General features: G+C 43.4%; 50 protein-coding genes (1 of these 50 only partly in view). 29 read left to right on the forward strand and 21 right to left on the reverse strand.

Features of this window, described 5'->3' with window-relative positions:
• Positions 1-975, reverse strand: the 5' portion of a protein-coding gene (locus tag AQUSIP_RS10855) for a site-2 protease family protein (RefSeq protein ID WP_170131833.1). Its footprint begins 186 nt before the window's first position; only the first 975 of its 1,161 coding nucleotides appear in the window; it begins with the start codon at positions 973-975; its stop codon lies off the left edge, out of view.
• Between the two features lie 311 nt (positions 976-1,286).
• On the opposite strand from AQUSIP_RS10855, the gene AQUSIP_RS10860 reads away from it, so the two are divergent.
• The 3 genes from AQUSIP_RS10860 to AQUSIP_RS10870 all read left to right on the forward strand — a co-directional run bounded on the left by AQUSIP_RS10860 (position 1,287) and on the right by AQUSIP_RS10870 (position 4,799).
• Positions 1,287-2,969 carry a cytochrome P450 gene (locus AQUSIP_RS10860; protein ID WP_114834738.1) on the forward strand — a complete coding sequence of 561 codons (1,683 nt, stop codon included), beginning with the start codon at positions 1,287-1,289 and terminating at the stop codon, positions 2,967-2,969.
• Positions 2,970-3,005: 36 nt separating this feature from the next.
• Positions 3,006-4,193 (forward strand): murein transglycosylase A, encoded by a 1,188-nt coding sequence (mltA, locus tag AQUSIP_RS10865; RefSeq protein ID WP_114834737.1) that lies wholly within the window; start codon positions 3,006-3,008, stop codon positions 4,191-4,193.
• A gap of 180 nt (positions 4,194-4,373) precedes the next feature.
• A complete protein-coding gene (locus AQUSIP_RS10870; RefSeq protein WP_114834787.1) occupies positions 4,374-4,799 on the forward strand; it encodes an RT0821/Lpp0805 family surface protein in 426 nt (141 codons plus the stop codon).
• 89 nt (positions 4,800-4,888) lie between these two features.
• On the opposite strand, the gene AQUSIP_RS10875 is transcribed toward AQUSIP_RS10870, so the two are convergent.
• Both AQUSIP_RS10875 and AQUSIP_RS10880 read right to left on the reverse strand, forming a co-directional pair.
• Positions 4,889-5,698 carry a Tim44 domain-containing protein gene (locus AQUSIP_RS10875; RefSeq protein ID WP_232058701.1) on the reverse strand — a complete coding sequence of 270 codons (810 nt, stop codon included), beginning with the start codon at positions 5,696-5,698 and terminating at the stop codon, positions 4,889-4,891.
• Between the two features lie 95 nt (positions 5,699-5,793).
• Entirely contained in the window at positions 5,794-6,543 is a 750-nt protein-coding gene (locus AQUSIP_RS10880; protein WP_114834736.1) for a DUF2189 domain-containing protein, read from the reverse strand.
• A 442-nt stretch (positions 6,544-6,985) separates the two neighbouring features.
• On the opposite strand from AQUSIP_RS10880, the gene AQUSIP_RS10885 reads away from it, so the two are divergent.
• Together AQUSIP_RS10885 and AQUSIP_RS10890 are read left to right on the forward strand one after the other, a co-directional pair.
• The gene (locus AQUSIP_RS10885) at positions 6,986-8,581 is read left to right on the forward strand and encodes an APC family permease (RefSeq protein WP_114834735.1); all 1,596 of its coding nucleotides are present in this window, start codon (positions 6,986-6,988) and stop codon (positions 8,579-8,581) included.
• A 155-nt stretch (positions 8,582-8,736) separates the two neighbouring features.
• On the forward strand, positions 8,737-9,846 hold the full coding sequence (locus AQUSIP_RS10890; protein ID WP_114834734.1) for a protein kinase domain-containing protein: 1,110 nt from the start codon (positions 8,737-8,739) through the stop codon (positions 9,844-9,846).
• A 17-nt stretch (positions 9,847-9,863) separates the two neighbouring features.
• Here AQUSIP_RS10890 and AQUSIP_RS10895 read toward each other — a convergent pair whose 3' ends face one another.
• Entirely contained in the window at positions 9,864-10,655 is a 792-nt protein-coding gene (locus tag AQUSIP_RS10895; protein ID WP_170131831.1) for a PhzF family phenazine biosynthesis protein, read from the reverse strand.
• A gap of 241 nt (positions 10,656-10,896) precedes the next feature.
• On the opposite strand from AQUSIP_RS10895, the gene AQUSIP_RS10900 reads away from it, so the two are divergent.
• A complete protein-coding gene (locus AQUSIP_RS10900; protein ID WP_114834732.1) occupies positions 10,897-12,270 on the forward strand; it encodes a sphingomyelin phosphodiesterase in 1,374 nt (457 codons plus the stop codon).
• 311 nt (positions 12,271-12,581) lie between these two features.
• Here AQUSIP_RS10900 and AQUSIP_RS10905 read toward each other — a convergent pair whose 3' ends face one another.
• The 4 genes from AQUSIP_RS10905 to AQUSIP_RS10920 all read right to left on the reverse strand — a co-directional run bounded on the left by AQUSIP_RS10905 (position 12,582) and on the right by AQUSIP_RS10920 (position 17,207).
• Entirely contained in the window at positions 12,582-13,667 is a 1,086-nt protein-coding gene (locus AQUSIP_RS10905; RefSeq protein WP_197737807.1) for an IS110 family RNA-guided transposase, read from the reverse strand.
• 148 nt (positions 13,668-13,815) lie between these two features.
• Positions 13,816-15,444, reverse strand: coding sequence for a hypothetical protein (locus AQUSIP_RS10910; protein ID WP_114834377.1), 1,629 nt, complete (start codon positions 15,442-15,444; stop codon positions 13,816-13,818).
• Between the two features lie 39 nt (positions 15,445-15,483).
• Entirely contained in the window at positions 15,484-15,981 is a 498-nt protein-coding gene (locus AQUSIP_RS10915; RefSeq protein WP_114834376.1) for a GFA family protein, read from the reverse strand.
• A gap of 71 nt (positions 15,982-16,052) precedes the next feature.
• Positions 16,053-17,207 (reverse strand): multidrug effflux MFS transporter, encoded by a 1,155-nt coding sequence (locus tag AQUSIP_RS10920; protein ID WP_114834375.1) that lies wholly within the window; start codon positions 17,205-17,207, stop codon positions 16,053-16,055.
• A gap of 130 nt (positions 17,208-17,337) precedes the next feature.
• Between AQUSIP_RS10920 and AQUSIP_RS10925 the strand changes: the two genes are divergently transcribed.
• Entirely contained in the window at positions 17,338-18,258 is a 921-nt protein-coding gene (locus AQUSIP_RS10925; protein WP_114834374.1) for a LysR family transcriptional regulator, read from the forward strand.
• A 39-nt stretch (positions 18,259-18,297) separates the two neighbouring features.
• On the opposite strand, the gene AQUSIP_RS10930 is transcribed toward AQUSIP_RS10925, so the two are convergent.
• Positions 18,298-19,641, reverse strand: a complete 1,344-nt coding sequence (locus AQUSIP_RS10930; RefSeq protein ID WP_114834373.1) for a cation:dicarboxylate symporter family transporter — start codon at positions 19,639-19,641, stop codon at positions 18,298-18,300.
• Positions 19,642-19,905: 264 nt separating this feature from the next.
• Here AQUSIP_RS10930 and AQUSIP_RS10935 point away from each other — a divergent pair, with 264 nt between their 5' ends.
• Both AQUSIP_RS10935 and glpK read left to right on the forward strand, forming a co-directional pair.
• Positions 19,906-22,005, forward strand: coding sequence for a cache domain-containing protein (locus AQUSIP_RS10935; protein ID WP_114834372.1), 2,100 nt, complete (start codon positions 19,906-19,908; stop codon positions 22,003-22,005).
• 17 nt (positions 22,006-22,022) lie between these two features.
• Positions 22,023-23,516 carry a glycerol kinase GlpK gene (gene glpK / locus AQUSIP_RS10940; RefSeq protein ID WP_114834371.1) on the forward strand — a complete coding sequence of 498 codons (1,494 nt, stop codon included), beginning with the start codon at positions 22,023-22,025 and terminating at the stop codon, positions 23,514-23,516.
• 37 nt (positions 23,517-23,553) lie between these two features.
• Here glpK and AQUSIP_RS10945 read toward each other — a convergent pair whose 3' ends face one another.
• Entirely contained in the window at positions 23,554-27,153 is a 3,600-nt protein-coding gene (locus AQUSIP_RS10945; protein WP_114834370.1) for an ankyrin repeat domain-containing protein, read from the reverse strand.
• 306 nt (positions 27,154-27,459) lie between these two features.
• On the opposite strand from AQUSIP_RS10945, the gene hppD reads away from it, so the two are divergent.
• The 12 genes from hppD (at position 27,460) to AQUSIP_RS11005 (ending at position 38,234) form a co-directional block, all read left to right on the forward strand.
• Positions 27,460-28,542: a 4-hydroxyphenylpyruvate dioxygenase gene (gene hppD, locus AQUSIP_RS10950; protein ID WP_114834369.1), complete on the forward strand. Its 1,083-nt coding sequence runs from the start codon at positions 27,460-27,462 to the stop codon at positions 28,540-28,542.
• Positions 28,539-29,549: a fumarylacetoacetate hydrolase family protein gene (locus AQUSIP_RS10955; protein WP_114834368.1), complete on the forward strand. Its 1,011-nt coding sequence runs from the start codon at positions 28,539-28,541 to the stop codon at positions 29,547-29,549. The genes hppD and AQUSIP_RS10955 overlap by 4 nt, the downstream gene beginning before the upstream one ends.
• Entirely contained in the window at positions 29,536-30,186 is a 651-nt protein-coding gene (gene maiA / locus AQUSIP_RS10960) for a maleylacetoacetate isomerase (RefSeq protein ID WP_114834380.1), read from the forward strand. Before AQUSIP_RS10955 ends, maiA begins: the two co-directional genes overlap by 14 nt.
• 5 nt (positions 30,187-30,191) lie before the next feature.
• Positions 30,192-31,337, forward strand: a complete 1,146-nt coding sequence (gene hisC / locus AQUSIP_RS10965; RefSeq protein WP_114834367.1) for a histidinol-phosphate transaminase — start codon at positions 30,192-30,194, stop codon at positions 31,335-31,337.
• 13 nt (positions 31,338-31,350) lie between these two features.
• Positions 31,351-32,655, forward strand: coding sequence for a homogentisate 1,2-dioxygenase (gene hmgA / locus AQUSIP_RS10970; protein ID WP_114834366.1), 1,305 nt, complete (start codon positions 31,351-31,353; stop codon positions 32,653-32,655).
• A gap of 10 nt (positions 32,656-32,665) precedes the next feature.
• Positions 32,666-33,466: a phenylalanine 4-monooxygenase gene (phhA, locus tag AQUSIP_RS10975; protein WP_114834365.1), complete on the forward strand. Its 801-nt coding sequence runs from the start codon at positions 32,666-32,668 to the stop codon at positions 33,464-33,466.
• 20 nt (positions 33,467-33,486) lie between these two features.
• Positions 33,487-33,819: a 4a-hydroxytetrahydrobiopterin dehydratase gene (locus AQUSIP_RS10980; protein WP_114834364.1), complete on the forward strand. Its 333-nt coding sequence runs from the start codon at positions 33,487-33,489 to the stop codon at positions 33,817-33,819.
• Positions 33,820-33,836: 17 nt separating this feature from the next.
• Complete coding sequence (locus tag AQUSIP_RS10985; protein ID WP_114834363.1) at positions 33,837-34,589, forward strand: biliverdin-producing heme oxygenase; 753 nt, start codon at positions 33,837-33,839, stop codon at positions 34,587-34,589.
• 46 nt (positions 34,590-34,635) lie between these two features.
• A complete protein-coding gene (locus tag AQUSIP_RS10990) occupies positions 34,636-35,796 on the forward strand; it encodes a Re/Si-specific NAD(P)(+) transhydrogenase subunit alpha (protein WP_114834362.1) in 1,161 nt (386 codons plus the stop codon).
• Between the two features lie 92 nt (positions 35,797-35,888).
• Entirely contained in the window at positions 35,889-36,194 is a 306-nt protein-coding gene (locus tag AQUSIP_RS10995; RefSeq protein ID WP_114834361.1) for an NAD(P) transhydrogenase subunit alpha part 2, read from the forward strand.
• Complete coding sequence (locus AQUSIP_RS11000) at positions 36,191-37,585, forward strand: NAD(P)(+) transhydrogenase (Re/Si-specific) subunit beta (RefSeq protein ID WP_114834360.1); 1,395 nt, start codon at positions 36,191-36,193, stop codon at positions 37,583-37,585. The genes AQUSIP_RS10995 and AQUSIP_RS11000 overlap by 4 nt, the downstream gene beginning before the upstream one ends.
• A 151-nt stretch (positions 37,586-37,736) precedes the next feature.
• Positions 37,737-38,234, forward strand: coding sequence for a peptidylprolyl isomerase (locus AQUSIP_RS11005; RefSeq protein WP_114834359.1), 498 nt, complete (start codon positions 37,737-37,739; stop codon positions 38,232-38,234).
• A gap of 52 nt (positions 38,235-38,286) precedes the next feature.
• Here AQUSIP_RS11005 and AQUSIP_RS11010 read toward each other — a convergent pair whose 3' ends face one another.
• Positions 38,287-40,080, reverse strand: a complete 1,794-nt coding sequence (locus AQUSIP_RS11010) for an FAD-binding protein (RefSeq protein ID WP_114834358.1) — start codon at positions 40,078-40,080, stop codon at positions 38,287-38,289.
• Positions 40,081-40,344: 264 nt separating this feature from the next.
• Between AQUSIP_RS11010 and AQUSIP_RS11015 the strand changes: the two genes are divergently transcribed.
• The gene (locus tag AQUSIP_RS11015) at positions 40,345-41,115 is read left to right on the forward strand and encodes a YdcF family protein (RefSeq protein WP_170131797.1); all 771 of its coding nucleotides are present in this window, start codon (positions 40,345-40,347) and stop codon (positions 41,113-41,115) included.
• A gap of 40 nt (positions 41,116-41,155) precedes the next feature.
• Here AQUSIP_RS11015 and AQUSIP_RS11020 read toward each other — a convergent pair whose 3' ends face one another.
• The 7 genes from AQUSIP_RS11020 to hutI form a co-directional block, all read right to left on the reverse strand.
• On the reverse strand, positions 41,156-41,971 hold the full coding sequence (locus tag AQUSIP_RS11020; RefSeq protein WP_114834356.1) for an ABC transporter ATP-binding protein: 816 nt from the start codon (positions 41,969-41,971) through the stop codon (positions 41,156-41,158).
• Entirely contained in the window at positions 41,958-42,971 is a 1,014-nt protein-coding gene (locus AQUSIP_RS11025; protein WP_170131796.1) for a FecCD family ABC transporter permease, read from the reverse strand. Before AQUSIP_RS11025 ends, AQUSIP_RS11020 begins: the two co-directional genes overlap by 14 nt.
• Positions 42,958-43,968: a FecCD family ABC transporter permease gene (locus AQUSIP_RS11030; RefSeq protein WP_170131795.1), complete on the reverse strand. Its 1,011-nt coding sequence runs from the start codon at positions 43,966-43,968 to the stop codon at positions 42,958-42,960. Before AQUSIP_RS11030 ends, AQUSIP_RS11025 begins: the two co-directional genes overlap by 14 nt.
• Before the next feature lie 2 nt (positions 43,969-43,970).
• A complete protein-coding gene (locus AQUSIP_RS11035; RefSeq protein WP_114834354.1) occupies positions 43,971-44,861 on the reverse strand; it encodes a DMT family transporter in 891 nt (296 codons plus the stop codon).
• A complete protein-coding gene (locus AQUSIP_RS11040; protein WP_114834353.1) occupies positions 44,858-46,036 on the reverse strand; it encodes an NAD/NADP-dependent octopine/nopaline dehydrogenase family protein in 1,179 nt (392 codons plus the stop codon). Before AQUSIP_RS11040 ends, AQUSIP_RS11035 begins: the two co-directional genes overlap by 4 nt.
• 18 nt (positions 46,037-46,054) lie before the next feature.
• Positions 46,055-46,996, reverse strand: coding sequence for an ABC transporter substrate-binding protein (locus tag AQUSIP_RS11045; protein ID WP_114834352.1), 942 nt, complete (start codon positions 46,994-46,996; stop codon positions 46,055-46,057).
• A gap of 172 nt (positions 46,997-47,168) precedes the next feature.
• Positions 47,169-48,362, reverse strand: a complete 1,194-nt coding sequence (gene hutI / locus AQUSIP_RS11050) for an imidazolonepropionase (RefSeq protein ID WP_407641501.1) — start codon at positions 48,360-48,362, stop codon at positions 47,169-47,171.
• A gap of 133 nt (positions 48,363-48,495) precedes the next feature.
• Between hutI and hutG the strand changes: the two genes are divergently transcribed.
• From hutG to AQUSIP_RS11080, 6 genes are all read left to right on the forward strand, one after another.
• A complete protein-coding gene (gene hutG / locus AQUSIP_RS11055) occupies positions 48,496-49,494 on the forward strand; it encodes a formimidoylglutamase (RefSeq protein ID WP_114834350.1) in 999 nt (332 codons plus the stop codon).
• A complete protein-coding gene (gene hutU / locus AQUSIP_RS11060; protein ID WP_114834349.1) occupies positions 49,485-51,161 on the forward strand; it encodes a urocanate hydratase in 1,677 nt (558 codons plus the stop codon). The genes hutG and hutU overlap by 10 nt, the downstream gene beginning before the upstream one ends.
• A gap of 10 nt (positions 51,162-51,171) precedes the next feature.
• Complete coding sequence (hutH, locus tag AQUSIP_RS11065; RefSeq protein WP_114834348.1) at positions 51,172-52,695, forward strand: histidine ammonia-lyase; 1,524 nt, start codon at positions 51,172-51,174, stop codon at positions 52,693-52,695.
• A gap of 117 nt (positions 52,696-52,812) precedes the next feature.
• Positions 52,813-54,114 carry a hypothetical protein gene (locus AQUSIP_RS11070; RefSeq protein WP_114834347.1) on the forward strand — a complete coding sequence of 434 codons (1,302 nt, stop codon included), beginning with the start codon at positions 52,813-52,815 and terminating at the stop codon, positions 54,112-54,114.
• Positions 54,115-54,307: 193 nt separating this feature from the next.
• Positions 54,308-54,475 carry a DUF1328 domain-containing protein gene (locus AQUSIP_RS11075; protein ID WP_114834346.1) on the forward strand — a complete coding sequence of 56 codons (168 nt, stop codon included), beginning with the start codon at positions 54,308-54,310 and terminating at the stop codon, positions 54,473-54,475.
• Between the two features lie 43 nt (positions 54,476-54,518).
• Positions 54,519-54,734 (forward strand): CsbD family protein, encoded by a 216-nt coding sequence (locus tag AQUSIP_RS11080; protein ID WP_114834345.1) that lies wholly within the window; start codon positions 54,519-54,521, stop codon positions 54,732-54,734.
• Positions 54,735-54,816: 82 nt separating this feature from the next.
• Here AQUSIP_RS11080 and gstA read toward each other — a convergent pair whose 3' ends face one another.
• Positions 54,817-55,425, reverse strand: a complete 609-nt coding sequence (gene gstA, locus AQUSIP_RS11085; RefSeq protein ID WP_114834344.1) for a glutathione transferase GstA — start codon at positions 55,423-55,425, stop codon at positions 54,817-54,819.
• Positions 55,426-55,541: 116 nt separating this feature from the next.
• On the opposite strand from gstA, the gene AQUSIP_RS11090 reads away from it, so the two are divergent.
• The gene (locus AQUSIP_RS11090; protein WP_114834343.1) at positions 55,542-55,991 is read left to right on the forward strand and encodes a nucleotide triphosphate diphosphatase NUDT15; all 450 of its coding nucleotides are present in this window, start codon (positions 55,542-55,544) and stop codon (positions 55,989-55,991) included.
• Here AQUSIP_RS11090 and AQUSIP_RS11095 read toward each other — a convergent pair whose 3' ends face one another.
• Together AQUSIP_RS11095 and AQUSIP_RS11100 are read right to left on the reverse strand one after the other, a co-directional pair.
• Positions 55,992-56,852, reverse strand: a complete 861-nt coding sequence (locus AQUSIP_RS11095; RefSeq protein ID WP_114834342.1) for a bifunctional methionine sulfoxide reductase B/A protein — start codon at positions 56,850-56,852, stop codon at positions 55,992-55,994.
• A 34-nt stretch (positions 56,853-56,886) separates the two neighbouring features.
• Complete coding sequence (locus AQUSIP_RS11100) at positions 56,887-57,651, reverse strand: SIMPL domain-containing protein (RefSeq protein ID WP_114834341.1); 765 nt, start codon at positions 57,649-57,651, stop codon at positions 56,887-56,889.
• Between the last annotated feature and the right edge of the window lie 20 nt (positions 57,652-57,671).

A 57,671-nucleotide genomic window follows, 5' to 3' on the forward strand; every position in this document is an offset into this window, starting at 1 on the left:
TGGACAAGTCTGCATGATTTCTCGCACACGCAAAGAAGGCCATTTTTCCTTTTGAGTCTGCTTGATATCATTAAATGAAATACTGCCAACCAGCTTTTCATCCTCCATGACAGGATAGAGTTTGTGGTAATATTTATAAAAATAATCGTCAACGAGCGCTTGCAATGTAATATTGGCATTCACCGCAACAGGATCTGTTTTGACGTATTTTCGTATGGATTCATTGCCAAAAAGTTCCCTGATGAGTAATTCCTGATAAGACGTTTTGGAAAGATATTGAAGAAAGAAGCCGAGCAAAAACATCCACAGACCGGAAATAAAAGCACCCTGGATCACCAGGAGCAGTCCGAATAAAATCATACCGAATCCAAATCCCGCCCCGGCTCTTGCAGCCACCTGGGTTGCCCAGCGCAAATCATCTTTCCACCACCAGAGAAACGACCGAAGTACGCGACCGCCGTCCAGCGGAAAGGCGGGAAGAAGATTAAAGATACCAACGATAATGTTAATAAGCCCCAAATAACGTATGATTCCATTGGCTTCATCGGGCCAATTGGCGAGCGTGCCCGCACGAAAAAGAATGTAAAGCAGAATACCAATCACAATACTAAAAGCAGGCCCTGCAATCGCCATCATAAATTCCGCTTTGGGGCTAGGCGGCATTTCGCGCATCTCCGCAACACCACCAAAGATAAACAGCTTAATACCTGCAATAGGCAAACCATAATGACGGCCCACCAGCGAATGACAAAGCTCATGGAAAATAATAGAAAGAAAAAGCCCGATAGCGCCAATGATTCCCATAGTCCAATAAGTACTCGTATCCAGATCCGGGTAATTGAATGGAAAATAACTGACGGAGAGCGACCAGGCAACGAGGATCGCCAGAAAAAACCATGACCAGTCGAGTCTCACTTCAAAGCCAAAAAGGCTAAATAAATAGAGCCCGGATTTTTCCATACTGTGTGGTTTCATTTTCATTCCTTGAGCAGCGAAACGTCTGCTATGCTCTCTCTCGCTGACGTCAGGCGTAAAAAGTATCGATCGCTTTTAATATAGCATGGTTCAGTTTGAAACAGTCTGCATATTCGATGTTCGCCGGCTCTTTTGGAAGTAAGTGTTCAAATTGATAATGCATATAATATATTGTAATATCCCCTCAAGTAAGGATTTGCCTAAAAAATAACCATATTTTAGGCAAAGGTGAATATTTTTCATTCGTTCGTTTATTTTAACGATTTCGTTAGCAATAGTTAGTCCGAAATAATACTGGAAGGAAAATAGCGATGTTCCATAAAGCAGTTAATCATCGTCAAACACATCTAAAAGCAAAGGTGACTATTAAGCGTGATGTTGAAAATAACACAGATACTGTTACCAAAATGATTTATCAGATCACAGGAACGCTCTCTAATTACATTAGCGGCGCGCACAATACTTATACCATCGCGATGAAGCATGATGGGGGAAGAGATCCAAACGCATTTCATCATTTTCTTAAAGAAGAATATGCAAAATTCCCCAAAGATAAAGTTAAGGTATTGATACTCCCAATTTTATCGCCTTCCATGACACAGGTATATCAGCGTGTTGTTGCTATTGGTAATCCCGTTATTTTAAATGAGTTACGCAAGATCCCCCGTACTGAAACCGTTTCTCCTGCTTATTATGATGAACACCCCGAGTCTCCTAAAATTGGCGGTGGAAGAGCCTTTGATTCTGTATTGGAAGCGATAGGCATGGGCGTTTTAAGCGCAGAACATTCTATTCATACGGCATTCACTCACCAAATGATTTCAACTTTGACAATTAAATCCATTGAAGGTGGTGAGACATGGTATAAAGACAACCCCTTTAAGCAGCGCTTTGTAAGTATTGTGAAAGAAGAAATAAACCAATTGATGGAGAAAATAAGAAAAGCGGAAAATCAAAATGAAACTATCCAGCTTGATTTCCGATTTTTTGCCTTAAAAATTTTTCTAAGAGGATTTTATCCTGAAGCGACTTGGGAAGATCAATGGATTCACCGTTTATCCCAAACCATTGAGGAAATTTCTGACGCAGCTTTTCGGTGCATTACCAATCCATACGCAAACCTTGCGCAGCTTCGGGAATCGGCCAAGACTAAACTTGATCCATTTATTGATTTAATCATGAAGGAAAACCAAGCATTTTATCTGAGTGATGAATATATTAAAAAAACAGATGCAGAGACAATAAGACAAATTATCATCTCATTGCTTTTTGCTGGCGGGGATAATATCAAAAAATTCTTGGATCACGTGCTGGTCGAATTCGGGAATGATGAAATTCGCAGCAAGTATTTACAGAAAAACTTAAGCAAGGAAGACCTTCATGTGCTGGTGATGGAAATTGGGAGACGTTATACAACCATCTATGCTCAACCTGGAAAAGCATTGGAAGATTTTATTATTGAATATGAAAAAGGGGACATAAAAGAAAAATTTTTCATCAAGGCGGGTGACGAGCTTCACTACACTACGTGGGAAGCGAATATGGATACAACGGAATGGGGTGAAACCGCCAAAGAATTTAATCCTGAAGAACATCAAAAACACTATGATATCTTAAACCCGCTAGCCACATTTGGTTCCGGATCAAGGATATGCCGCGGGAAATCAATCACCTTGGCGATTATCGAGCACTTTGTTGCTAAGGCAGTTGAAGAGTTTACGTGGGAGGCTCGGGTTGATGGCAAAAAGAATCATCATCCTACCGAATTTAATTTCAATCATGGTATTAAAGGTGAAATTCAATATACTTTTATTAAAAGACAGAGGCTAATGCACTCTCCTGTTTCAGAACGGATGGAAGAAAGCACCGTGCAATCTGACATTGATAATGCCTCCGTTGTTCCAGTGAGTTTGTTCCGCTTTCCAAAATCGCAACCCACTTCTAATGTCAGGCAGAATGTTATCGAGATAATAAGTGTACCAGGGTTACATTAAAGGTAATTTTACCGCCGCTGTTGCTAAGGATGACCCATGCTATCCCATCCAATGAAAATCATTGGCGCCAGTCTGCTCATCGTAGCGCTGGCGGTGGTGTTTGCATTTCATCATTTCCGGCCCTCAAGCCCATCCATGCGTCTGGATAAAACAACGTTCAATCGCCTGCATGGTTGGAATCAGGATAATTTAGCCCTGGCGTTTACTGCCTTTAAACAATCATGTACTGAAATTTTAAAACGACAACCTGACCAACCTTTTGGACCTCCGCAAGCGGCGTCGGTTCGTGACTGGCAAACCATCTGTTACGCAGCAAATCGCTTAAAAACGATTAACATGATCACAGCGCGTCAATTCTTCGAAAACTGGTTTGAACCTTATCTTGTCAAAAACGGCTCCTCCACTCAGGGATTATTTACCGGTTATTACTTACCCTTGTTATTCGTGAACTTGCAAAAAAACGGACAATATACAGTCCCAATCTATGGGTTGCCAAACGACCTGGTGCAGGTCAATTTGGGTGAATTTCAGCCTGCATTTAAAGGGAAATCCATTGTAGGGCAATTAAAAAATCATCGCTTGCGCCCCTATCCTGACCGGCAAGCTATTGAAACCGGCGCCATCGATGGAAAAGCGAAAGTTCTGTTTTGGAGCAATAACGCCATTGACGTTTTCTTCGCTCAGATACAGGGATCTGCAATGGTACAACTACCTAATCACCAGCAATTATTGATTGGTTACGCAGGCCATAATGGTCGCCCTTACACGGCAATCGGGTCAGTCTTAGTTGCAAATCATGCACTGGATAAGCAACATCTTTCCATGGATGCCATTCGCGCCTGGCTGACAGAGCATCCTGATCAAACCCAACCCGTCTTAAATCACAATGCTTCTTATGTATTTTTCAAGGTGCTAAAAGGTCATGACCCGCTCGGGACTGAACATGTACCTTTGACAACAGGGCGTTCACTCGCTGTTGATAAGCGATACCTCCCCTTAGGCGCCCCTATCTGGCTCGAGACAGATAGGCCGCTTTATCCATCTAAAGAGGCAACCGTCCCTTTGCGGCAACTGTTCATTGCCCAGGATACAGGAGGCGCCATCAATGGCATCGTACGAGGCGATGTTTACTGGGGCGCGGGTGAGAAAGCAGCTTTTGTTGCCGGTCACATGAAGAGTATTGGACAGTATTGGATATTACTACCAAAGAAACTCTCTAAGTAATAACCCTAAGTAGGCAATGACCCTACTTTCCCTTAAAATAAAAGGTTGTTAACACCATGCTTTGTCATTCATCATATCGAACAGGGTGGATAGCACATGGAAGATCGGGTCCAATAGCTAACGGAGGTTCTTATGCGAAGCGTTTTAACTAACTTTTTCCTTCTAATCTTGTGTATCAGTATGGCAGCATGTTCAACCAATACTCGTGAACAAAACACTGGTATCGGCGCTGTGACTGGCGCAGTCGTAGGCGGCCTTGCTGGCAGCGCGATTGGTTCAGGTACAGGACAGGTAGTAGCCATTGGAGCAGGCGCAATTGTGGGTGCTTTAGTCGGCGGCGCAATTGGACATTCCATGGACAGCTCAGACAATATGAGAGCAACCAATGCGATGGAAAATAATCCAACCAACAAATCCACGCACTGGAGAAACAAAAAATCCGGCACACGCTATACCGTCACACCCGTTAGCGGAAGAATGACTGTAAACGGCAATCCTAACTGCCGCAAATATCGTACTTCTGCGATTATTGATGGCAAGAGAAAAACAGTTTATGGCGTTGCTTGCCGTCAGGCAGATGGTTCATGGCAAACAGTAAGAACCTGATTGTTATTCCCGCACAATCAGCGTCTGAGATTTTCAGACGCTGATTAAGGGAACTTCACTCTACACCCCGCTTAACCATCCCGCTTCTATTAACTCTGTTGAATACCGGCAACAATCCAGCGCGAACTTTTCATATCTTTCTGGAAATGCCAAATTTCATTGAATGCAAGCGCAGGTTCATTGCTATCTTCACGGATCATTCCAGAGAAGCGTACGCTGGCTACTGGTATTTTTTCTTCGCGATCAAACAGAATGGTAGACTCAGTAGCGGTATCGAGTAATACGGCATCTAATGTCACTACTTCGGTAAAATTTTCTGCATTTCCGCGCTCATGTAATTGCAATTGAATTTCTGCAAATGCTTCGGGCGTGGTTAATTCTCTTATCAACCTTGTATTCTTCTGATCATAGGCCGCCTGTAATTGAATAAACTGCGCTTTGACATCACGCAAAAAAGTTTGTGAATCAAAATCGGCAGGAAAAGCGCCTGACCCAGCCACCTGGCTGGCAGGATGGGATGCATTATATAAGTAGTGATTTTTAAACGCAGTATTATAGGCTCCTGATTGTGCCATGGCTTGTTTGCGCTGGCGCCATAGACTCACCAACAATAAAACCGCACCCGCGACAAGCAGCCAGGCGATGATACCGCTTGCCAGGCCATTACTCATAAACAGATACGCCAGCAAGCCGCCCAACGCTAGTCCCGCCAGACGATTCACCCAAGGATTCGATAAGCCACTGCGTTGTGGTGTGCCAAATGAGCGAGTAGGATTGCTAATGGATCGGGACATGCCAAAGCTCCTTCCTCCGCCAAATCGTTTAGCCTGGGCATCATGCATCACAAGCCCAAGCGTCAGCAGCACCATACACAGAATTGAAATAAATTTACGCATCATGATTACCTCATTATTAAAAAATCAACTAAACGCCTATCACACCCGTTTTTCTCGCATACCCATGTTTTAAAAGAAGCAGATATTGCTGGAAATCTTTATTGTGCATTTTCCGGTTTGGCCAATCTTTTTAATCCATAAACATCCCTGAAAAGAATACCCATCACATTAAAACCCATGGGAATTGTCCAAATCAGGCCAATGCCAAACGGTATCATGCTAATAAAAGTAAGGATGACAATAATCAGGTAGCATACGATCACTTCCAGCCAATATTGTCCCATTTTGTCAAAAGCACTTTTGACGGCGGACAGCGTATCGATTTGCTTTGTAACGATAAGTGGTAAAGCAAATACGAGCATGGGTAGCGTTAAAAAAAGAAAAATAAGAAAAGTCACTAAATGAAGCAGCACACCAATAAATCCATGCGGTAAAGCCAGATTGGTAATAGCTACATACAACAGAATAAGCGGCAGCCAGAGCAAAAATAAATAAAACAATTTATCTTTTACCTTCAGACATTGAGAGAATATCAACAATAGGTTCACGGAAAGTCCGACCGATTGCCGCACACCCACCATGGCTGATACGGCTAGCACATACCAAAACAAGCTAAGTTCAAAGCAAGCCACAATCAGTGAAAGCACAAGTGATAAGGTACCCTCCCAAAAATAAGCAAAGGACGTGATCGTAAAAGTCAACAGAAGCGATCCGCCTGACATGATGAGCGAAAGGATAAATATAGGCATTTTCACACCCGTTACAAGCGCCCATGCTTCGCTGATGACATGACTGATAGTTAATTTTTTAGGCGCAGACGGTGGCGCTGTGTCATGACTAGCGCTCATAGTATTATCTCGCCACTGGCAAAAATGTCATAGATCAGTCGATAAAGCATTTTGCTGGCCATATGCTCTCGTTCGCTTAATGAAAACTTAAATAGTAGCACTTTCTTCGCTATTTTTAAGCAGAACGGCAAAAAAATATTGACACCCACTCCTCCCGCTTGATAAATTTATTTACAGTTAACGAAGGTATTTTGCAATGATTGACCATCAAAACAGGCTCCAACAGACCTCAAAACGGTATGCATGCCGTTTAGCTGTGCCTGGTCATCATGTTGCTGCATCCGCATATTTATCTACTCCTGCTTTACAAGACAACCTCCTTCTTCTTAGCCTTAGTTGCCTGTCTTAGCGGCTATTTACTTTGTTTTGCAACGCTAAGACAGGCGCCGGGTGAGATGCAAGACAACGGCTATGTGTGTACTTTGTCAGAGGTATAAGAATCATGAAGTTTCAGCGTGCAATCGGACCATTTGCTCTTTTATTTGCGGGTATCAGTAGTGTCATCGGCTCAGGCTGGCTATTTGGGCCACTCTTCGCGGCGCAGATCGCAGGGCCTGCTGCTGTTTTATCATGGATTATCGGCGGCATCCTCATGATTATTATTGCACTCACCTTTGCCGAGCTGGGTAGCGCCTTTCCGGTTGCGGGTGGCATGATTCAATTTGCCCAGTATAGCCACGGCCCGCTTGTCAGCTTTATGATCGGATGGATGGTCTGGATCTCAAGTGTTGCAGTTGCGCCCGTGGAAACACTGGGGCTAATACAATATGCAGCCAATTATATTCCCCCACTGATGACAAAAACCGGCGAAGCCCGCGTTCTATCAACCATAGGGATTGCAGCTGCAGCAGCCATCATGTTTCTGATGTGTGTATTGAATTATTATGGCGCGCGCTTCTTCAGCCGCTCAAACAATATCATTACCAGCATCAAGCTCATAGTTCCCATTGCAACCATTATTTTACTCATCAGCGCTGATTTCCATAGCGCAAATTTTTATGCAACTCCAGGTGGTTTTACGCCTTTAGGCTGGCATGGCGTTTTTGCCGCACTGCCCTTGGGCGGCGTCATCTACTCATTCATCGGATCGAATACCGTACTGCAATTAGCCGGTGAAACCAAAAACCCACAGCGCAGCATTCCGCTGGCGCTGATTGGCTCAATGCTATTTTGCACCCTTTTGTATGCACTGTTACAAATTGCCTTTGTCGGCGCTGTGACACCTGCGGCACTCGTCTCAGGCTGGCATAACTTGCATTACACTGGTGACAGCGGGCCCTTTTCTGGGATGATGGCTGCACTCGGCCTTGGCTGGTTTGTAATGATTATCTATGCTGATGCGCTGATTTCACCTTTTGGCACTGGCTTTGTCTTTACCGCATCCACAGCGCGCGTGGGATATGGTTTAAGCAGTATCGGATTTTTGCCCGCGGCATTAAAAAAACTGACAAAAAACGGTGTGCCCCTGCGCAGCATCATACTGAACTATGCCGTGGGACTATTATTATTTTTACCTTTCCCCGGTTGGCAAAAACTGGTGAGCTTTATTATCTCCTGCTTTATTGTTTCTTATATTATCGGCCCCATTGCACTGGTAGGCTTGCGCAAAACCCAGCCGGACGCACCTCGTCCCTTTATGCTGCCTTATGCCAATACGATCGCTCTGGTCGCCTTTTACATTTGCAATTTATTAATCTTCTGGACAGGTTGGCAAACGGTATACCGCATGATGATCGCGTTAAGTCTGGGAGTCGTCTTTTTTTCTATTTATTGTTTACGTCAAAAAAATAATATTTGGGCCAAACAATGGCGCGCCGCGTGGTGGATCCTGCCCTATTTCTCCGCTCTAACCCTGATTTCCTATTTGGGAAGCTTTGGGGAAGGCAAAAATGTGATTTCTTTTGGCATGGATTTCATTGTCATTGCTTTATTAACCTGCGTAGTATTTTATATGGCATTAAAAGCGGGCGATAAAGCGCCTCATCATGCAAGCTTCCCGCTAACAGAAGGACATAATATTGCTATAGAAGCCTCATAAACTCTCTATCCTCTGCAACAGTTGTTCTTACTGTTGCAGAGATTCTTCGTGCTTGCACAGGGATAGTACTTAATAATTCCTTAATGTTAAAACCGTATGCTCTCTCCCATATTAACGAAATGTCTTCATGATCGATCAGCATAGAGGATGCATCCATGTTTTTTCTCAGCTTCTTTTTTAAAAAGAATGAATCGGTTAAAACGGTTTCCAGTGTGAACAGCTCATGGGTGCGGACGCGCTATCAAAATAACTCTAACAATCCGATCAGTTTTATGGCAAATGAAGTTGAGTACAGGAAATTAAAAGCAAAAGGCGGCTTTGCTGTCAAAGGTGACGAAGATACAGTATACAAAAAAGGGACAACAAGCGTTTTAAAGCGCTATCTGGATAGCAGCACGGGAAATGCTATTTTAGCTAAAAGTTTCAAAATTAAAAAACCCAAATCATCTCAAGGCAAAAAAGAAATAGCCAGAATAAAAGATGAAGCAGAAAAAATGATGGCGCTCAATCTGGCGTACGATTATCTGGAAAGAAAAACAGGAAAAAGCAGTAAAGCGATTGATATCATTCTACCTTACTTTGAAGGTGAAGACCTTTTTGACTTCATTGACCACTTTCAGGATATAGAGAAACCCACACTAGTCCAAGTAATTGAACTTTTTCGTCATGCAGTGGATACCATGGATGAGCTTCAATTACTGCATGACAGCGGGTGGATACATTTCGATGTGAAGCCTGAAAATATTTATATCGATAAAAAAAATCATCGAATTCGCCTTATTGATCCTGAGAAAGCTCTGCGCAAAGAATACCTTAACCAGATTAAAGCGACTGAAATTGCCGGCACAATTGAATACATCGCGCCCGAATTTTTTACCCAACGATATATTAAAAACGGTGAAGCAGCTGATATATATTCATTCGGCATGGTGCTAGCTGCCATGTTTGGCTTAATGCAAGCAAAAGGTACACATCATGGATGCAAAGTAGATTTTCATTTTGATAGAGAGAATGAAAAGTACGCCCTGGCTCAATTAAAAGGATTTTATCTTACTCGAGATCAGCGAAAGAGTATTTACTCACTGATCTATGATATGACAGCGACCAATCCGGAAGAGAGGATCAGCCTGAAGGAAGCTAAAATCAGACTCGAACCACTTCTCGTTGCACTCCAAGCTAAGCTTGAAAAGCCAAATCCGGATGATGCAAAAAATGATAATGCAGAATCCGTTCCCACCCTCACTTTGGGTAAACCCAGATTTTAGTTATCAAATACGGTGTATTAATCCAAAAATAAAACACCCTCTTTGTACAGAATCGCCTTTCCATACAATCGGATATGATCAGAATGCAACTCACAGCGCACCTCACCGCCGCGCTGCGAAAGCTGTCGGGCTTGAAATTGTGTTTTATTTAATTGTCTTGCCCAGTAAGGAACTAAAAGACAATAAGACGAGCCAGTAACAGGATCTTCCGAAATAGCTTTCCCGGGATAAAATACCCGCGAAACAAAATCAACCGTTTTACCCGGCGCCGTTACTATAATGCCGCGATGGGCCAGTTGCTTTAGTAGCGACAAATCAGGCTTCAACTGCCTGACATCCTCTTCTGTTTCAAGCACTGCGAGCAGCCGCTCTTTGTTAAATTGATGGGTTTCTTTAGGCTTCATACCCAATCCCTCGACCAAAATAGCAGGAAGTTCGCAGGCGACTGTATTTTTTACCGGAAAATTCAGCACAATTTCTGTCTGATGTCGACTAATACGAAGCAAACCAGCGGAGCGATGGTAAAAATTGACTTCCTGCCAGTCGGGCTCAATGAGATTGAATACCGCAAACCCCGAAGCCAGTGTGCCATGTCCGCAAAGGTCTATTTCGTATTCGGGCGCAAACCAGCGAATATCAAACCCGTCTTGTGTGCGCACAAGAAAAGCGGTCGCAGGTAAATTGTTTTCTGCTGCGATTTTTTGCAGCACTTCTTCAGGCAGCCACGCTTCCAGCACACAAACCATGGCTGGATTGCCGGAAAATAGTTTGTCCGTAAAAGCATCGATATGATAAGCATTTATCTTCAAGGATACTTCCTCTAAAGACTCTATTTTTCGCCATGTTATAATATACAATGCGGTTACGCCAATTTATTTTCCATCTTCAGCCCGATTAACAGATCCCTATTAAATTCCACACCGGCAAGACACTGGCCGTTTTGCAAAACAGGAAAATATTTTATTGGCATTTTTGCCCGCAACAAGAGTAGAATCATCGGGCAATTAAATTGCCAGAAGTGAATATCTAAAATCAATAGCGAGATGCACTATGCTAAGGAAGCTCATATTATTATTTTGTGGACTTTGCTGGCTTACCGCCGCAACAGCTCAAACTAAAACTACTTTTGCTTATAGCTACGTCACTCTTACTAACAATACCAGTGACAGTATTCAAGTTCAAACCACGCTTTCAACCCAGGATACCGACTTTAAACGCGGGAAAGATTGGGATGGAGAAACGCTGACTTTAGCGCCTTATGAAACCAAACAGGTATTATGGTTTAGCCGCAATACAGATGTAAAAGCGGATCAACACTATCGCTTTGACCTAACCGCAAGCCACGCTGGCTATCCTGCTGATGCGGTACGAATCAGTTTTTTTGAAAAAGGGAAAAGTGTTTTTGGCTCGGAAATATCCGAGGAACTTGCGCTTCCAAACCAATCTGCACGACCCTTACTAAAGCAAAGTAACTTTGAACAGATAACAAGTACCTTTTGGGGAAACGCATTCACCCTTTATGCTCGAAGCTGGCTCCCCCTGGGAAATCTCTACAGTAATTTCCACTTTGTGATTGATCGTCCGGAAAATATCAACTTTGATACTGCTTCCAATCAGAAAATTAGTATTTTAACTTACAATACGCAGCTGATGCCGTTTTATGCAGGAGCAGTGGACGATCTTAACCAGCCAGGCACGCGCGCAGTAGACATACCTGCTAAGATTAAACAATATGATGTTGTGATTTTGGAAGAATTATTTGATAGGAACCATCGAAATACCATTATTGATAAAATGCAGCCTTATTACCCTTATCATACCAATGTCGTAGGTCATGATACTTCGAAGGCTCTCACAGGTGGTGTCATGATTTTCAGCAAATGGCCCATCCTTAAGGAAGACCAGATTGTCTATTATGCAAGCGAAGGCCTTGACAGCCTTGCTGCAAAAGGCGCTGTTTACGCAGCCATTAACAAAAATGGCAAAGTCTATCACATCCTCGGCACACACTTGCAAGCTGATGGCAAGGACGAAGATATTAGAGCACGGCAAAAACAACTGCAAGAGATGCAAAATTTCATTGATCGCCTCAATATTCCCGCAGATCAGCCGGTTTTAATGGGTGGTGACTTTAATATTAATGAATTTAACAATGAAGTTAATCATCTGCTTGAAACATTACACGTCAATTTGATTGATAACGTAGGTTACCGTTATTCCTTCGATGGCACGGTTGATACGATGGCAGTAAGCAATGGGCGCAGTCGTATCGATTATGTTCTCTATAGTAACCTACATGCTAAACCGAGCGTTGCGTTTAATAAAGTTTATATCCTGCGCGACCTAGGCAACGAAACCATGTGGCCGAAGTTCGATCTCTCCGATCATTTTCCCACTGCCAGTTTCTTTGATTTTACTGGGTAAAAGGAAGCAAACCACCGAGAGTGTTCACTTATCATCCCGGCTTTAGTCTCCCAGTCATCCCGCTATGTGTATTTTCAAGTTTGCGCATAGCGGCATCTCCTGCTAATAAAAGCACTTATTTTTCAATTTAAAACCAACTCAGAAGCCAGCTCTTATACCGATCCTATCACTAGACCTTGTAGGCCAATCTGCTATTCGTGGTCGTTTCCGTAAAAACGCGCACAAGTTGTTCATTCGGTCTTATAATGCCTGCCCCAAACTCGCGAACGTGGTCCCTAAAAATTACAGACTCACAGGATGACTGAACGAGGTCAGGCAACCTTTTCCTGAAGCGAACAAGCTTCTTGAGTTGGTTTTATTTCATATAATGCTCCTGTTAATACACAAGATCGAATACGGCCTGCTAATCGTCGTGCAACACCAACGATTGCACGCTTTTTTCCTCGATTATTCGAGAGACGATTAAATATTTCTTTCAGGCTCGGGTCTTTTGTAATGGCTATCCATGCTGCTTCTATAAAAATTCTGCGTAATACTGAATTTCCTTGTCGTGTAATATGACCCTGTCGAGTATGCTCACCCGATGAATGCTCACTCGGCGTTAGTCCTGTAAAACTAAATAACTGTTTTTCATTTTTAAACTGAATCATATTACCCAGCTCATTGGCTAATTGTCTTGCATGAATTGGGCCAATCCCTGGGACGCTTTCATAAATCATTTGCAGACTTTTTTCATCATTTGCCTGAATTTCAAGCCTTGCTTCTATTTCTTTCATTCGTTTCGTCAATTGCATCCATTGCTCAGCATATTGATGAACGCTATAACAAAAATCGTTTGAATAATTCCCCTGTTCCACTTCACTTAACTTTTGAGATAACCATCTTGGACAAATCACCGTATCATCTTCTACTTCTATTAATCCTTGAGTAAATAATAGTCCTTTAAATTGCTGACCAACTTGATGCCGTAGTTTCAATATATTTGTCCGTAATCGCGTCATGCTACGTTTCTCTTCTCGCTCTTGGCTTGGCACAAAGATCCCATGCAATCGCCCAGCAGATAATTGTAGGGCTATTTTTAATGCATCGCGTTTATCTGTCTTGACCCGATCTCGGGAGGCTACTTCAATAGAACCAGGATGGACCACTATGTTATTTATTCCATGGGAGACCAAATAGCGATGCAGATGAAATCCAGAAAATCCAGCTTCGTAAGCAGTTTTGATGACCGCTCCAGAAAACGTATTTTTTAGATAACTTACCAATATCTCAGCTTTGGCTGGCATTGTATCTCGTTTCACTACTTCTCCTTCGCAAATAATAACGCAAGAATAGGTCTTTTTATGAACATCTATACCAACGTATACCTCTTTCCCTGTATAATCGTACTGTTTCATGAGACCCCTCCGTTGTTTAGTTTGTTGGTCGCAAACTATTTTAACTGGTGGGGTCTTTCTTAATACAGCATAGCAACTCGCGTAGACGGGGATGACGCAGCTTGGTAAAAGCTCTCAACGCACCAGATCGCTTCCTCACGATCAAAAATTAATGAGAAGGCGGGATCCGATGGGTACGCGATCGGGGTACCAAAGAAAGTATGGTTTCATCAAGCGGTATAAATAGCCGACTATCTTTGGCAATACACTGCTTATAATGTTCTTTGTCAATGCGACCAGCATCAGACAGAATAACTTCACTTTTCAATCCTGCCGAGTGGAACGCCTTTTTATTATCATCCATAAATTTTACAAAATGGAGATTGAACAGGGTTGTTTTAGTGGGTTTAGATGCAAAAACAGACGAATGAATCTTGCCGGCAGAAAAAAAGATATCCGTTGGGGTTTTTATTGAAACGATAGCAAGCCGAAAACTGATTTCAGCCAGTCTGCTTTTTTGTTCATTCACAGACAAATAATCAAAATTGTGGCAAGTTTCTTGTATTGAAAAAAGTAAGTTAAGATAGGCTCGCCATTCATCCAATCTGTTAGCCGGTGCAACTTCGCTAATCTGCTTAACAACATATTCACAAATGTATAAAACCAATTGTCTCAATAATTTTTGGCAGGGCTTTTTACTTTTATGATAATACTCATTGAGTTTTCCTAAAACTAATCCAGCCAATTGAGTAATACGGCTCGCATCAAAATGTTCACTCGGGTGTTTGAGTTGTTGAATCAAATCGTCCTTGCAGCCGCCCCAGTCCGTCTGATTGCCTTTTCGAAGTGAGCCACGGCCCATCATGATAGCAGACAAAAAATCCCGGTGCTTATTGAGCACAGTTTTAAGCTTGATTTGGCTACCTTGAACACACTCTTTCACAAGACTTGGCAATTCATCGTAAATAGCAATTTCTTCCAGCATACGTCTTAAAGCGATTTTTATTCCTACATGCAGTTGTTTATAAAGATAATCGAACTCAAGAACGGCATAGGCTGCAGATTTTGCAGCCACTTCTTCACTACCGTCATGTTCAACATCACCTTTTTTTAAAGCGGCGATTAATTTATCCAGCGCCTGGGATAAATTAATCGCCGGCATGTTGAGTCGCTCCATCGCAGCCTTAGTAAAGTACTTGGCCTGCGGAATCAGCTGATGAACACATTTTATTTCCTCGGGCGACAAGGACCTCTCTTCCTCTGACAGAGGATCAATATAGGCATATAAAGGCTCTATCCCATGATTAGCCCGCAAAAAAGCCTGTTCGAATAACGGCTGTAGAAGAATAAAATCAGTGCCATCATCCGTTAGAATAAATTCATGCCTTTTTAATTCACTGATACTTCTGCCATCATGTTCGTACCATTTTAATGAGGGAAATAAAATAGCTAAATATTCATCGTTGAGGTTACTTCCTTTTTTAACAAAGTCGAGCAATTTGATATAGAAACTATTATGTGAAGCATGGTAGACCAAGTAAGTTGCATGCTGGGCCAGGATATGCCTAATAGCATATTTAATTTCCGTTAGTTCAGCATTTTCGTTTTGTTGTGTATTAAACAAAGACGCTAATTTGAATGCAATTATAACTTCCTCATGCAAGTCGTTAGTATTACCTTTGCTATCCACATTTAAATTATATACATACTGAAAACAAAGCTGTTTTATTTCCTGAAGCTGAAATAACTCCTTTTCTGGTTGATCAATATGGACAGATCCCGATCTCGCGTGTGACATGCATGTCATCCCGTCGGCTAAAAGTGTGCTCTAACTTGATTAAACTTGCTCGTCATATAAGCCATGCCGCTTATGCCACTCTTCAATGGATTCTTCTGGATAACGGGCAAAGTGAATCTGATTTTTGCCCGTAGGGATTTCACACCAGCTCGCAGCAAAATCCAGCATCATGTGTATCCGTTCGGGCGGTTTCGGCAGCGGTGTATCGATGGCCGAAGCAAAAGGATAAACCCATTCTTTCCAGCTGGGATCAAAAATCCACAAGTAACTGCCGCAATGTTTGCAAAAATGCCGGCGCCCTGTGCTGGTTTTAGGCTTGCCATGCTTATCTTTACCTAATATAGCATGATAAACTTGCACGTGATTCATTCCGTTTACTTTTAATGTTTCAGCTTGCCCCATGATGTTGATCGCATAGCCGCCACCGCCTGCTGTCTTCCTGCAAATAGAACAATAGCAGCGCATGAAAGGATACGGCGTATAAGATTCTACTTCGAAATTAACAGACTGACAGTGACAGGATCCTTTTAATAACATGATGCACCTTCATTAAAATAAGCGTCTCACCAGACAGATTTTAGCTATGTAAAATGCAATGACAGAATCAATCAGTATATGCCAACACGATCTCGTTTTAAAGCCAATCCCATTAAACCAATCCCTAGGTAAAACGCGCCCAATAAAGCCTGGCCTTGATGGGGAATCGCGTTTAATAAAAAATTCGCTAGCATGGAAATAAATGTTTGCATGGAACCATAAATTGCTCCTGCAATACCGACATGACAATTTATCTCTGAAAAACAAAGAGCAATGGCGTTTGGAAAAATGAAGCCGCATGCCATGGTTATCAAAAAGATAAGCGGGACTAAACATACTAATGTGGTTCCAAAAATATAATTAGCAACCAGCAACAGTAATCCATTGATCGCAAAAATCATCAATCCAACATGGATTAATTGTTTTGGCAATACATGCCTGACTGCGCGACTGCTAATGAATGAACCCAGGCTGATTCCGAGCGCAGCAATGAGAATGATTAGGCCATTTTTAGCTGGCGAAAGATTCAGCTCGCTTTGAACAATAAAAGGCATAATATTTGCGTATAAAATAATTGATGTAAATGCCAGCCCAGCAATAATTGCATATTTCATAAAAGCTGTATTTCTGAGCAACTGGCCATATTGTACCAAAATAGTATGAATAGCCTGGTCTGGATTTTTGAACTGAAGCGTTTCCTGAAATCGCGTCATTAACAAAAACAAGACCAGCAAACCGTAGCCGAGCATAAAAACAAAACTGGCCTGAAATCCAAATTGCTGCTGCAATAGTCCACCAAAAAATGGTGCGAGCGCTGGCGTTAGAGAAACGAATATAGCGATTTGTGCCGTTTTGACCGCAAGCAGTGTGTCTTTGTAGCAATCACGTAAAATGACGCGTGCTAAAGACAGCCCGGCGCCGACACCGAAACCTTGAATAATTCTGCCTATACATAACAAGCTAAATGAAGGCGCAAATATGCATAAAAGTGAGCCGCAAATAAAAATGATCACGCCCACAATCAGAGGTGGTTTGCGTCCAACTGCATCAGAAATAGGTCCGTAAAAAAGCTGCGAAAGCGCAAAACCTGCCAAAAATACGCTGATGGTCAGCTGCGCGTGATTGGGCGATTGATGGTATATTTCTGCAATGGCAGGCAGCGAAGGGACAAATATATCCGTGCCAATCAAACCCATAATTGCCAATAGGACAATGATTATAAACATAAAAACCTGCTTAAAGAATAATAATTAGAATTGTCGATAAGTATGCGACTTTTTTGGATATAATTGAAATTTATTTTACTTATTACCTTAATCAGCTAAACTTATGCAGCTAAAATGATGGGAGATAACTATGGACCTTCATCGCATCAACCTTAACTTATTAGTTGCACTTGATGCTCTTCTTTTAGAACAGAGTGTCACGTTAGCGGCCAAAAAGCTTTTTATTACTCAGGCAGCAATGAGCAATAATCTGCAGCAGTTACGCGAAATATTTAAGGACGATTTATTAATCCGCGAAAAAAACCATATGGTATTAACAAGCTATGCAAAATCCTTGCGGCCGCAGCTACATCAGTTATTACAAGAAATCCATAGTCTTGTCGTCTCTGGACAACACTTTGAACCTGAAACTTCGGAACGCGTTTTTAAAATCGGCATGTCAGATTATATGGCGGTATTGATATTGCCCAAATTAATGGTGCGATTACAACAAAAAGCACCTAACATGAAAATTTCTATTGTCTCTGTTTACCATTTAAATAGTGCTGAGCCTTTTGAAAAAGGCGATTATGATTTAGGAATAGGAAAAATCTTTGATATCCAACGCCCAATCATCAAGCAGATCTTATTTAAGGATACGGGCGTTGTGTTATTCAACCGCCGTCATCCCTTAGCAGCAAAAAAGAAAATCACGCTAAAAGATTATCTTGAAAACAAACATGTGGCAGTACGTGCAGACAATCCTCACTATCCTCCGATCATTGAACAATTCCTGGCAAAACTGGGTTACCAAAGAAATATTCAAATCAGCCTACCATTTATTACCCCTATTTTTAAGATAATCGAACAATCTGATCACCTGATCGGAACGGTTATTCGATCCATGACCTTATTTTACAAAGATAATACCTGTTATGTAGTAAGACCCTTGCCATTTAAAATTCCCGATATTGAATTCTGTCTCGCATGGCATCAACGCTATGACAATGACCATGGCCACCGATGGTTAAGAGAACAGATTATAGAAATTACCCGAGACTTTTCCTCTTAGACTTCTATTCCGCAAGCATCAAGGGTTATGCGGTCACTGTCACGCCGGGCTGTCTTCTATTGACGTAATTTCAATAAATTCATTTTGCCTATCAGGGACACTTATCCTGTCCACCACCAGCGCAGTGGTAATAGCGCCATTCACGTTGACAGCTGTTCTGCCCATATCAACTATGGGATCGACACCCTGCACAAGTGCCACAATTGCATAAGGCAAATTGAGACTGGTTAAGGTCACCGTCGCGGCAATATATGCTGTACCAGGAATACCTGAAATACCTAACGAAGCCACAGCGTTAATAAACATGATCATCAATACCAAATCCCAAGTGAGAGGTTGATGCATAATCGTAAGTGTCATGACAACTAGCATAGCAGGGAACACACCCGCACAGGCATTCATGCCGATCGTTGCGCCGATACTCGGCACAAAAGTCGCGGTTACCTGACTGGTTTTAAATTTATCACGCAGCGTTTCTTCCGTGACAGGCAAGGTGCCAAAACTTGATCGGGTGGTAAAGGCGACAAATAAAGCCGTAGACGCTTTTTTAAGATATTCCCAAGGATGATAACCGGCGAAAATAAGGATAACGCTGTGCATGATAAATACAATGATCATCGCGGTATACATGGCTGCAATAAAGTTAATAATACCCGTCAGCAGCCCGCTTCCCTGATTTAAAAGTAAGAGTGACAGCAGGGCAAAAATACCATACGGTGTTAAGCCAAGTACCAGAACTGCCAGTTTTTTTACAATAGCAAACAACGAGGCAATCAATTGGCTGAAGGTTTCCATCTTGTCATGATCTGCCTTATCCAACATACGAGCTGAAAGGCCTAGCAAGACAGCAAATAGAACCACCGCAATCGTGTTTTCTTTCGCCATCACTGCAACAGGATTGCTGGGCAGCATGGAAAGCAGTGTGTCCACTAATCCTGTGTAGTTATGTTTGGGCAATTCAGCAATTTCAGGCAAACTCATGCCCTGGCCCACAGCGAATAATTTTCCAATGATAATTCCAATTAGCGATGCAACAGCTGTCATCCCCAATAGCATCCCGCAGGCAAAAAAGCTCATTTTCTTGATGACCGTACCATTCCCTGTTCCCAAATTTAAAATGGCATGAATAATGGACGTGAGGATAAGCGGTATGACCAGCATTTTTAATAAGGCGAGATAGCCATAACCCATAAAATGCAGCGTACTTTCGATGCCCATCCGCATCCCATTTTCAGGCAATAATTTTAAACACAACCCATAGATGACCCCCAGACCCAAACTCAGCAGGATACGTAGGCTTAATTGGATTTTTTGCTGCTTTAATGCGTACAACAAGCCAATCGACAAAATTAAAATAACGAGGTCAAATAGCGCTGTGATCATTTTTGAATGCCTTTATTTTTTATCATACTCATGGAGCATGTGGATGATGAACAAACCAGTATAACGATCTCAATTCTGATGTGAAAGAGGAAATCATAATTCAATTTTTATAAACAAATCAATAGATTAGCAAGCAGCTTTCTTTACTTTCCGATTATTTTCTATTGGAAACACCGGAAAAGAATGCTTTTGCTCTTACAACAGTTGTGAATTTTTAATACAATAAAAGCTTCTGCAGCGGAAAAACGCCCGTAAAGGAATATCATGATTCAATCGCTTATCCACAAGCTCAAGCACTTGGTCGTTACCCTCCGCTTCAGCATTCTTTTCATTTTTGTCACTTTATTCCTTGTCTCCGCCCTGTCCATCATCCTGGCAACTTCTATCCGTTTTATGGATACCTTGACTTTTACGTCACTCGCGCTCATGCGCTATTCCTCTGCCGCAGTACAGCAAGAACTGAACGTTGCCATCCGACCGGCAGAACTGGAAAGCCAGTTTAGTGCACATCTTATGGAAGAAGGTGTTTTAAAAGATAATGAGGAAGAGCTGATACCTTATACTTACTACCTTTTAAAAAACCTGCCCCTTGCTCTCGCGGTTTATTGGGGCGATGAACATGGTGACTTTATCTACGCCGAAAAAGCCAAAGATGGCAGTATTGTTACTGAAATTTATACGCGGCGCACCTTGCCTGCGACACACATTATTCTTTATCGCAATCCAACAGGGCAAATTATCAGAAGCGTTTCATCAGATGATCTTAGCTTCGATCCTCGTAGACGTCCGTGGTATGTCAAAGCCAAAAAAGCAAAACGGCCCATCTGGACAGACGTTTATTTGTTTGAGGTTCTAAATCAACCAGGAATTACGTCTGCCGCGCCTGTATTCAACAAGCAGGGCCAATTTATAGGCGCATTTGGTATTGACATTAGCCTCGATTATCTTTCCCAATTTATTACCCACCAGAAAATCAGCCCCCATGGTTTTTCATTTATTATTTCCGGCAATGAAAATCTCATTGCCTATCCAAAAATAAAACCTTTCATTAATACTCCCCTCTCCCCTGCTCATCCCGTTAGCATCCATCGAGTACCTATTCCTGTCATCAAAAAGTCATTTGCGCTTTATGAGAAAACCAGCAGAGAAGAATTAACTATTAAGCAGGATGGCGAAGATTATCTGGTGGCTTATGAACCGGTTCCCGACCTTGCTGAGTACGGTTGGCACATTGGCGTTGTCATTCCAAAAAAGGATTTTACGGAAGCTCTGCAAAAAGTTAATCTTATTACGATTATAATTAGCGTGAGCGTGTTGACGCTTTGCATCATATTGGTTTCTGGCCTGATAACCCGTATCGTCAAGCCGATCAAATTACTTGTTCAGGAAACAGACCAAATAAAGCATTTTGACCTCGATCATGATATTCCGATTCAATCGCGCATTAAGGAAGTAATCGTATTAAGAAACGCGATTCAATCCATGAAAAAAGGCTTAAAATCCTTCCAGAAATATGTGCCCAAAATATTAGTTCGGCAATTGATAGAATCCGGTGAAGATATTCGCGCAGGCGGCGTCAGAAGAGAGCTGGTGGTGTTATTTTCTGACATTGAAAACTTTACCACCATTGCTGAAATAATGGATCCTAATGAATTAATGACCCAGCTCTGCGATTACCTTGAAGATTTATCACAAATTATCATCATAGAAAAAGGTACAATTGATAAATATATTGGTGACTCCATCATGGCTTTCTGGGGAGCGCCTCTACCTGTAGACATGCCCTGTCACCAAGCTGCGCACGCTGCGCTACGGTGCCAGAAAAAATTGGATGAGTTGAATGCCCAATGGGCACAACAGGGAAAACCGGCGCTCAGAACACGGATCGGCATTCACAAAGGAGAAGCGGTTGTCGGCAACCTGGGATCATCCGAACGGTTGAACTATACGGCGTTAGGCGACACGATTAATATGGCTAGCCGGCTAGAAAATATTAACAAGCTTTACAAGACGCGTATCATGGTAAGTGAAACCGTTTACGAAGAAATTAAAGACGCATTTGTGCTACGACTTGTTGACTGCTTAGCCGTAAAAGGTAAAATGCGAAGCAGCTGTGTTTACGAGCTGTTAAGTGATAGCAAACGCGATATTCCCTTTGATGTTGATACCTATCGAATTACTTTCGAAAAAGGATTTGCTTCTTATCAACACAGACAATGGGATGAAGCCATCGCTCATTTTAAAAATTGTCTGGCGATCTATCCGGCAGACACGCTTGCACCCATTTTTATTGAACGTTGTGAACATTATAAAGCCGATCCGCCGTCTTCCGATTGGCATGGTATATCAAAAATGAACACATAAAGATAAAGACAAATTCGATGCCACATTACTTGCTTGCAATTGATCAGGGTACAACCAATAGCCGGGCAATCATTTTCGATCAGCTTGGAAATCCCGTGAGCCAACATGAAATGCCTTTGACACAGCGCTTTCCTTATAACGGCTGGGTTGAACAAAGTCCCGATGAAATGTTCAACAATACTGTTACCTGCTGCCAGGAAGCATTAAAAAAAATAAGCCTCTCCGCCAAATCCATTGCCGCAGTTGGCATCGCCAATCAGCGTGAAACGACTATTATTTGGGATAGGCATACTGGAAAACCCATTTATCCTGCCATTGTCTGGCAAGACAGGCGTACCAGTGATCTTTGTGAGCGATATGCCAGCCATCCTGTCAACGCTTCATTGCAAGAAAAAACTGGATTGTTATTAGATCCTTATTTTTCCGCAACTAAAATTCTTTGGCTGCTTGACAACGTTCCCTATGCCCGTGATCGCGCCGAACGCGGGGAATTATTATTTGGCACAGTCGATACTTTTTTATTGTGGAAATTAACCAAGGGAAAAGTGCATGCCACTGATATCACAAATGCATCACGCACTTTGCTCTTTAATATCCGAACTCAACAGTGGGACGATGAAATATTACGAGCATTCACTATTCCGTCAAATCTGCTGCCTCAAGTATTAGATAATGCAGCGCATTTTGGCAATATACATTCAGACATCCTGGGCGAATCCATTCCCATCGCTGGTATAGCCGGCGACCAACAGGCTGCAACCATTGGCCAAGCTTGTTTTTTGCCAGGCATGGTGAAAGCGACTTACGGTACCGGCTGCTTTATGCTGCTAAATACAGGTTCGCAGCTCATTCAGTCTAAAAACCAATTACTCTCTACCATTGCTTACCGCATTAGTAATAAAACAGCTTATGGTCTGGAAGGCAGCATCTTTTCAGCGGGTGTCACCATAAAGTGGATGCGCGACGTACTGAAAATTATAAGCCATGCAACCGAAACGGAAGAGCTCGCTAAGCGCATTACTGATACAGGCGGCGTTTATCTGATACCTGCTTTTACCGGCTTGGGCGCTCCTTACTGGGATCCAGCTGCGCGAGGCGCATTACTCGGACTGACACGAAGCAGCGGACGGGAACACATTGCGCGGGCCGCCCTTGAAAGCGTTGGTTATCAGACGCGTGATTTACTTACAGCGATGCAAAACGATTCTGGTTCTACCCTGGAAACATTACGTGTGGATGGCGGCATGGCCGCAAATAATTGGCTATTACAATTTTTATCTGACATGTTGAGCTTGGAAATCGAGCGCCCTGTCTGCGTTGAAACAAGCGCACTGGGGGCGGCTTATCTCGCTGGCCTGCAGATAGGTCTTTATCCCTCGCTGGATGAGATAGCACGTTTATGGCGGAGCAATGCCCGCTATTATCCTCAAATGGCAGAGCTTAAGCGCGAGACGCTCTATCAAGGATGGCAGCAGGCTGCACAACGCGTCATCACACGAGCAGCAACGTGAAATCTTGACCTATAATATTTTTCTGTTAGGCAGATTTTTAGCTGCGCTTCACGCAGAGCAACTTATCAATTTTCTTACCCAGCTTGCCTTTGGTTAAATCAGCGCTTCTAGTTTTAAAAAGAGTTTCATTACAGGATCTTGACTTAATCATCACTTCCACTTCCCTTGCAGCACCTGTTTTTTGCGTTTCTGTACGGCCCAACACCCACCCATATCCTGTATATTTTCCTCTGCCTGTTCTTTTTTCAAGGTATCCTCGTATGCGGATACGATCCAGCAAATAAGGCTTATCCCTAGCGAGTTGTTTAAGATGAGAATAATGGCTCCTATCTTCTGCCTCGCCATATACAAGCGCAGGGCCATTTCCTCTTTTATTGTCCAGCAACATATCCACAATCTCGTCATGACCGTTCTTACATGCTGCCGCTAAAGGACTGAGCCCGCTTTTTGATACGATATTGATATTAATTCCCATATCTAATAATAAACTAAGCAATACCTTGTCCCCCGTCTCGCAGGCAAAATATAAAAGCTTTATTTCATTATTCTGAGGAATATCGTTTTCCAATTCCAAACCGTAGTAGGATATCAAATAAGCAGCTTTTTCAAATTTCTTGCACTTGACAGCCTGCTGTAAAGGAGTCAACCCATTTTGATTAGATTGCATAAGCAATTCTGGGCTCTCATGAAGCAGCAGATCAAATAGCTGAACCGGATAATCACGTGCTACACAAAGATGCAGTATAGTTGGCGCTGGATAGTCGAATATCGCCATCTCGTGCTTGATCAGAACAGCAGCAATCTCGAATTTTTTTGCTTTAATAGCTAATGCTTGAAGTTCGGCAAAATCTATCTTCAATTCAGCCTTGTTTAACAGACATTCATTATTATTGCTATCAGTAATAAACCGTGAAAGAAGGGAATTGGAGAGTGTGCATTGCTTGCCCTCTTTCAGGATTTTTTCACATAGCATTCTAATTGGATTGAGACTGCCTCTTAGTAAGATAAACGCAAGCTCAGTGTCTTCGCTCTCAAAAGCAAGGTCAATAGGTGTTTTACCATTATTCGCCATTCGATCCGGTAAAGCCCCATTCGCCAGAAGCAGCTCAATCATCTTAATATTTTTTTGTCGAACAGCGACATGCAACACTGTTTCACCATTTCCCCTGTCCGTTTCATTGATGAAATAACCATATTCATATTGAGCCGGCTTTAGCAAAGTTATCAGATTATTTTCGGCAATGATATGCCATATGGTTGATTGATTTAATTGGGCAAGGTGGACGATTAAACACCGTGTTATATCATCCCATCCATTTTCCGCAGCTAGCTGCAAGGCTGATTTCTTGTCACCGTTTCGCATATGGATATTGGCATGATGTTTTAGCAAAAAATTAACGCTGCTCAGGCTCCGAGATTGGACTGCAATGTGCAGAGGAGCAAGATTGCTATTATCAACTGCATTAATATCCGCTTTTCCATCCGCTATTAAAACCTCAGCAACATCCAGTTGACCAATTTTGATCGCTGCTGCGAGCGGAGTCGTGCCAGATAGCGTTCCTTTATTAGGATTCGCCCCATAATTTAGCAGTAAACGAACCATATCAACATTGCGCACAGCCATATAGAGCGGAGTAAATAAGGTATCCTGATTTATAAAGTTCGGATCAGCCCCTAGCTTCAGCAATTTTTCTACTGCTTCTATGTTCTGCATATCAACTGCCACAAGCAGAGGCGTTTTTTTGGAAACATATCCATTTAAATCGAAGCCCAGTGTATAGAGACGCTCAATTATGCCGACTGATCCTGCCGATGTTGCAACTATCAAAGCGCCTTTATCCAGCCGCAATTCATCATGATTTTCAAGCAATTGCTCCATCTGTTTCACCAGCCCATTTTTAATCGCAAAATAAAAGGCAGGAACCACATCAAATTGCTCATGCCTATCGAGCCGCTGAATTAACTTTTCTAATTCATGACACTCTTCTTTCAAACATTTAATCACGCATTTTTTTTCTTTCTGCTGGCTTATCAAGCCCTCTTTTTTAATGGTGAATTCGAGCTGCATGAGTGCTTGTTCCTGATATTCAAGCCGTTCTTTCAGCACAGTGAAGCCTTCATAAGCTGCGTTTAATACTGTTTTGCCATTTTTATCCAATTGGTTAATGTTTATTTTTTCTTCGTTCAATAGCACATTCGCTGTTGTAGCGTCACCTTGCTCTAAAGCAAACTGCAGCAGGCTCTTCTCCTGCCATGCAATCCGTCGATTCGCATCAGCGCCATAACGTAATAGCAATTGAGTGCTTAGAGGGTGGCCTTTCCTTACAGCCAGTTCAAGCAAGTCAAATTGATTCAGCCTTCTGGTCAGCTCAGCTGGCGACATTTTTTTCGAAGACGAAATGAGCAATAATTCCAGCGCATTAACATATCCTAACTCAACAGCGAGTTGAATGAGAGGCTTTTTCGCAACAGCTTTGCTGAAAGGATCAGCGCCGTATGCCAGTAGCAATTGAATGGTTTCTTCATCATCATTTGTAATAGCAGCCTCCAGCAACACACTGTAATTCACTTCTTTTTTGCCTTCATATTTTAATAACATTGCTAATATTTCAGTAGCGCGATGTTGGGCAGCAAGGTAAAAATACTCAGGTTTAAGATTTACCTTATCAGTCTCCAATAACCTTTCAATAATCCGTTTCCGGTTTTGATAAATCGCTTTTCTAAAAGGCGTACTATTCTGTGCAGTCGAAAAATTCACATCAGCGCCTGATTGCAAATAAAAGTCAACTGATGCCTCATCTCCTACCCATACTGCCATATCCAATGCTGTTTTCTCATAAACGCCAGATCCATAAGTTAAATTTGGTATTTTATTTGTAATGATGCGGGTATCTTTTATCAGGTCTGTCTGTTTAATGATTTTTTTAGGCGGAGTAAAACCGATGATACGCATCCCTACCGGGCAAGATGCTTCTTTTTCCAGGCGATTCATATTGAAATAACATCTGGCCAATTCGGTACCATTAGCAATTTCTACCGCTCCCGTGGGCGAGTTGGCATCAAAATAGTAATATTTCCCTTTGATACTAAATAGCGCTGTATCATGATGATGAGAACTCAGCAGCGTCATTTGGTTTTCAAACATCCCTGCCTGGAACATTTTTTCAAAACGATCTTCCAGTTCGGCGAGGGTAAACATTCCGCCCAAAGCATAATTAAGCTCGGGTCCCGCAGGTTGATCGAACAGGATTTTGTGAAAATCGCCGTGTGCTTCGGAGCTATATCGCCTTATATTTTGAATATATTCTGCAAAGCTTAGATAAGCGTCAAATTCGTTTTGCTGTTCAACAGACAAGTTATTTGAGCCATCCCATGAAACAATTTCTTGACGTGTTTTCTTAAACCACGCCAAGTCATGCTTGTTTTTTCCGTTACGAGCATTTTCGTTTGCCCAATTGACAAAAAGCCATATTCCGGCCGATCCGTCACAATAACCCTTGTGCTCCATCCAATGAAGCAAATGATGATATTGTTCAGCGTTGGTATCGCGGTTGTTGGGATATTTTTTTAAAAAAAGAATGAGCTTTCCAAAAATTTCTCTTTGGCGCACATCGGGCATTTCTATTCTGCTATCCATCCTGCTCACCGCGTTTTGTATGCTATTTATTGTTATATTGAGTAACAAATTATACGGCAGCTTATGTATATGATTATTATCAAAGTGTTAAGGCATACAATGATCGAATTTGATTTAAAATCATAAGATTAGATGGCATAGTTTGAGGGGCGTGCAGCGTTTACATTAACATTTTCTTACGAAACGTCATGAATCAGCTAAATTTCCGTTATTCCTGCGTGACATGCGTCTTTTGATTTATTAACATTCTGACATACTATGACGAATGATTCGCCTAGTGAATAACTGGATGATAAGGAGTGACTCATGCATACCCATAATCCTGCAGGCACTGATGGATTCGATTTCCTTGAATTTACAACGACCAACCCGCAAAAACTTATTAATCAGTTCGAAACCATGGGATTTGTCCCCGTTGCGCAGCATAAAACATGCGACGTAACTATCTATCAGCAAAATGATATCCGCTTTATTATCAATCTAACCAAAAACAGCATGGCAAGCCAATTTGCTGATTTGCATGGCGCCTCCGTCTCGGCTATGGGGTTTCGCGTCAATGATGCTAAATTCGCTTATCAGCATGCTCTTGCATGCGGCGCTACGCCTTATCAACCTGCAAGAGAAACAGTGGCCTATGACATGCCAGCTATTTATGGCGTTGGCAACAGCTTGATTTATTTTGTAGACTACCGAAATAATTTATCAAACTATGCTCATCTTTTTTCTCCTCTACAGGTGCACGTTTCTGCAAATCAGGGAGCAGGCTTAACTTATATTGATCATGTCACTCACAATTTGTATCGTGGCAATATGTTAGAATGGGCTGATTTTTATACACGCATTTTCAACTTCAGGGAAGTTCGTTACTTTGATATTGAAGGCAAGCTGACAGGATTAAAAAGCAAAGCGATGACAAGCCCTTGTGGAAAAATTCGCATTCCCTTAAACGAATCATCCGATGATAAATCTCAAATTGAAGAATTCTTAAAGGATTTTAATGGCGAAGGCATTCAGCATATTGCATTGGGCACCCAAGACATTTACACAAGTGTTAACCAATTACGCAAGCAGGGAATAGCATTCCTGGATACACCTGATACTTATTATGAATTGATAGATAAACGCCTGCCCAAGCACGGCGAATCTGTAGAACAATTAAAAAAATTCCGCATTTTAATTGACGGCGAAACACAGCGAGAAAAAAAATTACTTTTACAAATTTTCACACAAAACATGCTGGGGCCCGTCTTTTTTGAGATTATCCAACGCAAAGGCGACGAAGGCTTTGGTGAAGGTAATTTCCGTGCATTGTTTGAGTCCATTGAGCTTGACCAGATACGCCGCGGCGTGTTAACGCTGGAACAGGAAAAAGAAGAGGAAAAATCATGAAACTCGCCTCGCTTAAAGATAAAACGCGTGACGGCAAATTGGTGATTGTCAGTAAGGATCTGACCCGCGCTGTGTTAGTGCCTGATATTGCCGCAACCCTGCAGCAGGCACTGGATGACTGGCAGAGCTGCAGGCCGTTATTGGAAACCCGCTATCGTGAACTTAACGAAGATAAAATAAAGGGCGTGATCGCGTTCCAGGAACAAGCCATTGCATCACCACTTCCACGAGCGTATCAGTGGGCTGATGGCAGCGCCTACGTCAATCATGTCGAATTGGTACGCAAGGCACGCGGGGCAGAATTGCCGGAAAGTTTTTGGCAAGACCCGCTCATGTATCAGGGCGGATCTGACACCTTTCTTGGCCCGCATGATGATATTCCTCTGCTTGACGCACAGTGGGGGCTGGATTTCGAAGCAGAAGTGGCCGTTATTACAACCGACGTCCTCGCTGGTGCAAATCAAGAGGAAGCAGAAGCAGCCATTTGTCTGCTTCTGCTAGTCAATGACGTATCCCTGCGAAATTTGATCCCAAATGAACTTGCCAAGGGATTTGGTTTTTTTCAAAGCAAACCTTCCAGTGCTTTTTCACCCGTGGCTGTCACACCGGATGAACTAAAAGAAGCATGGGACGGCAAAAAAGTGCATTTGCCGCTGGTGACACATTTGAATGAAAAATTATTTGGTCGCCCTAATGCCGGTGTTGATATGACATTCGATTTTCCCACACTGATCGCGCACGCAGCCAAAACACGTAAACTAGGAGCCGGTAGCATTATTGGTTCGGGCACAGTTTCAAATTATGATCGGTCCAAAGGCTCATCCTGTATCGCTGAAAAACGCATGCTGGAAACCATTGAAAAGGGAAAACCACTTACTCCATTCATGCAGCCTGGCGATCGTGTGCGTATTGAAATGTTTGACCATGATCAAATCTCTATTTTTGGCGCAATTGATCAAAGAGTAGTAACCGTCAAGGAGCGCGAGAAATATGCTGAAACTTTATGACTACTATCGATCCAGCGCCTGCTTTCGTGTTCGCATCGCTCTCAATCTCAAAGGCCTGGACTACCAGGCGGTGCCGGTTCATCTCATCAATCACGGCGGCGAACAATTTTCTGACGCTTATCAAAAAATCAACCCGCAGCAGCTGGTTCCCTCCTTACAGGATGGCGACAAGGTGCTAACACAATCACTGGCCATCATTGAATATCTGGATGAAACACATCCCTCTCCGCCGCTTTTACCAGCAGATCCCTATCAAAAAAGTCTGGTCAGATCGTTTGCGCTTGCCATTGCTGCTGATCTGCATCCGCTTAATAATTTGCGAGTCTGGAAATATTTGATGAGCCATTTAAAACTACCCGAGGAGCAAAAAAATAGCTGGTATCATCACTGGATGAAAATAGGCCTTGATGCGTTAGAGAAAAAACTTCTCTCGCATCATCAAAACATGTCCTATTGTTTTGGCGATCAGCCTACCTTGGCTGATATCTGTTTGGTCCCGCAGCTTTTCAATGCCAGACGGTTTGCTTTTGATCTGGGTGCCTATCCTACACTTGTGCGCATTGATGCAAACTGTCAAAAACATCCTGCCTTCGTTAAGGCATGGCCAGAAGAAGCCTCTGCAGATGTAAAAGGATAATCATTATGAAAATGGATTTCCGTTCACTAGCCAATACCAAAATCAGCAGCCTGACTCCTTATCAACCTGGCAAACCGGTTGAAGAACTTGAACGTGAATTAGGGATCACTTCTTCCATCAAGCTGGCGAGTAATGAAAACCCGCTTGGCCCTAGTCCTCAGGCGCTTCTCGCTGCCCAACAAGCTTTACCGCATATGCATATTTATCCGGACGGCGCCTGCTTTGAATTAAAACAGGCGCTTTCCCATTTTTTATCTGTTAAACCGGAGCAGCTCACTATAGGAAACGGCTCGGAAAATGTTCTGGAACTGATTGTTAAAGCTTATCTGGATCCAGCCAGCAATGCTGTTCTCTCTCAATATGCATTTCTGACCATTCAAATTCTTGTACAAAGTTATGGCAATATAAAAATGGTGCCAGCCCGTGAGTGGGGCCACGATATTGATAAAATGATCGCCGCCATCGACGATCAAACCCGTTTGCTTTTTTTGGTTAACCCTAACAATCCCACTGGCACCTATACTAATGAAAATGATTTTAAACGGCTGATGCAATCTGTTCCCTCGCATGTGCTCGTGATCGTTGACGAAGCCTATTCAGAATATATTGCCAAAACAGATTATCCCGATGCGCTCAAGTATTTAAGCGAATACCCCAATCTCGTCATCACACGGACTTTTTCAAAAATTTACGGGCTTGCGGCATTGCGATTAGGTTATGCCGTTTCGTCGCCGGATATTGCTGATATATTGAATCGTGCACGACTGCCCTTCAATGTGAACACCCTTGCTTCCAGGGCTGCCTGTGCGGCGCTGATGGATCATGCGCATGTGAAGAAAAGTGTGCAGCTTAACCATCAGGGTATGCGGCAACTTGAGGAAGGGTTGCAAAAAATGCAACTTAACTATATTCCTTCAATTGGAAATTTTATCACCATTGATGTAGAAAACGGCGCAGCCGTCTATCAAAAGCTGTTGCACGAAGGTGTGATTGTACGACCGCTAACCGCATATAGCATGCCAAAACATATTCGCGTCACAATCGGCACCGCTGAACAAAATGAACGGTTTTTAGCAGCACTGCAAAAAGTGTGCGATACCTCCTCTGCTAAAATGAAAGCGACTGAATCATTATGGCGGCACGATCATTAGGGAATCTTAAGGCATGAACAAACATACCGCTAACTTGAAGGGTCTCGGCAATCATCACGAATCTGAAGCGCTGGAAGGCGCTCTCGTAAAAGGCTGTAATTCGCCTCAGAAAGTACCTTATGGCTTATATGCGGAACAATTAAGCGGCAGCGCATTTACTTCTCCCCGACATATCAATTTATCCAGTTGGCTATATCGCATACGTCCTTCTGTTTTGCACGGTGAATTTCACCCGGTACTGCAAACCGATCTTGCAGGCACTCCTTTCGATCTCGCGTATACGCCACCAACACAGATGCGCTGGGATCCCATGCCCTATCCTGCCGTTCCCCGCAGCTTTATTGAAGGCTTGGTCACACTAGCGGGTAACGGTTCCATTGAAATGCAAGGCGGTGCTGCTATTCATTTATATTGCGCGACTCGTTCCATGCACAATGAATTTTTTTATAACGCTGATGGCGAGTTTCTTATTGTTCCACAAGAAGGCGCGCTACGATTTAAAACCGAATTCGGCAGTCTTGATGCCAAACCTGGCGAACTCATCGTCATCCCTCGCGGTATTAAATTCCAAGTCCAATTGATAGCCGAGAAAGCGCGAGGTTATATTTGTGAAAATTTTGGGTCCCCTTTTCGTCTACCTGAACTAGGTGTGATTGGCGCAAATGGCCTTGCTAATCCCCGCGATTTTCATATCCCCTCAGCCGCTTTCGAAGACCGCGAAGGTAACTTTATCCTGATCACCAAATTCCAGGGGCAATTGTGGCAAGCGGCAATTAACCATTCACCACTTGACGTAGTCGCCTGGCATGGAACATATGCACCTTATAAATATGATCTAGCCCTCTTCAACACCATCAATACCGTCAGCTTTGATCACCCTGATCCTTCTATTTTCACCGTATTAACCTCACCCTCTCCGGTACAAGGCGTCGCGAATATTGATTTCGTCATTTTCCCGCCGCGATGGATGGTGGCAAAAGACACCTTTCGCCCGCCTTATTACCATCGTAATATCATGAGTGAATATATGGGCTTGATTCACGGCGCCTATGATGCGAAAGAAACAGGCTTTGTTCCCGGTGGCGGCAGTCTGCACAATTGCATGTCAGCGCATGGCCCCGATGCGGCCGCCTTTAACAAGGCTGTATCAGCCGCTTTAGAACCGGAATATTATGACAATACGCTGGCATTCATGTTTGAATCCAGACAGGTATGGCGGTTGACACCGGCTGCTTATAACGCCGATTTTCGCCAGAAAGATTATCTGGCTTGCTGGCAGGAATTGAAATCGCATTTCCAGGCTAAATCGATAGCATAAGGATGGCACTATGGCATACAAAAAAACATCGACCTATGTTGCAAGGCCCGTTGACGCGAATGGAAACGCAGCTTACACCGATGAAGAAAACCAGATCTGGCATGAACTCATTACACGTCAGATACCCATTGTGCAGGGACGCGCCTGTGACGAGTATATGCGTGGTGTAGAATTATTAAATCTTCCGCATGACCGAATTCCGCAATGCCATGAAGTATCCAGCGTCTTACGTGATATCACCGGTTGGGCCCTTGAGCCAGTCCCTGCGCTCATCCCCTTCGACCGTTTTTTCAATCTGCTGGCCAATCGTAAATTCCCGGCGGCGACCTTCATACGCACGCGTGAAGAACTCAATTACCTCCAGGAACCGGATATTTTTCATGAAGTCTTTGGCCACTGCCCGCTGCTGACCAATCAGGCTTATGCTGACTTTACGCACACCTATGGCAAGTTGGGCTTAAAAGCGTCGCCGCAAGACCGCGTCATGCTAGCAAAACTTTACTGGTTTACTATTGAATTTGGCCTCATCCAAACCGCTGCCGGCATGCGCATCTACGGAGGCGGGATTCTTTCTTCCATGGGCGAAACGCCTTATGCACTGGAGAGCTCCGTGCCGCAGCGAAAAGCATTCGATGTACTTGAGGTACTGCGCACACCTTACCGCATTGATATCATGCAGCCCATTTATTATGTCATCGATAGTTTCGATGTATTGTTTCATTTAATTGATATGGATTTGATTGACCTCATACATCAAGCGCGTCAACTCGGCATGTATGAGCCCGTTTATGCTACTGACTCACAACCATAAGATCAAAATGGAGTACCTCTATGCCTGAATTACATACCATACGCTGTGTAGGCTGCGAAGGCGGCATTCCTCCGCTGACACACGAAGAAATCAACAAATTGCTTCCCGAGCTTCAAGACTGGAAAGTCAGCCAGGATGGCAAATTCATCAGCCGGCATTTTAGCTTCAAAGGATTTTACAAGACCATGGCTTTTGTGAACGCCGTTGCATGGATTGCCAATCAGGAAAATCATCACCCGGATATGGAAGTGGGCTATAACTATTGTCTGATTAAATATACCACGCATGCGGTGGATGGATTAACGCAAAATGATTTCATCTGCGCTGCCAAAATTGATAAATTGGAAGCATAAACTAAAAGGAATTAAAAGTGAATAATCGTAATAATTTTTCGAATATTTATTCGAAAACAAAAAAGCTGCATGATCAACTCGATAAACATCCTTTCCTAATAAGGTATGCGCAGGATAAATTTACATTAAAAGATCGATATAGACATTTATGTGAATTATTGCCTATTTATGAAGCTATCGAAGAAAAGATGCGAAATTGCACTTACGGTAATGAGCTTTGCTCGCATAACGAATTATCTGAAGTCATGGAACGCGCAAAGTTAATTAAAGAAGATCTCGATTTTATGCGCGAAAAAAGTGGAATCACCTTTACAGATTATCCGCTCGCTCAAAAAACAAGCGAATACATTTCAGCGATTAACAAAATGACTGATCCGGAAGAAATCTTCGCCCATTTTTATGTGCGCATTCTAGGGGACTTTCATGGCGGCCCGCTAACAAAAGCACGTGTTACCGCCTTATTCAAAAATAGAGCCATGTATTCTGAGGATGCGCCTGATGCAGGTGTAAAATTCTATACCTTCAACGCGGAAACTTCCCCACTATTTCACCAATGGCTAAATAACAAAAAACTGGCTGAAAAGTCTTTCGATTTTGCCAATCAGGCTTTCAAGGCGCATCTTGATATTTTTGATGAATTGGAACAAAAGCGTTCCTCTAGCAGTGTCATTAAAAATTTCTCGGCATTTTTTTGCTCGAAAAAGTCCATGGTTGTTGGCGTTTCACTTGCTACCGTAGCTGCTGTAAAAATAAGCTATCACATGCGCTAAAGATAATATAAATTATCAGGAACATTTTTGCTAAAAAGGATTGAGTGTGAAGATTGGAATTCCCAAGGAAATCGTACCAGAAGAATCCCGTGTCGCCGCTGTACCAGAAACAGTAGCTAAAATGATTAAAGCAGGATGGGAAGTGGTTGTGGAATCCGGTGCGGGAGCCCGCTCCTATATTGAAGATCAGGATTATGAAAAAGTAGGCGCAAAAATAGCCGCAAGCCCTGAGATGCTTTTCGATCAAGCTGAGATCGTGCTTAAAGTACAGCGGCCGCTTTTTAATGACAAAAAAAGCCTGCATGAGCTGGATTTAATGAAAGCAAACAGCATTCTGCTTGCGCCACTTTTTCCTACTCGCCATCCTGAGCTTCTTGCTAAACTCAATGCCAAAAAAATCACTTCTTTTTCCCTGGACATGGTCCCTAGAATTGCACGCGCTCAATCCATGGATATCTTAAGTTCGATGAGCAATATTGCCGGCTACAAAAGCGTCATCATGGCAGCAAATTATCTGGGCAAACTTTTTCCGATGATGACCACAGCAGCAGGCACTATTCTTCCAGCTAAAATAATTGTGATTGGTGCAGGCGTGGCTGGTTTACAAGCCATTGCAACGGCTCGTAGACTAGGCGGTGTTGTCTTGGCTTTTGATACGCGTCCTATCGCTGAAGAACAAGTGCAAAGCCTGGGTGCAGAGTTTGTTTGTCTGCAAACTTCCCATGCGGAAGCGCAGGATGCGGGCGGCTATGCAAAAGAACAATCTGCTGATTTTTATCAGCAAGAGCAAGCCGTTATTCAGCAACACTTGAAAGAAGCAGACGTAGTCATTAGCACAGCGCTCATTCCAGGTAAACCTGCACCGCTTCTGATAACAGCAGAAATGGTGAAAACAATGAAACAGGGAGCAGTCATTGTTGATCTCGCTGTTGAGCAGGGCGGCAATTGTGCGCTCACTAAACCGGGAGAAATCATTATCAAGCATGGCGTCACGCTCATCGGCGTTTTAAATGTGCCGGGTACATTGCCTATACACGCAAGCCAATTATATTCACGCAATCTTTTTGCTTTTCTAAATCACATCAACCCTCAACGCCACGTAAACGAATGGGATTTTACTGATGAAATTATTAAAAGCTGTCTCATCACCCATCAGGGAGAAACGGTTCACCCCAGTGTTCAACAAGTAAAATTGCCTGCGGGCTAATAAAAACAGCGCAGACTTGCAATTATACGGTAAATTCTGTGTAATGGTCGTCTTACCATTGTTGGTAACACACTGTAAGCAGGGATCGCATTATGTCACATACAATTGGAATAGCCGATGTTTATATTTTTGTTCTTGCAAGTTTTCTCGGTTTTTTACTGATTTCACGTGTACCTCCGCTACTGCATACGCCGCTCATGGCAGCTACCAATGCCATTTCAGGTATCGCACTGGTCGGTTCGCTTGCCGTTGCAGGAGAGAATTATGACATGATCACGAATGTGCTGGCTCTTATCGCCGTCACCTGTTCTACAATCAATGTTGTAGGTGGATTTTTAATTACGGACCGCATTCTGGGCATGTTCAAAAAAAGCAAAACTGAGAGCCATCAGCAATGAATCTGTTACAACTCTGTTATCTGCTTTCTGCAATCTTATTTATTTTAGGTATTAAGTCATTAAGTTCCCCTGAAACAGCAAGACGGGGCATGAATTTAGCCTCGCTTGGCATGCTGATTGCAATTTTAGGAACACTTTTCGCTAGTCATATTGTCACTTATAAATGGATCATCGCGGGTCTCATACTGGGCACACTCCTGAGCCTTCCTATTTCGCTCTGGATACCCATGACAAAAATTCCCCAGCGTATTGCGCTTTCACATGCGGGCGGCGCACTCGCGGCCTGCCTCATTGGTGTTGCAGAATATTATCGCTACCGATCTAATCTCAGTCCTCTCAGCATGAGTATTATTAGCATCGAGGTCATGCTGGGTGCGCTCACGTTCACAGGCAGTCTCATGGTCGCGGGAAAACTGCATGGCACACTGCCTGCGCGGCCTGTTACTTATAAAGGCCAGAATATTGTCAATCTTTCCCTGTTTGCAGGGATGGTCCTCCTTCTTCTCTATCTCATCCTTTATCCTCAAGTCAATCTGCTATTTTACACCTTATTATCCCTGGCATTTTTATTCGGTGTGCTGCTTGTGACACCAATTGGCGCCGCGGATATGCCAGTCGTGATCGCTATTTTTAACGCCTATGGCGGACTCACCGGCGCCATGATGGGATTTATGCTGGGTAACCGCATCCAGATTATCACCGGAGCGTTGGATGGCGCGTCGGGATTTATTCTCTCCATTTTAATGTGCCGCGCCATGAATCGGTCAATCCTGAATGTCTTGTTTGGCGCATTTGGCAAACTAGAGGAAGATGCACACCAGAGGAGAGCAGCTACTTCACAATACAAAAAAGAACCTCAGCCTATCACGGTAGAAGAGGCACTGCCCTTTTTTGACCAAGCCAAATCAGTGATCATTGCGCCCGGATATGGTATGGCAGCTTCTCAAGCCCATCACGCCCTGCGGGAATTCGTTGATAAACTGAAAAGCCATCGCACCAATATAAAGTATGCCATTCATCCCGTAGCGGGCCGCATGCCTGGTCATATGAATGTACTACTCGCAGAAGCAAATGTGCCTTATACGGATCTTTTTGATATGGATGAAATCAATGCTGAATTTTCTCACACGGATATCGTATTAGTGGTAGGCGCCAATGACGTCACTAATCCGGCCGCACGTCATATTAAGTCCAGTCCCATTTACGGCATGCCTATTTTGAATGTCGACAAGGCAAAAAAAGTAATTGTATTAAAACGCAGCATGAATCCCGGTTTTTCCGGCGTTGAAAATGAACTGTATGTTCAGGATCATACCTGGTTATTGTTTGGTGATGCGAAAGACAGCCTTAACAAGCTAGCTTACGCCTTCAAGCGTGCATGGAACAGTTAGCGATGAAAATGTGTAGAAAATCATCAAGGAACCAACAATAACAGGCGTCGCAGTAGAAATATGAATAGTGAGTTTAACGCTCTCGACATTTTTACTTTAAGCAGTATACTTCACCCTTCTAAAAAATTTAACACCAATTCTAGGAGTTTTTATGATTACTCTCCATACTAGCTATGGCCCTATAAAAATTGAATTAGATCTAGAACACACACCCAAGACAGCAGAAAATTTTCTGTCTTATGCCAAAAGTGGTTTTTATGATGGTACAATTTTCCACCGCGTCATGAATGGCTTCATGATCCAGGGAGGGGGTTTTAACGCGGATATGCAGCAAAAAAAGACGCAAGGACCGATTCAAAATGAAGCTAATAAAGCGATGCCAAATAAACGCGGCACCATCGCTATGGCACGTACTTCAGACCCCCATTCTGCAACAGCGCAATTTTTTATTAACGTTGTTGACAATGATTTTCTAAATTTTTCATCAGAGTCCAGTAACGGCTGGGGCTATTGCGTATTTGGCAAAGTCACGGAAGGAATGGATGTGGTGGATAAAATAAAAAAAGTTGCTACGACCTCACGTGCTGGGCATCAGAACGTACCTGTTGAAAATGTCATTATCGAAAAAGTAGATATCGATGAAAAGTAATCATTAGCTAGTCGGGTGGGCACTGGTTTTATTACCCACCCTTATCTTCTTATTAAATAATCACACAGCAGGATTTTTTTCGTTTTTTCTTTGTATTTTTTGCGATAGTAACAGGTGCTTGGAATAAGCTTTGTTTTGCTTCAGAGACCTTGCTTGAAGCAAGGTTATTTAAGCAGTTGCGTAAGTTATCTGCCTGGCTGCATTCGCTTTGGATATAAGGCAAAACTCGCTTAGCCATTTCGCGTGAGCATAATAACGACTGGCATTTTTTTTCTGCATTGGGCTGATTCGCTTGTAATTCCGGTGCGTATGGCAGTTTAAGCAGCTTGCACAAAAATCCGTTTAAGAGCATATTTTTTTCCAATTTGATATGATGTTCTTCATGCCATTGCTGAAGGGCTTCACGGAATTGAATGTAATTATTGCCATATATTTTCTCATAGTCCATCTCTTCAGGAACATATTTTCCCCAATGCGGTTTTGCGTTTAACTGATGAAAGAAGAACTCATTCATTTTTTCCCTAAACGATTCAAAACCCGGCATACCTGGACTTGAAACAATATCAAATCCGCAAATATGCTTGTTCGCACCATGAATGCTGGTGGATAATCCTCCATTGGTTCCCTGAAATAGCCGCAAATAAGCTGCATAAGTAACAGGATACTGCTTGTTTTTTGCAAACTCACTTAACGTTTTAACCAAGTTTTCTATTGCCACAATGGTTTCATGGCCATGATCGCCCACTTCAAATAAATAATCGACATCATTAATTTCTCGTGGAAATGACGTTTGGTAATGAGTGGTCGGCCATGGACCTACTGAAATACGATCTTTTTCACCCACTTTCAGCTTGGAGACAAGATACATCATGTAATAAGGAACCACTGACGGCTCAGCCTTAAGTAAATCAGTAATCTTAAATCCTTCCTGTAACTTAATTTCCAATTCTTGCCAACACCGCGAAAAAACAGAATGCGTATTCACATTATTGACACTCTTTTCGACTGGACGCCAACGGTAAATCACGACATTTTTAAGATCGCGATTGGTTAATTCATCGGATTGATAGGTTGGAACATACATCACACTCACATAAGGATCATTGATAAATAGCCCGCTTCTTATTTCATCGATTAATTCAGCTACGCTTCGCGCTTCCATCACGCATTGCATTTTTTTGGCTTCAACACATGCGATTTCCATGTTCAGTACAATACCAAACACGCCCAAATGTGCTGAACGAATTGCTTCAAAATTTTGATGGGTGTCGTCAATTCTAACAATTTCTCCATTTGGCAGGCAAAATGTAATTGCCCGAATCAATCCCGCAAAGCTGGGTTGATCTCTGCCTGTACCATGACCAGCGGTTGCAGATAATCCTGATACCGTGACATAGGGAATTAAGCTGGAAGTAGGTAAAACGAGATTGTATTTGTCATACAAGACAGAATCCAATTTACCGATATTAACACTTGCACCGACGTTAATGATATTGTTGTTATGCGTTAACGAGATAGCCTGAAATTCAGGGCCAACGAGGCGCACAACCACGTCCGCATCTATCAATGGTGTTAACGAATACGACTCACTGTATTCCTCATCGAGGCCGCCTGCTGCAGCACGCAGTACGATACGCTCCTTGGCATCACGTGTGTTATTCATTTCATTTATCTTTTTTACTAGCAATTGCAATGATGTTGAATCAGCAATATCAAGCACAAGCGCATGAGTTAATTCGACATTCTGTGAAAAATTTTTCCAGCCTGTGCTTGATTTTATTTTGGTATGCAGGTGATGGTGGATATATTCGGTAAGTGTATTTTTGTCGTGGATATTGAGTGTCATGACAGTATCTCCTTATATTTCATCCGCGATGATGGAGCTTCCTTGATGCAATCAATTCTGTCTTAGCACTTACACACTGTTTTCATTAATACGCTAGCAAGTTAAACTTAAGAAAATCTTAAACTAGAAATAACCGATTGAATGATTTATTTTAATCATTCGACGTCACGTTATTTCTGGTGTACTCTTTATGCTGTAAAAATGCGGGGATTTTATTTTACGCTGATCGTTTGTATTTGTGTTTTTTTTAATTCGGAGCGAGCGGTGGCAACCATTATCATTTTTTGTGTTTTTTTATTAGCGGGCGGTTTAGCATTGTTCAGATACAGCAAAACCAGTCTCATCCTGTTTATGGCTTCGCTATCCAGTTTTCTTTTAGTCGGTGATGGAATTTTGCCAGCGCTACTGCTTAACTGGCTTGAATCTCCTTTCGCCAGCTACACTCAGCCGTCTGACTGGAAAAAAACCAATGCCATCGTGTTATTAGGAGCAGGCACGATGAAACATAAATACAATGAGATACAGGCTGTAAAGCCGTCATTGCTTGCTTACTCAAGAATAAACCGAGCAGCGCAACTTTATTTTTCATGTAAAAAAAGCGGCAACGCATGTACAGTTATTGTAAGCGGCGGAGATACAAGCGGCAGTGGTGTATCTGAAGCGGTTGTTTATAGTGAGAGTTTAGTTCAGCTAGGCATTCAGCCAACTGACATTCAACTCGAACCTGCGAGTAAAAACACATTTAAAAATGCAGAATTCACCAGCAAGATATTAAAAAGCAAACATTATGATCAGGTTTTTTTGGTTACTTCGAGCCTACACTTAAAGCGCGCCCTATCATATTTTTCTCACTTTGGTATCGAAGCAATTCCTGTCCCTTCTGATTTTCCAACACCGTCGCTGTCTATTATGCCTTCGAGTTATCATTTTGTATTAATGGATCTCGCTATGCATGAATGTGCGGGTATCGCACGATTGCATGTTTACAATTTTTTAGGCTGGAATGCCTCAGTTGTTTCACCAGGTGCCGTATAAAGTGCGCTGCTTGAAACAATAAGCCAGCTGCAGCCAAGCTCTATGCTTTTGAGACGGGTTCCAGTGCATGTCTCACAGCAATAGGTTTAGGCAGAATGTAAACCATATTGTTCCCGGTGACGGATGAAACTTCGCACTCATAATCAAACGCTTTTAATAAAAAATCCGTATTAATCATTTCACGTGGATGGCCTTGCCCTAAAACGATTCCATTCTTCAACAAGATGACTTCATTCGCTATTTCCATTACTTGATGCAAATCATGGAGAATAACAACGATCGTTTTAGCATATTTTTGCTGCAAATCCGCCAACAACTGCAACATATTGCGCTGCTGTTTAAGATCGAGTCCTGTCATCGGCTCGTCGAGCAAAAGATATTGTGCTTGTTGTGCCAGCATGAGTGCAATACGCGCTCGTTGCTGTTGGCCGGCTGATAGAATAGCAACAGGCCGGTCTGCATGGATAGACAAATCGGTCAGACGTATTGCATCTTCGATAGCAGCAAGATCATTTGCATTCAATCTCCCGAACCAAGATTGATGGCAAAACCTCGCCAGGGCTACATATTCACGCACTGTCAGGCTAGCCGGAATTCGGCACTGCTGAGGGAGATAAGCGATTTTTTTTGCCAGCGCCTTGCGTGAATAACCTGAAATAGCCACATTATCCAATAGAATAGTCCCGGCATGGGGCAACATAAGGCCTGCTAGCAATTTTAATAAAGTTGATTTGCCCGACCCGTTTGGACCCACCAAACATGTTACACAATGCTGAGGAATTTGCAGACTGATGTCGGAAAAAAGAGCTTGTTTCTTGTGATGGTATGTCACACTATGAAGTTCAATTCCACTCATATTGACCTCGAAAGTAGCGGAATAAAATATATAAAAATAACGGAGCGCTCATCATGTTTGTCATGAGTCCCGCAGGAATTTCTGCAGGCGAAATAAGACAGCGCCCGAGTGTATCCGCAAGCAAATACATCAGCGCACCGACCAGGAAACTAAGTACAAACACATAACGTGGGCGGTTACCCACTAGGATACGCGCAAGATTGGGCGCAACAATACCTAAAAAACCCATATTCCCCACGCCGATGACACTGGTGCCAATCAACACAGAAGCCGTCATAAAACAATAGACACGATAACGCTTCATCGGCACACCAATGCTGTGGCAGGTTTGATCGTCCAAGGTAAGAACATTAAAGTATTTGCTTAACATCAACGCAGCAGGCAATGCTACCAGTGCCATCATTATAATTAATGTCACTGTTTCATCATTAATGGCATATAACGTTCCCGTAAGAAAATGCAGATAATCATCCAGATCCTGAGGGGCGTTGAGAATGAGCAGCTGTAAAAAAGCGGTCGCTGTAAAACTGATACTAATGCCTGCCAATATTACACCGAGACGATTGCTGCTCTGCTGATTTTTGGTAAACGAGAAGCAAAGGATAAATCCAAGCATGGCGCCGGCCGTGCCCATGACCACATTCATGACAGGTGATTTCAACCAGAGTATTTCACAGACTACAATCAACAGACACCCCAGAGAAGTTAGCCCTGTCAAATCAGGCGCTACCATGGCGTTGCGTGTCAACGCTTGCAGCATGGCGCTGCCCATCGCCAGCATCCCGCCGCAGAAAATAGCGGCGATTTCCCTGTTGAATCGCAGTCGGATAATAAAATCGGCCGCGCGATGTGCGTCTGCTTGCAAATGAAATAATTTACCGAGCGGAACAGTGCCTACCAAAAGGCCCAGAATAAAAAAGCCGCCCAGCAGCAAACTGAGTCCAAGCGCAAACAGGCCAAACATGCGTCGGTAAGGAAAATAAGCATCAGCTTTGATCATACGCAACATACCGTCGAGTAATGAATAGCAGCAAGGGTGCGGCCATCAATAGCATGATAATCCCTACTGGTGGCGGTGTTTGAGGCGAAACAATACGTGTCATGAATTCCGCGATCAGCAGGAAGGCAGCCCCAAATACGGCGCAAAAGAACATAAGGTGGTAACTCTTGTGAGTGAGAGGTTTTACTAGATGGGGTATCACCAGACCAAAGAAAAGCAGCGGCCCAATGATGCTGGTCAACAGTGTCGCGAGCAGAATGGATAAGCCCAGCAGAAATAGCCGATATTGGTGAATAGCAACACCCAGGGTATTTGCTTGGAATTCGTCAAGATCCAGCAAGTCCAACCGCTTCGCCAACAAAAACGCAGCCATCATTAATGCAATAAAAGGCAGACAAATAAATTGGATATCATGCATGGTCACCCCATGCAGCGAACCATTTAAATCATATAAAATGGCTTGTGCGTGATAGGGGAAAGCCAATAATACGGCTTGAATCACAGAATAATAGAGAGAATTAAACGCCACACCAATCAAGGTAATACCAAGTGTTGAGGCTCCTATTTTTTTAACAATGGCCTGCATTAAAAAATACGTGAGCAATCCGCCCAACACGGCAACGGAAATTGCCGCCGGCCGCACAATCTGTGGCATTAGCATATGACTGATAATTACACTGAGTGCCGCACCATATTCAATGCCTGATAAACTGGGGCACGCCAAAGGGTTTTGTGTAACACGCTGCAGTAATAATCCTGCAATGGCCAAGCCGCTGCCTGCCATCATTGCCATCAGTACCATCGGCAGACGCACTTGCATGATATTGATGGTTGTCTCGTCCGTAGCGCCCGGATGCTGAATAGCGGCTATGAGGTCATGCCAGCTATAATTCATGGCGCCGCACTTTAAATCACAAAGCGCAAAAATAACAATAAGCATGAAACCTAGCATTAGCCAGCGAGCGGGTGACACATGGCCGAACGTCTTTTTTTTCATTATCAAGAAATCAATAAAATTCCGGTTATTAATAGCCCTACCGCTGCCCATTGTAGCAAAGACAGTTTCTCTTTAAAGAACACCACCAGCAATATCACGGCAACAAAATTGCGCGCCGAAAAAATGGGAACAATAACGGATGCCGGGCCGCGAGCAATGGCATAAGCCAATAAACCCATTCCTGTTGCTGAAAACAAGCCTATCGCAGCGCCTAATAAAAAAGCAGGCCGATGCGTATTAATCACCATCGCTCCACCCATTCCAGCTTCTTCCAACAAGGGTAAGCGAGGCTGCCCGCGATTATCTTTCAAAAGTTTCCTAATAGCGAGAGCCCCTGCAAACAAATATCCAAAAAACAGCACGTTGATATTATTCATCCCTGCCTCATGGGCAATTTTTAATCCACCTTCGCGCATAAAAATAAACAGGATGGCAAGTACGACAAAGAGTGCCCACATTCGGCTTTTAATTAATGTGTTGCTAAAATTGGCACCCAGAAGCGAAACCGCCGTCATCATGCAGGCAACACCTGCATACTGCCAGCCGGAAATTTTTTCATGATAAATCAAGGCTGACATGATAATGACTAGCAGAATGTTTAAACTCATCAGCGGTGATGTCAGACAAGCGGGGCCTGTATCATAGGCCCGGACCAGAAAGGAATTACCATAATACGAACCGAGTCCAATCAGCAGGGCGAATGCAAGCACCCCGCTGTTCAGCACAATAGACCCGCCTGTTAACAAGGCTCCCAGAAATACAATGCTGCCAGCGGTATAAAGGCCGAGTAGCATGCTTGCCCCTGGATAGTTTTTATGACTACCCACTTTGAGCAAGAAGCCACCTATACCAAAAATGACAGCACTTGCAAAAGCTGCCGGAAGCCACATCATGCGACATTACCGAAACAAGTCGTTTGGCAAGCGGGCTGCTTTAGGTGACCGCTGCAAATATCATAAGGACTTAATGAAGCAGATAAACGTCCGTACGTGACATATTGCATGATTTCCTCAATGGTTTTGTCATGCAGATTGAGCCGCGCCAGATTCAAGCCTGTTCGCAAGTAATTGGTATTGTTGAGGAGGCTTGCGATATTAATCAGATTACCCATGACAAATGATTCACTGTGCACCAGCTTGCCTAGCCCATACCAAGGCACCATAAGCCCCGCCACATCCTGTGTAATATAGCGTTCCTGCAGGGAAGAAGGGCAAAGCGGCAAAGCATTATGCGCTGGTGATTCACGGAAAAACTGATAGACGGATTCGTAACGTGTACCATAATATTCCGCCATCAAATCCAAGTACTCATACATTTCAAGTCCCAGACGCTGACCAATGCGCAGGCGTTCCGCGTCGAGCCGTTCGATCACACTGGCAATTTCGGGTGTAATACCATCCTTATAAAAATAAAAAACTTCCTTGCCTTTGCCTATCCTGCCTGCGTTCAGCAAAGTAATAGCAGGGTGCGTCATACCGCTGGTAATATTCATCCCAAGTGACAGCACATCCTGATAGGTAATCATCTGGCAGGGAAAAACCGGCCCTAATTTGCGAATATGTTTATGAATGGCAGCGGCAGGAATGCTGGCTACAGCCAGTTTCTTTTTGACCGCAATAATTTCTACCGTCCCGGCATTATCCGAACGGCAAACATATGGCAGTGAGGCGATATCGATCATGTCAATGTCCGCCATTTTGCCAGTTTTTTCTAACAACTTCAGATAGCTAAGCGACGCAAAATTGGCTGCCAGCGTAATGACGGTTTGGCCAGGTTTCAAATAAGGCAGCATTTCAATAAACATGGCTTCATGAGCATAGGAAGGTAGCACAAGAAATATATATTCGCTCTGTTCCATCGCCTGTTGTAGATCCGTCGTGACCCGCGCAATAGGCACAAATTGATTGATCAGCCCCTTGCCCTGGATACCGCGTGCTTTCGCGATCGCCGCAATTCCACCAGGATGATCCGGATGAGCATACAAACTGACTTTACAACCTTTTTGCGATAAGTCCGCGGCTAATGCCTGTCCGCCGTGACCACATCCAATAATTGCTACGTTTATCATTGATCTCTCCTCCTAATTTTATAACGCGGTATTTGGCTGATTTGTCAGAAATTGCGTATCCACAGCCTGCTTTAACATTAATTCTGTGGCTAACATGCCATGATTTTTAGCCCACAAATCCCTATCCATAAAGTAAACACGCTTCATTTTAACAGCCCGTAAGGTTTGCCATAATGGGTTGCGGATCAGAGCGCGATACGGATTGAGATCGCCGTCTGTCAGCAACACGACGATGCTATCGGGATCCTGTGCTAACAGCGTCTCAAGCGGCACAGGCGTAGACTGTTCCTTGCGCGAAACAGTAATCACATTGGGGTGAGCAAAATCATTGAGAATTTTTGATGTCAATGCATTGGCGGTCAGCGCCTGAAACTGCCCAGCATTGCTGACATAACCAATAATGACGCGCGCAGGATGAGCAGTGCCTATTTTCTTTGCGGCCGCATACTGATCACGCAGCCGTTTTGATAACGCCGCTACTTTATTCTGGGTCTTTGTTGCTTGCGCCAAGATCTGCAGATTATTTATCTGGATATCAATATCGCCTAAAAGGCCATTCAACATCAGCGTAGGTGCGATTTTTGTCAGGAGCGGATAAATCTCACTCTGCATGGTTTTGTCCGCGATAATCAGATCCGGTCGCAACGATATGATTTTTTCCAGATTCGGCTGCTGTCGTGTTCCTACATCGGTAATGCCCTGGATTTGAGATAACAGAAAAGGCGGGTTAGTTCCTTCGTCGGCACGGCTGGAAGCAAGACCAACCGGCTTGATGCCTAACTGAAGCAGATCATCCAACAGGCTAAATTCCAGGACTACAATACGGGTGGCAGGTTTAGCGAGCATCACAGTGCCTGTTTCCGTCCGAATAACCATTGGCTGAGCATCCGCCCACGCTGGAAGGAATATAAAAAATACTGCTGCAAATAAAATGGCAAGACGTGACAGCTTGTGCTTCATACTCACTCCTGTTGTTATGGAAAAGGTGTCCGGTAAATAACCGCGTTAATGATAATCATTCTCATTTGTATAGGCAAGGTATTTGATAAAAAATAAAATCTGTGCAAAATTTAGTCTTAATTAAGGAAGGCACACGCTATAATCGGCAATGCCCAATAGGAAGATTCTGAGGCTAAGCCCCTGCTTTAGAGTCCACTATCTTCCCTCGTTTGACCAACTGTCGCAGCGGATTCCCGCCTATATAATAGGCGAGTTCCGCCGGATGCGCTGCCTCCCAGACGGCAAAATCAGCATAATTACCTAACGTTAACGTTCCCTGCTTGTGCAAACCCAGTGCTTTCGCTGCATAACGTGTCACGCCTGTCAATGCTTCTTCCGGTGTAAGACGAAAGAGTGTGCATGCCATATTCAAAGCAATTAGCAGGGACAAAAGAGGTGAAGTACCTGGATTACAATCCGTAGCAATCGCCATCGGGACACGATGCTGGCGTAATAATTCAACAGGCGGTTGTGCTTTTTCACGTAAAAAATAATAGGCACCTGGCAGCAATACAGCGACCGTGCCGGATTGCGCAATCGCTTTTATACCCGCTTCTGAAATATGTTCGAGATGATCAACTGACAAGGCTTGATAAGCGGCTGCCAAGGAAGCGCTGCCGGAATCGGATAATTGTTCTGAATGACATTTAACTGCAAGCCCGTGCTGCTTTGCCGTCTTGAACACACGCTCAGTCTGCTGCAAATTAAAAGCAATTTTTTCACAAAAAACATCGACAGCGCTGGCAAGCTTTTCGCGGGCAACCTTCGGTATCATTTCTTCGCAGACCAAATCCACATAAGCATCCGGCGCTTCACGATATTCTACGGGTATGGTATGGGCGCCTAAAAAAGTCGTGCATACGGTCATCGGTAGTAATTCCTCGATGCGTTTTGCAACACGCAATATTTTTAACTCTGTATCCCAGTCGAGACCGTAACCGGATTTTATTTCCACCGTGGTCACACCACTCGCCAGCAATGCCCGGGCACGTTTTAAACTCGCCTGTAACAATGTTTCAAATGAAGCCTGACGGGTCGCGCGTACGGTGGATTGTATACCGCCGCCGCGCCGCGCAATCTCTTCATAAGAAACACCCTGCAGCCGCATTTCAAATTCGGATGCGCGGTTTCCGGCATAAATTAAATGAGTATGACAATCAATTAACCCCGGTGTGAGACAGTATCCCTTTACATCGTAAACCTGATCAGCAAGCGCATCCGGTTTGCCAGGCAGCGCGTTCATTGCGCCCAGCCAGGCAATGGTTCCCTCTTTCACTGCAATGGCTGCTTCCTGAATGAGCCCATAGCCTTGCTCGCAAGTCGCCATCACCGCATTGATCCAAATCGCGTCGAATTGTTTTTCCATTAAAGCCTATCCTGTCAAATTAAATCCTTCTACGCTTGCCATTATGAAACAACTCCATGAGAATACAACAAAATGACAAACAGGAGCATGATGGATGGCCCCATGGATTTCACATTATCATCCACCCGAATCTACCGTATGGCAGGGCCGAGCGGATTCACCTGCTCATGCCTGTTTCTTTCAAGTCATTCAGTTACTCAATCTAAAAGAACCGCTTCCTGTGATCGATCACTTCCCTGCATTTGCATTGCTGGGTTTTCGCTGCGATGAAGGCATTCGCCGCAATTTTGGCCGTACTGGCGCAGCAGAAGGTCCGCTCGCCATCCGCACCGCATTGGCGAGACTCGCTGTGCAAACGCAACCACTCACCTGTTTTGACGCGGGCGATATTCTCTGTACAGACAGCGATCTGGAAAGCGCGCAGCATGCGCTAGGGGAAGCTGCTTCTCTTTTACTGCGGCAGGGAATCACGCCCATCGTACTCGGTGGCGGCCATGAAGTCGCGTGGGGGCATTATCAGGGTATTGCAAAATACTCTGTGCAGGAAAGTTTGGGCATTATTAATTTTGATGCCCATTTTGACATGCGTCCTCTGCTGCCTGATCACCAGGGGAGTTCTGGTACGCCCTTTTTACAAATCGCTGAAGCACACCGTGCTACACAACGTCGCTTTGATTACAATTGCATCGGGATTCAGCGTGCAGGCAATGTGCGTGCATTGTTTGAAACAGCAAAGCGTTATGACACGCATATTTTTCTCGCTGAAGAACTACATCAATCACGATATGAGAATTGCATTGATTTTGTTAGCGAAGTTATTAACCGAAATCAACTGATCTATTTGAGTCTTTGTCTGGATGTTTTTGCTGCGCCTTATGCACCCGGCGTCAGCGCACCGCAAACGTTGGGCTTAACTCCCTGGCAAGTGCTGCCTTTTATTCGCCAGCTGGCTGCTTCCGGCAAAGTTATCAGTTATGACATTGCAGAATTATCACCTCCGTATGATGTTGATGGGCGCACTGCCAAACTGGCCGCGCACTGTGTTTATGACATCATCCACTACCATAAAAAAAGGAAATCGTCATGGGATTGACCACACGCCGACATGATTCAACACGTGTCATTCATGCGTCGCATGGCACAAGGTTAACAGCAAAAAGCTGGCTGACTGAAGCAGCGTTGCGCATGCTGATGAATAATCTGGACCCAAACGTGGCGGAAGCACCCAGTGATCTGGTTGTTTATGGCGGCATTGCTCGCGCCGCACGTAACTGGGAATGCTTTGACAAGATCGTGGAATCGCTTACCAATTTAAATGACGATGAAACCCTGCTGATTCAATCAGGAAAACCTGTTGGTATTTTAAAAACGCATATCAACGCACCGCGTGTATTGATTGCTAATTCCAATCTCGTCCCACATTGGGCCACGTGGGAACATTTTCATGAATTAGATAAAAAAGGCTTGATGATGTACGGCCAAATGACGGCAGGTTCGTGGATTTATATCGGCAGTCAGGGAATCGTTCAAGGCACTTACGAAACATTTAGTGAAGCAGGCAGACAGCATTACGCGGGTCATCTTAAGGGTAAATGGATTCTCACCGCAGGTTTAGGCGGCATGGGTGGCGCACAACCACTTGCCGCCACCATGGCTGGTGCATCCATGCTTGCAGTGGAATGTGATCCCAAACGCATTGAGCGACGGCTTGAAACAGGTTATCTCAATCTGCAAACAACACATCTTGATGAAGCATTGGCCATTATTAAAAAACATACGGAGTCAGGTACACCTATTTCAGTAGGTCTGCTGGCAAATGCAGGGGATATCTATCCTCAGCTGGTCGAGCGTGGCATCAAACCCGATATGGTCACCGACCAAACCAGCGCACATGACCCCTTAAATGGTTATTTGCCGCGCGGCTACACGCTGGAACAGGCAGAGGAATTGCGTCGTTCTGACCCCAAACGCGTTATTCATGACGCCAAAGCTTCCATGGCCATTCAGGTTAAAGCAATGTTGGCATTTCATCAGCAGGGCATTCCGGTTTTTGATTACGGCAATAATATCCGGCAAATGGCCAAAGACATGGGCGTAGATAATGCATTTGACTTCCCGGGATTTGTACCCGCCTATATTCGGCCATTGTTTTGCCGCGGTGTCGGCCCTTTCCGATGGGTCGCTTTATCAGGCGATCCGGAAGATATTTACCGCACGGATGAAAAGGTAAAAGAGTTGATGCCCGACGATACACATTTGCATAACTGGTTAGACATGGCCAGGCAGCGCATACACTTCCAGGGTTTACCTGCACGCATTTGCTGGATCGGACTTGGGGACCGTGCGCGCATCGGTCTCGCTTTTAATGAAATGGTCCGGAATGGCATAGTAAAAGCGCCGATTGTAATTGGCCGTGATCATCTTGACTCGGGATCCGTCGCCAGTCCGAACCGCGAAACCGAAAATATGAAAGACGGTTCCGATGCCGTATCAGATTGGCCTTTATTAAACGCACTCATTAATTGTGCAAGCGGTGCTACCTGGGTGAGCTTCCATCACGGCGGTGGCGTAGGAATGGGCTATTCACAGCATGCAGGTATGGTCATTGTCGCAGACGGCAGCGATGCGGCTGTAAAACGCCTGGCATGTGTATTAACCAATGATCCCGCTTCAGGCGTGATTCGACACGCCGATGCCGGCTACGAAGACGCCATCCAATGTGCAAAAGAACATCATTTGAAATTGCCCATGGTGAAATAAGGCTGATAACATGAAATTCACGCTCAAACCCGGCCAGTTGAAATTGTCTGACATCCGTCTTTTGCTGGATGAAAATCGGATACTTGAACTGGATAAAAGCTGTTTTGCTTCCATTTATGCTGCCGAAAAAGTAATTACAGACATCATCGCTGCAAATCAAGTTGTCTACGGCGTAAATACCGGCTTTGGTGCACTAGCTAATACACACATTAATCCGGCTGACCTTGAAAACCTGCAACGCAGCCTCGTTCTCTCTCATGCGGCAGGCACGGGGGAGCTCTTAAATGATGAGACTGTACGACTCATTCTTGCTCTGAAAATTAATAGCCTGGCACGCGGTTATTCCGGTGTGCGAATGCAAACGATTGATGCATTGATTCAACTTTACAACGCAAAACTTTACCCCTGTATTCCTTCTCAAGGTTCAGTCGGCGCTTCCGGTGATCTCGCACCGCTCGCGCACATGGCAGCTGTTTTGCTGGGTGTAGGCCATGTTCGCTATCAAGGTACTATTATCACGGCAATAGAAGCCCTCGCCCACATTCATCTTAAACCCTTACAACTCGCGCCCAAGGAAGGGTTAGCGCTACTCAACGGCACACAAGTTTCAACAGCGCTCGCCCTCATGGGCTTATTGGCGTCGGAAGAAATTTTTATATCTGCGCTGGTGGCAGGTGCGCTATCCGTGGATGCCGCACGCGCGAGTGATACGCCTTTTGACGAACGTATTCAATTTATACGCGGCCATGCAGCACAAATAAAAGTAGCAAGTTTGCTGCGTGAACTTTTACAGCAGAGTGAGATACGCGACTCCCATCAGCAATGTCACAAGATACAGGATCCCTACTCGCTGCGTTGCCAGCCGCAGGTCATGGGCGCATGCCTTTCGCATATGCATTATATTAGCGAAGTGCTGCTAACAGAGGCGAATGCTGTATCCGATAATCCATTGGTTTTTATCGAGCAAAATGCGGTTCTTTCAGGCGGAAATTTTCATGCAGAACCGGTCGCGCTCGTCGCGGATGCGCTGGCAGTCAGCCTTGCTGAAATCGGTGCACTCTCTGAAAGACGCATTGCTTTACTTGTTGATCCACATTTCAGCGGCTTGCCTGCTTTTTTAGTAAATAATCCAGGCGTCAATTCGGGATTCATGATCGCACAAGTGACGGCAGCGGCCCTCGCCAGTGAAAATAAGTCGCTTGCTCACCCGGCGAGCGTAGACAGTTTGCCTACTTCAGCCAATCAGGAAGATCATGTTAGCATGGCAACCTATGCGGCACGCCGCTTACTGCCAATGGCAGAAAATACTGCCACGATCGTTGGCATCGAGCTATTGGCAGCGTGCCAAGGGATTGATTTCTTGCGCCCGCTTAAATCCTCTCCACAGCTTGAAAGAATACATACGCTGGTGCGGCAGCACGTTGATACCTACGACAAAGACAGATATTTTGCACCTGATATTCAGAAAATTAAATGGTTAATTCAATCGGGCAAAATTCGAAAACAAATTGATTTAACTATATTCCGGAAATAAATAAAGATAAAAATTTTTATCAAATTCAGGCTATCTTATTGGATAAAAACCTACTATTCATTTGCTATACTATAAACAGTTCGACGCTTGAAAATACTATAGTGAGAGGAAATGAAAATGCCTGTTTTTTTTCAAAAAAGCGAACAAATACCTACAATCGATAAGCAGGTCTTACTCATCCATAACAAGCATAATAACCAATTTTCTTTGCAATTAATGGCTTATAATCGAAATGACGATTCTGTTCTCCAAATTACCTTCTCACCTTACGAATCTGAATTAACCGAAAAAGACATTGCGGAATCAGAAGTTACGTCTTTAAATTTTGGCAACGATCCAGAGCTTGCCATGCAATTTCAAATGGCCCTTTTGACCTATGCTTTTGAACACAAAGATGAGCTAGAAAACAAAATTAATAATGATACAGTTGCTACTTTGATCAAAGTAGGATTAAAAGCATTTGAAAACCATCCTGAAATCACTAAACTTCCTTTACTGTTGGACACAAACAATGAAGAACTTTTGAAAACCCTATCAGCAAACGGCTCAGCGCTTGATATTAAACCTCATTTCGAAGACTTTTCAAAAATGGGTTTTGTCGCCTGTATTCCCGACTATACTTATCAAACAAAAGACATCGATACTTATACTTCTCCCTGCGCAGCTATTCTCAGCCCAACTGCACGTGACCCTTCTTATTTTGAAAAACAAAACCCCAAGAAACAGGAACCTTTTACGCTGTTTAAAGACAAAAGCCATACTTATTTTGAAGATCGAAAAGCTTCGCCCTTATTACCTTATAGTTCTATTTTTAAAGATAACCCGAATTTAGCCAAAAGAGGCATGTATCAGCGATTAGGTTCAGTGTTTGCATTCCGGGGCGATGATAGAAGCATAAACGAGATTTTTGAAGCGGGTGGATTCTGGCCGAATGTCACCCGGCCTAAAACGCCTTCTAATTATGCCAGCATAGATAGCTTGGATATCGGTTCACATCAAGAAGGCGGCGGACTTCCATTCTCAGCTCTGATTAGTTTTTCATTTGGTATTCGCGAAGCAGCAAAACGCGCAAATGATCAATACTACTATGTTACAGATGTTATCGGCGGCTACACAGAGCAAAACCGTGACACTGAAGATGAGCTAACTGCAGTGGGCGGCGTAGATTTTCAGAATGTTATTGCATTTCGCAAAGGCAATCACCATGGCCCCATCTACTTTAAAAAAGAATTTTATGAAAAACATCCCGCATTGGCTCATGAAATTTTATTGCTTATGAGTGGCAAACAGCCTTTCACAATAAAAGAAGGAATTGAATTTGTAGATTATGAAAATAAAAAATTTGGATACCGTAATTGGGACGGCGAGATTGAGTTTAAGGAGATGGACCAATTTAAATCTTCGCGAAGTTTTAGATAATAAACATTTAAAATATTCCCTTATAGATTCATAGCCTTGGTTTTTTCTCCCCTTCTTCAAGCAGTTAGAAAATTAAAATCTGGATCTAACTGATTATTATTAAATTAATACTGAATGTTGAAACTCGTTAACTTGATTCTTTTTTGTGATAAGCGTAACGTGAATATAGATGGGCGGCCTTACGAGGTGATTTATGTTATCTTGGATCTTCACGTTCTTGGTTCTAGCTATCATTGCAGCTGTCTTTGGTTTTACTGGTATTGCCGCTGCAGCGACCGGAATTGCAAAAATTCTTTTTTACATTTTTATAATCTTATTTGTTTTATCACTCATTGTGCACCTTGTTCGTAGAGGTCCGTGAGTGCAAGTCCCATAATAATAAATGGTCAAAAGGAGGGGATATTATGAATAAAGACATTGTAAAAGGTCACTGGAAAGAAATTAAAGGGAAATTAAAGCAACAATGGGGAAAATTAACAGACGACGAAATCGATACTATGCAAGGAACTTTTGAAGAGCTGGAAGGTAAATTGCAACGTCATTACGGTTATCAAAAAGAACAAGCCGAAAGGGAAATCGAAAAATTTTTAGAAAGGAATCATCTAACTGAAAAAACTTAATAAAAATATTTCGTGTTTTTAAAAAGCTGAATTCATCATTCAGCTTTTTTTTGGCTTTCTATAATTGAATCCGAATTGGATTTTACAACAAACTTTCTTGCTGCAATGATTGCTGAACAGATTTTCGCTGCTTGACTAGATGATAATATTGCATCAAATGAGGCCATTTTTCTGTGTCAAATTTAAAGTATATCGCCCAATTAATCATCACCAACATATAGGCATCCGCTAAGGTAAACTGATCACCCAGCAAGTATTTTTTGAGTTGAAGATGCTTATCCACATAACTTAATTTTGCATTTAGTAATGGCTTAAAAAATTGATCTTTCACTTCCTGCGATAAGGTAGGATTAAATAATGGACCAAAGCTCTTATGCAGTTCCGTCGCAACATAATTTTGCCACTCAAGAATACGATAACGGTTAAAATCATCCGTAGATGGTAATAATTCCACCACTTTTTCTTTATCTGCCAGATATTGTAAAATCACCCCATTCTCGGTAAGAATTCCATTTTGGTCTGTTTCTAATGCTGGAACAGCACCTTTATCATTAATCGAGAGGTAATCCTTACCAGATTCGGTTTTTTTGGTTCGCAAATCGACGGATTCATATTCGCAAGATAATCCCAATTCATTGATGATAATTCTGGAAGCTAGCGAACAGGCACCTTTGGAATAATACAGTTTCATTGTTTCTCCTTTAGTTACTTCCTTTGCTCGGATAGTTGGATTGAAAAGGGTAGGGAAAATTTTATCGCTACTATATAATCCTTTCGTAATAAATACCTAACTTAAGAGATAAGACCATGATAGTCAAAGTGGGAGTTGGTGTCATGATATTTAATGAGCACCAGCAGGTGCTGTTGGGTAAACGGCTTGGCAAGCATGGTTATGGTACACGGGCTTTTCCTGGCGGCCACTTGGAATACAAAGAATCACCCTTTGACTGCGCAGTGCGTGAAACCAGAGAAGAAACGGGACTCATTCTTAATTATGTCAATCAGGGGCCATGGACAAACGATGTCTTTGACGATGGCAGCCATTACCTCACCCTTTTTATGCTGGCGAATCATCCTGGCGGCATACCGCGTGTGCTTGAACCTGACAAATGTGAAAAATGGGAATGGTTTGATTGGAACGATCTACCCGCTCCGCTATTTAGAACGATTATAACTCTCAAATCCAATCATACCGACCTCATCAAAAGTCTGAAGGCGAAGGCGCATATCGGTAATTACGGGAGCATGCTCCCGTAATTATGGGGCAAACTTTTTGGTATACTGATGGCAGTAGGGATGTTTGCCCGTTTTTGCGTAGTAATCCTGATGATAAGTTTCTGCGGGCCAAAAAGTGCTAACCGGTTTAAGTTGCGTTGCCACTTCAAAGCCCAAACCTTTTAGCTCAGCGATTAATTTTTGGGCTATTTGCCTCTGTTTATCATCATAATAAAAAATGACACTCTGATATTGCTCACCTAAATCAGGGCCTTGACCGTTCGTTTGGGCCTGATCATGAATCTCAAAAAAATATTTGGTCAGGTTTTCATAATCTAAGCTTGCTGGGTCATAAATGACCCGAACCGCCTCATAATGACCGGTGCGACCCGAACAGATTTCCTCATAGGTTGGATAAGGCTGATGGCCTCCGGTGTAGCCAGCTTCGGCCTTTAGTACACCGGGTAATCTTTTGAAATAGTATTCCACGCCCCAGAAACAACCAGCGGCAAATATCGCTTCCTCTGTGTCCATGACATTGAGATCAGAAACAAAATCAAGGCTGAGTGAATTGACACAATGACGCGTATTCTTTGCGGTAAGTCCTTCCCCTTCAAAAACATGTCCCAAATGAGCCCGGCAGCGTACGCATAAAATCTCCGTGCGTCTGCCGTCTGCATCCATTTCACGAAGAATGGATCCGGCAATTTCTTCATCAAAACTCGGCCAGCCGCAGCCTGAGTGAAATTTTGTATGTGAACGATAAAGCGGTAAGCCGCACTGACGGCATAAATAAGTGCCCGATTCGCCGAAGCGATCATATTCACCTGAAAAAGGCTGCTCTGTTCCTTTGTCTTTCACGACAGCAAGCACATGCTCAGGCAAGCTTTTTGTTTTTATCATCGTGCGGCGGCCCTTAATCGGCTATTGTCCACCTCTATCGCAAGCGATAATCGATGGTCGTCACCAGCCTGACTTTTTTATCAATAGAACCTAATGCATTCTGATTGCTGTTCCAGTCAGCACTCATCGTACTGGTGTCTCTTCCCATGATCTGGAAAACACCTTGGCTGGCACGCTGGATCCCCGCCAATTTACTGTCTGAATCTTTGGCAAACTGCTCTGCTACCGTGCGTGCGCTCTTGGTGGCTTCTGCGAGCATGGCAGGTCGAATGCTATCCAGCTGTGTGTAATAAAAACTTGGGTTAGGACTCAAAAGACTGGCGTCAAAAGTAAGCGGTACGCCTTGCTGCAGAAGTTGATTGGCGATTTGCACGGTTTTTTGAATGAGGTCCACATTGATAGAACGTACACGCACGCCGGCAGTGACAACATAGCGCTGGTCGTTGGTCGTTTGCGTGCCAGGCTGGCTATAAATATTGGCTAAACGGTCTTCTACTTTCAATTGGGTATGGCCAATTTCATCATCGGTAAAACCCTGCTTTTTCAAAAAGGCAATGACCACATCCTGATCGTGTTGCAAACGCTGATCCAGTTGTACCAGATCGTTGCCCACTTCCCTATAGTTAATCTCCCAGATGCCGAGATCCGATTTCACATCTTTTTCTGCGAGACCTTTTACCGTTACCGAACGGCTCATTTTCTTGACGAGATAAAAGCCTTTTCCAATACTGTACCCGGCGCCCAAGAAGCCTATGCTTAAAATAATTGTGCAAATGACAAATGTTATTTTATTTATCATAAACCCGCCTCATCACTTAG

The organism is Aquicella lusitana (assembly GCF_902459475.1).
GTDB lineage: Bacteria > Pseudomonadota > Gammaproteobacteria > DSM-16500 > DSM-16500 > Aquicella > Aquicella lusitana.

Excerpts from the sequence above, each read along its gene's own strand:
- AQUSIP_RS10860 (WP_114834738.1), top strand. The coding sequence starts at position 1,287 with ATGTTCCATAAAGCAGTTAATCATCGTCAAACACATCTAAAAGCAAAG.
- mltA (WP_114834737.1), top strand. The coding sequence starts at position 3,006 with ATGCTATCCCATCCAATGAAAATCATTGGCGCCAGTCTGCTCATCGTA.
- AQUSIP_RS10870 (WP_114834787.1), top strand. The coding sequence starts at position 4,374 with ATGGCAGCATGTTCAACCAATACTCGTGAACAAAACACTGGTATCGGC.
- AQUSIP_RS10875 (WP_232058701.1), bottom strand. The coding sequence starts at position 5,698 with ATGATGCGTAAATTTATTTCAATTCTGTGTATGGTGCTGCTGACGCTT.
- AQUSIP_RS10880 (WP_114834736.1), bottom strand. The coding sequence starts at position 6,543 with ATGAGCGCTAGTCATGACACAGCGCCACCGTCTGCGCCTAAAAAATTA.
- AQUSIP_RS10885 (WP_114834735.1), top strand. The coding sequence starts at position 6,986 with ATGAAGTTTCAGCGTGCAATCGGACCATTTGCTCTTTTATTTGCGGGT.
- AQUSIP_RS10890 (WP_114834734.1), top strand. The coding sequence starts at position 8,737 with ATGTTTTTTCTCAGCTTCTTTTTTAAAAAGAATGAATCGGTTAAAACG.
- AQUSIP_RS10900 (WP_114834732.1), top strand. The coding sequence starts at position 10,897 with ATGCTAAGGAAGCTCATATTATTATTTTGTGGACTTTGCTGGCTTACC.
- AQUSIP_RS10905 (WP_197737807.1), bottom strand. The coding sequence starts at position 13,667 with ATGAAACAGTACGATTATACAGGGAAAGAGGTATACGTTGGTATAGAT.
- AQUSIP_RS10910 (WP_114834377.1), bottom strand. The coding sequence starts at position 15,444 with ATGTCACACGCGAGATCGGGATCTGTCCATATTGATCAACCAGAAAAG.
- AQUSIP_RS10915 (WP_114834376.1), bottom strand. The coding sequence starts at position 15,981 with ATGTTATTAAAAGGATCCTGTCACTGTCAGTCTGTTAATTTCGAAGTA.
- AQUSIP_RS10920 (WP_114834375.1), bottom strand. The coding sequence starts at position 17,207 with ATGTTTATAATCATTGTCCTATTGGCAATTATGGGTTTGATTGGCACG.
- AQUSIP_RS10925 (WP_114834374.1), top strand. The coding sequence starts at position 17,338 with ATGGACCTTCATCGCATCAACCTTAACTTATTAGTTGCACTTGATGCT.
- AQUSIP_RS10930 (WP_114834373.1), bottom strand. The coding sequence starts at position 19,641 with ATGATCACAGCGCTATTTGACCTCGTTATTTTAATTTTGTCGATTGGC.
- AQUSIP_RS10935 (WP_114834372.1), top strand. The coding sequence starts at position 19,906 with ATGATTCAATCGCTTATCCACAAGCTCAAGCACTTGGTCGTTACCCTC.
- glpK (WP_114834371.1), top strand. The coding sequence starts at position 22,023 with ATGCCACATTACTTGCTTGCAATTGATCAGGGTACAACCAATAGCCGG.
- AQUSIP_RS10945 (WP_114834370.1), bottom strand. The coding sequence starts at position 27,153 with ATGGATAGCAGAATAGAAATGCCCGATGTGCGCCAAAGAGAAATTTTT.
- hppD (WP_114834369.1), top strand. The coding sequence starts at position 27,460 with ATGCATACCCATAATCCTGCAGGCACTGATGGATTCGATTTCCTTGAA.
- AQUSIP_RS10955 (WP_114834368.1), top strand. The coding sequence starts at position 28,539 with ATGAAACTCGCCTCGCTTAAAGATAAAACGCGTGACGGCAAATTGGTG.
- hisC (WP_114834367.1), top strand. The coding sequence starts at position 30,192 with ATGAAAATGGATTTCCGTTCACTAGCCAATACCAAAATCAGCAGCCTG.
- hmgA (WP_114834366.1), top strand. The coding sequence starts at position 31,351 with ATGAACAAACATACCGCTAACTTGAAGGGTCTCGGCAATCATCACGAA.
- phhA (WP_114834365.1), top strand. The coding sequence starts at position 32,666 with ATGGCATACAAAAAAACATCGACCTATGTTGCAAGGCCCGTTGACGCG.
- AQUSIP_RS10980 (WP_114834364.1), top strand. The coding sequence starts at position 33,487 with ATGCCTGAATTACATACCATACGCTGTGTAGGCTGCGAAGGCGGCATT.
- AQUSIP_RS10995 (WP_114834361.1), top strand. The coding sequence starts at position 35,889 with ATGTCACATACAATTGGAATAGCCGATGTTTATATTTTTGTTCTTGCA.
- AQUSIP_RS11000 (WP_114834360.1), top strand. The coding sequence starts at position 36,191 with ATGAATCTGTTACAACTCTGTTATCTGCTTTCTGCAATCTTATTTATT.
- AQUSIP_RS11005 (WP_114834359.1), top strand. The coding sequence starts at position 37,737 with ATGATTACTCTCCATACTAGCTATGGCCCTATAAAAATTGAATTAGAT.
- AQUSIP_RS11010 (WP_114834358.1), bottom strand. The coding sequence starts at position 40,080 with ATGACACTCAATATCCACGACAAAAATACACTTACCGAATATATCCAC.
- AQUSIP_RS11020 (WP_114834356.1), bottom strand. The coding sequence starts at position 41,971 with ATGAGTGGAATTGAACTTCATAGTGTGACATACCATCACAAGAAACAA.
- AQUSIP_RS11025 (WP_170131796.1), bottom strand. The coding sequence starts at position 42,971 with ATGATCAAAGCTGATGCTTATTTTCCTTACCGACGCATGTTTGGCCTG.
- AQUSIP_RS11030 (WP_170131795.1), bottom strand. The coding sequence starts at position 43,968 with ATGAAAAAAAAGACGTTCGGCCATGTGTCACCCGCTCGCTGGCTAATG.
- AQUSIP_RS11035 (WP_114834354.1), bottom strand. The coding sequence starts at position 44,861 with ATGATGTGGCTTCCGGCAGCTTTTGCAAGTGCTGTCATTTTTGGTATA.
- AQUSIP_RS11040 (WP_114834353.1), bottom strand. The coding sequence starts at position 46,036 with ATGATAAACGTAGCAATTATTGGATGTGGTCACGGCGGACAGGCATTA.
- AQUSIP_RS11045 (WP_114834352.1), bottom strand. The coding sequence starts at position 46,996 with ATGAAGCACAAGCTGTCACGTCTTGCCATTTTATTTGCAGCAGTATTT.
- hutI (WP_407641501.1), bottom strand. The coding sequence starts at position 48,362 with ATGGCGACTTGCGAGCAAGGCTATGGGCTCATTCAGGAAGCAGCCATT.
- hutG (WP_114834350.1), top strand. The coding sequence starts at position 48,496 with ATGGCCCCATGGATTTCACATTATCATCCACCCGAATCTACCGTATGG.
- hutU (WP_114834349.1), top strand. The coding sequence starts at position 49,485 with ATGGGATTGACCACACGCCGACATGATTCAACACGTGTCATTCATGCG.
- hutH (WP_114834348.1), top strand. The coding sequence starts at position 51,172 with ATGAAATTCACGCTCAAACCCGGCCAGTTGAAATTGTCTGACATCCGT.
- AQUSIP_RS11070 (WP_114834347.1), top strand. The coding sequence starts at position 52,813 with ATGCCTGTTTTTTTTCAAAAAAGCGAACAAATACCTACAATCGATAAG.
- AQUSIP_RS11075 (WP_114834346.1), top strand. The coding sequence starts at position 54,308 with ATGTTATCTTGGATCTTCACGTTCTTGGTTCTAGCTATCATTGCAGCT.
- AQUSIP_RS11080 (WP_114834345.1), top strand. The coding sequence starts at position 54,519 with ATGAATAAAGACATTGTAAAAGGTCACTGGAAAGAAATTAAAGGGAAA.
- gstA (WP_114834344.1), bottom strand. The coding sequence starts at position 55,425 with ATGAAACTGTATTATTCCAAAGGTGCCTGTTCGCTAGCTTCCAGAATT.
- AQUSIP_RS11090 (WP_114834343.1), top strand. The coding sequence starts at position 55,542 with ATGATAGTCAAAGTGGGAGTTGGTGTCATGATATTTAATGAGCACCAG.
- AQUSIP_RS11095 (WP_114834342.1), bottom strand. The coding sequence starts at position 56,852 with ATGATAAAAACAAAAAGCTTGCCTGAGCATGTGCTTGCTGTCGTGAAA.
- AQUSIP_RS11100 (WP_114834341.1), bottom strand. The coding sequence starts at position 57,651 with ATGATAAATAAAATAACATTTGTCATTTGCACAATTATTTTAAGCATA.